This is a genomic window from Kitasatospora sp. NBC_01266 (assembly GCF_036242395.1).
Taxonomy (GTDB): Bacteria; Actinomycetota; Actinomycetes; order Streptomycetales; family Streptomycetaceae; genus Kitasatospora.
On sequence record NZ_CP108458.1, the window covers coordinates 3,879,047 to 3,935,645 of the forward strand.

The 56,599-nt window shown below is 73.2% G+C and carries 52 protein-coding genes and 1 tRNA gene (2 of these 53 cut by a window edge); 19 read left to right on the forward strand and 34 right to left on the reverse strand.

Translation table 11 applies throughout. The features are described 5' to 3' along the window. The 6 genes from OG403_RS16775 to OG403_RS16800 all read right to left on the reverse strand — a co-directional run. A protein-coding gene (locus tag OG403_RS16775; protein WP_329565163.1) for a bestrophin-like domain crosses the window boundary here: on the reverse strand, positions 1 to 247 show its beginning. It extends 512 nt beyond the left edge of the window; 247 of the gene's 759 nt are visible here — the first part of the coding sequence; it begins with the start codon at positions 245 to 247; the stop codon falls past the left edge of the window. A gap of 46 nt (positions 248 to 293) precedes the next feature. Continuing rightward, positions 294 to 1,340, reverse strand: coding sequence for a family 2 encapsulin nanocompartment cargo protein polyprenyl transferase (locus OG403_RS16780; RefSeq protein WP_329572338.1), 1,047 nt, complete (start codon positions 1,338 to 1,340; stop codon positions 294 to 296). A gap of 232 nt (positions 1,341 to 1,572) precedes the next feature. Further along, a complete protein-coding gene (locus OG403_RS16785) occupies positions 1,573 to 2,997 on the reverse strand; it encodes a family 2B encapsulin nanocompartment shell protein (protein WP_329565165.1) in 1,425 nt (474 codons plus the stop codon). Between the two features lie 187 nt (positions 2,998 to 3,184). Then, positions 3,185 to 3,739, reverse strand: coding sequence for a methylated-DNA--[protein]-cysteine S-methyltransferase (locus OG403_RS16790; protein ID WP_329565167.1), 555 nt, complete (start codon positions 3,737 to 3,739; stop codon positions 3,185 to 3,187). Between the two features lie 155 nt (positions 3,740 to 3,894). Further along, complete coding sequence (locus tag OG403_RS16795; RefSeq protein ID WP_329565169.1) at positions 3,895 to 5,682, reverse strand: glycoside hydrolase family 35 protein; 1,788 nt, start codon at positions 5,680 to 5,682, stop codon at positions 3,895 to 3,897. A gap of 151 nt (positions 5,683 to 5,833) precedes the next feature. After that, positions 5,834 to 7,063, reverse strand: coding sequence for a M23 family metallopeptidase (locus tag OG403_RS16800; RefSeq protein ID WP_329565172.1), 1,230 nt, complete (start codon positions 7,061 to 7,063; stop codon positions 5,834 to 5,836). Between the two features lie 191 nt (positions 7,064 to 7,254). On the opposite strand from OG403_RS16800, the gene OG403_RS16805 reads away from it, so the two are divergent. From OG403_RS16805 to OG403_RS16815, 3 genes are all read left to right on the forward strand, one after another. Further along, positions 7,255 to 8,118 (forward strand): polysaccharide deacetylase family protein, encoded by an 864-nt coding sequence (locus OG403_RS16805; protein WP_329565174.1) that lies wholly within the window; start codon positions 7,255 to 7,257, stop codon positions 8,116 to 8,118. A gap of 79 nt (positions 8,119 to 8,197) precedes the next feature. Next, a complete protein-coding gene (locus OG403_RS16810) occupies positions 8,198 to 9,118 on the forward strand; it encodes a polysaccharide lyase family 7 protein (RefSeq protein WP_329565176.1) in 921 nt (306 codons plus the stop codon). A gap of 270 nt (positions 9,119 to 9,388) precedes the next feature. Then, a complete protein-coding gene (locus tag OG403_RS16815) occupies positions 9,389 to 10,177 on the forward strand; it encodes a G1 family glutamic endopeptidase (RefSeq protein WP_329565178.1) in 789 nt (262 codons plus the stop codon). Positions 10,178 to 10,345: 168 nt separating this feature from the next. On the opposite strand, the gene OG403_RS16820 is transcribed toward OG403_RS16815, so the two are convergent. Further along, positions 10,346 to 10,419 (reverse strand) — tRNA-Thr (locus OG403_RS16820). A gap of 287 nt (positions 10,420 to 10,706) precedes the next feature. Here OG403_RS16820 and OG403_RS16825 point away from each other — a divergent pair. The 3 genes from OG403_RS16825 (at position 10,707) to OG403_RS16835 (ending at position 13,315) form a co-directional block, all read left to right on the forward strand. Then, positions 10,707 to 11,798, forward strand: coding sequence for an ABC transporter ATP-binding protein (locus OG403_RS16825; protein WP_329565180.1), 1,092 nt, complete (start codon positions 10,707 to 10,709; stop codon positions 11,796 to 11,798). 179 nt (positions 11,799 to 11,977) lie between these two features. Beyond that, entirely contained in the window at positions 11,978 to 12,445 is a 468-nt protein-coding gene (locus tag OG403_RS16830; RefSeq protein WP_329565182.1) for a hypothetical protein, read from the forward strand. Between the two features lie 78 nt (positions 12,446 to 12,523). Then, positions 12,524 to 13,315 (forward strand): nucleotidyltransferase family protein, encoded by a 792-nt coding sequence (locus OG403_RS16835; RefSeq protein WP_329565184.1) that lies wholly within the window; start codon positions 12,524 to 12,526, stop codon positions 13,313 to 13,315. A 220-nt stretch (positions 13,316 to 13,535) separates the two neighbouring features. Here the strand turns inward: OG403_RS16835 and OG403_RS16840 are convergent, their stop codons facing one another. From OG403_RS16840 to OG403_RS16865, 6 genes are all read right to left on the reverse strand, one after another. After that, entirely contained in the window at positions 13,536 to 15,431 is a 1,896-nt protein-coding gene (locus OG403_RS16840) for a DoxX family membrane protein (protein ID WP_329565186.1), read from the reverse strand. Between the two features lie 361 nt (positions 15,432 to 15,792). Beyond that, positions 15,793 to 16,788: a 23S rRNA (guanosine(2251)-2'-O)-methyltransferase RlmB gene (rlmB, locus tag OG403_RS16845; protein ID WP_329565188.1), complete on the reverse strand. Its 996-nt coding sequence runs from the start codon at positions 16,786 to 16,788 to the stop codon at positions 15,793 to 15,795. Positions 16,789 to 16,904: 116 nt separating this feature from the next. Next, entirely contained in the window at positions 16,905 to 18,299 is a 1,395-nt protein-coding gene (gene cysS, locus OG403_RS16850) for a cysteine--tRNA ligase (protein ID WP_329565190.1), read from the reverse strand. A 166-nt stretch (positions 18,300 to 18,465) separates the two neighbouring features. Then, positions 18,466 to 19,002, reverse strand: a complete 537-nt coding sequence (gene ispF, locus OG403_RS16855; protein ID WP_329565192.1) for a 2-C-methyl-D-erythritol 2,4-cyclodiphosphate synthase — start codon at positions 19,000 to 19,002, stop codon at positions 18,466 to 18,468. Continuing rightward, positions 18,992 to 19,744 carry a 2-C-methyl-D-erythritol 4-phosphate cytidylyltransferase gene (ispD, locus tag OG403_RS16860; RefSeq protein WP_442911071.1) on the reverse strand — a complete coding sequence of 251 codons (753 nt, stop codon included), beginning with the start codon at positions 19,742 to 19,744 and terminating at the stop codon, positions 18,992 to 18,994. The genes ispF and ispD overlap by 11 nt, the downstream gene beginning before the upstream one ends. Positions 19,745 to 20,014: 270 nt before the next feature. After that, positions 20,015 to 20,497 carry a CarD family transcriptional regulator gene (locus OG403_RS16865; RefSeq protein WP_030244332.1) on the reverse strand — a complete coding sequence of 161 codons (483 nt, stop codon included), beginning with the start codon at positions 20,495 to 20,497 and terminating at the stop codon, positions 20,015 to 20,017. Between the two features lie 491 nt (positions 20,498 to 20,988). On the opposite strand from OG403_RS16865, the gene OG403_RS16870 reads away from it, so the two are divergent. Next, positions 20,989 to 21,669 carry a DUF461 domain-containing protein gene (locus OG403_RS16870; protein ID WP_329565196.1) on the forward strand — a complete coding sequence of 227 codons (681 nt, stop codon included), beginning with the start codon at positions 20,989 to 20,991 and terminating at the stop codon, positions 21,667 to 21,669. Between the two features lie 145 nt (positions 21,670 to 21,814). On the opposite strand, the gene OG403_RS16875 is transcribed toward OG403_RS16870, so the two are convergent. Together OG403_RS16875 and OG403_RS16880 are read right to left on the reverse strand one after the other, a co-directional pair. Next, entirely contained in the window at positions 21,815 to 22,510 is a 696-nt protein-coding gene (locus OG403_RS16875; RefSeq protein WP_329565198.1) for a response regulator transcription factor, read from the reverse strand. Then, positions 22,507 to 23,805, reverse strand: a complete 1,299-nt coding sequence (locus OG403_RS16880; protein WP_329565200.1) for a sensor histidine kinase — start codon at positions 23,803 to 23,805, stop codon at positions 22,507 to 22,509. The genes OG403_RS16875 and OG403_RS16880 overlap by 4 nt, the downstream gene beginning before the upstream one ends. A gap of 271 nt (positions 23,806 to 24,076) precedes the next feature. On the opposite strand from OG403_RS16880, the gene phoU reads away from it, so the two are divergent. Both phoU and OG403_RS16890 read left to right on the forward strand, forming a co-directional pair. After that, the gene (gene phoU, locus OG403_RS16885; protein ID WP_329565202.1) at positions 24,077 to 24,742 is read left to right on the forward strand and encodes a phosphate signaling complex protein PhoU; all 666 of its coding nucleotides are present in this window, start codon (positions 24,077 to 24,079) and stop codon (positions 24,740 to 24,742) included. Positions 24,743 to 24,905: 163 nt separating this feature from the next. Further along, positions 24,906 to 25,094: a hypothetical protein gene (locus OG403_RS16890; RefSeq protein WP_329565204.1), complete on the forward strand. Its 189-nt coding sequence runs from the start codon at positions 24,906 to 24,908 to the stop codon at positions 25,092 to 25,094. A 61-nt stretch (positions 25,095 to 25,155) separates the two neighbouring features. Here the strand turns inward: OG403_RS16890 and OG403_RS16895 are convergent, their stop codons facing one another. Then, on the reverse strand, positions 25,156 to 25,914 hold the full coding sequence (locus OG403_RS16895; protein ID WP_329565207.1) for a phosphoglyceromutase: 759 nt from the start codon (positions 25,912 to 25,914) through the stop codon (positions 25,156 to 25,158). 170 nt (positions 25,915 to 26,084) lie between these two features. Here OG403_RS16895 and OG403_RS16900 point away from each other — a divergent pair, with 170 nt between their 5' ends. Next, complete coding sequence (locus OG403_RS16900; RefSeq protein ID WP_329565209.1) at positions 26,085 to 27,413, forward strand: MDR family MFS transporter; 1,329 nt, start codon at positions 26,085 to 26,087, stop codon at positions 27,411 to 27,413. Here the strand turns inward: OG403_RS16900 and OG403_RS16905 are convergent. Both OG403_RS16905 and mshA read right to left on the reverse strand, forming a co-directional pair. After that, entirely contained in the window at positions 27,356 to 27,931 is a 576-nt protein-coding gene (locus OG403_RS16905; RefSeq protein ID WP_329565211.1) for a YbjN domain-containing protein, read from the reverse strand. The genes OG403_RS16900 and OG403_RS16905 overlap by 58 nt on opposite strands. A 144-nt stretch (positions 27,932 to 28,075) precedes the next feature. Next, complete coding sequence (gene mshA / locus OG403_RS16910) at positions 28,076 to 29,446, reverse strand: D-inositol-3-phosphate glycosyltransferase (RefSeq protein WP_442911072.1); 1,371 nt, start codon at positions 29,444 to 29,446, stop codon at positions 28,076 to 28,078. Positions 29,447 to 29,638: 192 nt separating this feature from the next. Between mshA and OG403_RS16915 the strand changes: the two genes are divergently transcribed. After that, positions 29,639 to 30,535: a class I SAM-dependent methyltransferase gene (locus tag OG403_RS16915; RefSeq protein ID WP_329565213.1), complete on the forward strand. Its 897-nt coding sequence runs from the start codon at positions 29,639 to 29,641 to the stop codon at positions 30,533 to 30,535. Positions 30,536 to 30,725: 190 nt separating this feature from the next. On the opposite strand, the gene OG403_RS16920 is transcribed toward OG403_RS16915, so the two are convergent. Further along, positions 30,726 to 31,307: an O-acetyl-ADP-ribose deacetylase gene (locus tag OG403_RS16920; RefSeq protein ID WP_329565215.1), complete on the reverse strand. Its 582-nt coding sequence runs from the start codon at positions 31,305 to 31,307 to the stop codon at positions 30,726 to 30,728. A 223-nt stretch (positions 31,308 to 31,530) separates the two neighbouring features. Between OG403_RS16920 and OG403_RS16925 the strand changes: the two genes are divergently transcribed. Continuing rightward, entirely contained in the window at positions 31,531 to 33,234 is a 1,704-nt protein-coding gene (locus OG403_RS16925; RefSeq protein ID WP_329565218.1) for a PP2C family protein-serine/threonine phosphatase, read from the forward strand. Between the two features lie 145 nt (positions 33,235 to 33,379). On the opposite strand, the gene OG403_RS16930 is transcribed toward OG403_RS16925, so the two are convergent. From OG403_RS16930 to OG403_RS16955, 6 genes are all read right to left on the reverse strand, one after another. Further along, positions 33,380 to 33,724, reverse strand: coding sequence for a DUF2516 family protein (locus tag OG403_RS16930; protein ID WP_280688470.1), 345 nt, complete (start codon positions 33,722 to 33,724; stop codon positions 33,380 to 33,382). A 170-nt stretch (positions 33,725 to 33,894) separates the two neighbouring features. Beyond that, the gene (locus tag OG403_RS16935) at positions 33,895 to 34,467 is read right to left on the reverse strand and encodes a hypothetical protein (protein WP_329565220.1); all 573 of its coding nucleotides are present in this window, start codon (positions 34,465 to 34,467) and stop codon (positions 33,895 to 33,897) included. A 25-nt stretch (positions 34,468 to 34,492) separates the two neighbouring features. Beyond that, on the reverse strand, positions 34,493 to 34,846 hold the full coding sequence (locus OG403_RS16940) for a helix-turn-helix domain-containing protein (protein WP_329565221.1): 354 nt from the start codon (positions 34,844 to 34,846) through the stop codon (positions 34,493 to 34,495). Positions 34,847 to 34,954: 108 nt separating this feature from the next. Beyond that, the gene (locus tag OG403_RS16945) at positions 34,955 to 36,166 is read right to left on the reverse strand and encodes a DNA polymerase III subunit beta family protein (RefSeq protein ID WP_329565223.1); all 1,212 of its coding nucleotides are present in this window, start codon (positions 36,164 to 36,166) and stop codon (positions 34,955 to 34,957) included. A 91-nt stretch (positions 36,167 to 36,257) separates the two neighbouring features. Continuing rightward, positions 36,258 to 36,539: a hypothetical protein gene (locus OG403_RS16950; RefSeq protein WP_329565225.1), complete on the reverse strand. Its 282-nt coding sequence runs from the start codon at positions 36,537 to 36,539 to the stop codon at positions 36,258 to 36,260. Next, on the reverse strand, positions 36,536 to 39,850 hold the full coding sequence (locus OG403_RS16955; protein WP_329565227.1) for a DEAD/DEAH box helicase: 3,315 nt from the start codon (positions 39,848 to 39,850) through the stop codon (positions 36,536 to 36,538). Before OG403_RS16955 ends, OG403_RS16950 begins: the two co-directional genes overlap by 4 nt. 238 nt (positions 39,851 to 40,088) lie before the next feature. Between OG403_RS16955 and OG403_RS16960 the strand changes: the two genes are divergently transcribed. From OG403_RS16960 to dmpI, 3 genes are all read left to right on the forward strand, one after another. Continuing rightward, complete coding sequence (locus tag OG403_RS16960) at positions 40,089 to 40,718, forward strand: YceI family protein (RefSeq protein ID WP_329565229.1); 630 nt, start codon at positions 40,089 to 40,091, stop codon at positions 40,716 to 40,718. Positions 40,719 to 40,843: 125 nt separating this feature from the next. Then, positions 40,844 to 41,809, forward strand: a complete 966-nt coding sequence (locus tag OG403_RS16965) for a LysR family transcriptional regulator (protein ID WP_329565231.1) — start codon at positions 40,844 to 40,846, stop codon at positions 41,807 to 41,809. 113 nt (positions 41,810 to 41,922) lie between these two features. Continuing rightward, positions 41,923 to 42,105, forward strand: coding sequence for a 4-oxalocrotonate tautomerase DmpI (dmpI, locus tag OG403_RS16970; protein ID WP_329565233.1), 183 nt, complete (start codon positions 41,923 to 41,925; stop codon positions 42,103 to 42,105). 48 nt (positions 42,106 to 42,153) lie between these two features. On the opposite strand, the gene OG403_RS16975 is transcribed toward dmpI, so the two are convergent. Further along, a complete protein-coding gene (locus tag OG403_RS16975; protein ID WP_329565235.1) occupies positions 42,154 to 43,125 on the reverse strand; it encodes a LysR family transcriptional regulator in 972 nt (323 codons plus the stop codon). Positions 43,126 to 43,247: 122 nt separating this feature from the next. On the opposite strand from OG403_RS16975, the gene OG403_RS16980 reads away from it, so the two are divergent. Continuing rightward, positions 43,248 to 44,504, forward strand: a complete 1,257-nt coding sequence (locus OG403_RS16980) for an MFS transporter (RefSeq protein WP_329565237.1) — start codon at positions 43,248 to 43,250, stop codon at positions 44,502 to 44,504. A 10-nt stretch (positions 44,505 to 44,514) separates the two neighbouring features. Next, positions 44,515 to 44,997: a macro domain-containing protein gene (locus OG403_RS16985; protein ID WP_329565239.1), complete on the forward strand. Its 483-nt coding sequence runs from the start codon at positions 44,515 to 44,517 to the stop codon at positions 44,995 to 44,997. A gap of 32 nt (positions 44,998 to 45,029) precedes the next feature. Here OG403_RS16985 and OG403_RS16990 read toward each other — a convergent pair whose 3' ends face one another. Beyond that, positions 45,030 to 45,563: a GNAT family N-acetyltransferase gene (locus OG403_RS16990; protein ID WP_329565241.1), complete on the reverse strand. Its 534-nt coding sequence runs from the start codon at positions 45,561 to 45,563 to the stop codon at positions 45,030 to 45,032. 79 nt (positions 45,564 to 45,642) lie between these two features. On the opposite strand from OG403_RS16990, the gene OG403_RS16995 reads away from it, so the two are divergent. Continuing rightward, a complete protein-coding gene (locus OG403_RS16995; RefSeq protein ID WP_329565243.1) occupies positions 45,643 to 46,374 on the forward strand; it encodes a TetR/AcrR family transcriptional regulator in 732 nt (243 codons plus the stop codon). Between the two features lie 7 nt (positions 46,375 to 46,381). On the opposite strand, the gene OG403_RS17000 is transcribed toward OG403_RS16995, so the two are convergent. Continuing rightward, entirely contained in the window at positions 46,382 to 47,674 is a 1,293-nt protein-coding gene (locus OG403_RS17000; protein WP_329565245.1) for a GNAT family N-acetyltransferase, read from the reverse strand. An 82-nt stretch (positions 47,675 to 47,756) separates the two neighbouring features. Further along, positions 47,757 to 49,121: an MFS transporter gene (locus OG403_RS17005; protein ID WP_329565247.1), complete on the reverse strand. Its 1,365-nt coding sequence runs from the start codon at positions 49,119 to 49,121 to the stop codon at positions 47,757 to 47,759. A gap of 93 nt (positions 49,122 to 49,214) precedes the next feature. On the opposite strand from OG403_RS17005, the gene OG403_RS17010 reads away from it, so the two are divergent. Then, positions 49,215 to 50,135, forward strand: coding sequence for a LysR family transcriptional regulator (locus OG403_RS17010; protein WP_329565249.1), 921 nt, complete (start codon positions 49,215 to 49,217; stop codon positions 50,133 to 50,135). On the opposite strand, the gene OG403_RS17015 is transcribed toward OG403_RS17010, so the two are convergent. The 5 genes from OG403_RS17015 to OG403_RS17035 all read right to left on the reverse strand — a co-directional run. Then, positions 50,132 to 51,211, reverse strand: a complete 1,080-nt coding sequence (locus OG403_RS17015) for a DNA glycosylase AlkZ-like family protein (protein WP_329565251.1) — start codon at positions 51,209 to 51,211, stop codon at positions 50,132 to 50,134. The two genes, OG403_RS17010 and OG403_RS17015, sit on opposite strands and share 4 nt — an antisense overlap. A gap of 66 nt (positions 51,212 to 51,277) precedes the next feature. Continuing rightward, the gene (locus OG403_RS17020; RefSeq protein WP_329565252.1) at positions 51,278 to 52,525 is read right to left on the reverse strand and encodes a C40 family peptidase; all 1,248 of its coding nucleotides are present in this window, start codon (positions 52,523 to 52,525) and stop codon (positions 51,278 to 51,280) included. 142 nt (positions 52,526 to 52,667) lie between these two features. Then, entirely contained in the window at positions 52,668 to 53,615 is a 948-nt protein-coding gene (locus OG403_RS17025) for a hypothetical protein (RefSeq protein WP_329565254.1), read from the reverse strand. Between the two features lie 81 nt (positions 53,616 to 53,696). Continuing rightward, positions 53,697 to 55,499 (reverse strand): threonine/serine ThrE exporter family protein, encoded by a 1,803-nt coding sequence (locus OG403_RS17030; protein ID WP_329565256.1) that lies wholly within the window; start codon positions 55,497 to 55,499, stop codon positions 53,697 to 53,699. Positions 55,500 to 55,874: 375 nt separating this feature from the next. Continuing rightward, a protein-coding gene (locus OG403_RS17035) for a hypothetical protein (RefSeq protein ID WP_329565258.1) crosses the window boundary here: on the reverse strand, positions 55,875 to 56,599 show its 3' end. It continues 1,693 nt past the right edge of the window; only the last 725 of its 2,418 coding nucleotides appear in the window; its start codon lies beyond the right edge, outside the window; it ends in the stop codon at positions 55,875 to 55,877.

The following is a 56,599-nucleotide window of genomic DNA, read 5'->3' on the forward strand; positions in this document are numbered from 1 at the left end:
AGATTCCGGCGACCGCGTCGGCCTCCTCGAAGGTGGTCTTGCGGGCCGAGTCGTCGTTGGTCCAGACCGTGACCACCACGAAGGCGAGCAGCACGGCGTAGATCACGCCGACCGCCGCGAAGATGAACCCCGCGACGTCGTTGTGCGCCTCGCGCACGTGGTGCGGGATCCAGCGTTGCACCAGTCTGAGGAGGACGGCCAGGACGGCCAGGACTATGAGGACAGTGCCGATGTCCATCAGGCTCATGACGGGTTCTTCCTCGGAAAGTGTCAGGCTCGGGAAGGTGTCAGGCTCAACGGTTGCGGCGGGTGACCAACTCGGCCAGGGCCAGCAGGTCGTCGGCCGCCGAGGGCTCCCGCACGGCGACGGAGAGGTGATCGATCGCGGCGGCCATGTGCTCGCAGGAGGCACCCTGGGCCCAGGCCCGGCCGCCGGCCCGCTCCACGGCCGCGGTGGCGCGGCGCACCTCGTCGGCGGTGAGCGGGCGGTCCAGCGCGTAGATCTCGGCCAACTCGTCACCGGCCGCCGTGCCCGAGCCGAGGGCCGCCACCACCGGGAGCGACTTCTTGCGGACCAGCAGGTCGGCGCCGACCGGCTTTCCGGTCACCGCCGGGTCGCCCCAGATCCCGATCAGGTCGTCGATCAGCTGGAAGGCCAGCCCGATCTCACGGCCGAAGGCGTCCATCGCGGCGGCCCCCTGCTCACCGGCACCGCCGTACAGCGCGCCGATCGCGCAGGCGGCGCCGAGCAGCGCGCCGGTCTTGGCCTCGGCCATCGTCAGGCACTCGGGCAGCGAGACGGTGCTGCGCTGCTCGAAGGCGCAGTCGGCCTGCTGGCCGTCGCAGAGCTCGACCACGCAGTGGGCGAGCCGGCGCAGCGCCTCGCCGGCCATCGGGTGGGTGTCCTCGGCCAGGGTGCGCAGGGCCAGCGAGTGCATGGCGTCGCCGGCCAGGATCGCCTCGGTCGAGCCGAACACCCGCCAGGCGGTGAGCCGGTGGCGGCGCGTCTGGTCACGGTCGATCACATCGTCGTGCAGCAGGGTGAAGTTGTGCACCAGCTCGACGGCCGCGGCGGCGCGGGTCACCGACCCGGCGACCTCGGCGGCCGGGGTGCCCCGGTCGGCGCAGGCCTGCGCGGCGGCCAGCACCAGCGCGGGCCGGATGGCCTTGCCGGCGTCCGCCCCGGCCGGGGTGCCGTCGGCCTCCCGCCAGCCGAAGTGGTAGGCGGCGACCCGGGCCATCGACTCGGGCATGCTCTCCACGGCGGTCCGCAGCGCCGGGTCGACGGCCGCCCGGGCCCGGGCCAGCAGCTCCGCCGCCTGGTCCTCGCCGAACGGCATGGCGGTGATGGCGGGTTCGGGACGCGCCGCCGGTATGGCGCCGGCCCGGCCGCCCTGATCGTTCTGCTTGCCCCGGTCGTTGTGGTTGTCCCGGCCCAGGCTGAGTGTTTCGGTCCCCATATCGCTGGTCCCCCCAGAAGTCGAGCGTGCGAAGGCGGCGGCTGCACCCGTGGGGCTGCCACCCGCCGGTCGCCCCGGGAAATGCTCCCGGGGCGACCGGGAAATACCCGGATCAGCTGCGCGGGCGGGCGATTTCCACGTTTTCCAGCACGCCGATCGCATCCGGCACCAGAATGGCCGCCGAGTAGTAGGCGCTCACCAGGTAGGAGATGATCGCCTTCTCGTTGATGCCCATGAAACGGACCGAGAGGCTGGGCTGGTACTCGTCGGGAATGCCGGTCTGGTGCAGACCGACCACGCCCTGGTTGTCCTCACCGATACGCATCGCCAGAATCGAGCTGGTGTGGCCGTCCACGATCGGGATCTTGTTGCAGGAGAGGATCGGCACCCCGCGCCAGGAGGGCACCTGCTGCCCCTGCAGCTCGACGGTGCCCGGGTAGAGGCCCCGGGTGCTGCACTCGCGGCCGAAGGCGGCGATGGCCTTCGGGTGAGCCAGGAAGACCCTGGTGCCCCGGCGGCGGCTGAGCAGCTCGTCCATGTCGTCCGGAGTGGGCGGGCCGGAGTGGGTCTGGATCCGCTGGTCGTACTCGGCGTTCTGGAGCAGACCGAAGTCACGGTTGTTGATCAGCTCGTACTCCTGGCGCTCGCGCAGCGCCTCGATGGTGAGCTTCAACTGCTGCTCGATCTGGTTCATCGGCTCGTTGTAGAGGTCCGCGACCCGGCTGTGCACCTGCAGCACGGTCTGCGCGACGCTCAGCTCGTACTCGCGCGGGGTGAGCTCGTAGTCCACGAAAGTGCCGGGCAGCTCGTGCTCGCCCTCGTGGCCCGCGGCCAGCTCGATCTCGGCCTCGCCGTGCCTGGTCTGCGGCTTCTCGGCGTCGGCGAGGAACTGCAGCAGCTGGGCGCGCAGCGCCTCCGAGCGGTCGGCGAGCTCCTGGAACGCGGGCCAGGCGAGGGCCATCACAGTGCCGGCGGTGGCGGCCCGGACGCTGTACGGCCAGGCGCCGTCGGCGGAGGTCAGCGCCTCGTCGCCGAGGTGGTCGCCGTCGGCCAGCACCCCGACCACAGCGTGGTCGCCGTACTTGCCGGAGCCGATCTTGTTGACCTTGCCGTGCGCGATCAGGAAGACCTCGTCGATCGGCTGCCCGGCCACGCACAGCTCCTCGCCGGCCCGGAAGTCACGCTGGACGAACCGGGCGCCCAGCTCCTCCAGCAGGGCGTCGTCCTCGAAGCCGCGCAGGGCCGGCAGCTCCCGGAGCGTGGGGGCCAGCACCCGCACCGCGGCCCCGGTCTTGACGAAGCTCACCCGACCGCGCCCGATGGCGTAGCTGAGCCGGCGGTTGACCCGGTAGGTGCCACCCGACACCTGGACCCAGGGCAGCACCCTGAGCAGCCAGCGCGAGCTGATGCCCTGCATCTGCGGCGTGGACTTGGTGGTGGTGGCCAGATTCCGAGCCGCGGCGGTCGCGAGACTCTGCTGCTGATTCTCCGGCGAGCTACCAGGTGCCGGAATACCGACATTGGTCTCAGTGGTCATGACGGGGCCCTCCCCCAGAAAATGATGCGGACTGCTGCATTCCAGACTGGGGCCACGGCGATCACCGCGCAATCACTCGGACGGGTGATTGATTGATCGGATTAATTAGTACGATTAGCTACTCTGAGCGAATTCTGTTCGGGGAATTCCGGACAGAATCGTTCCTTCCGGCCACGGAATTCCGCCGTCAGCTCGGCCCGTCCCAGTCCAGCGTCGGCGCCAGCCAGCCCTCCAGGGTCAGCAGCCAGCGCTTGACGTCCAGCCCGACCCGTCCGTTCCCGAACCCGCCCAGGCCGTCCGCGGCGACCACCCGGTGGCAGGGCACCAGCACCGCGAGCGGGTTGGCGCCCATCATCTGCCCCACCGTCCGGGCCGCCAGCCCCGGGCTCTGCGCGACGCTCTCGAACACCCCGCTGCGCTCGGCCAGTCGGCCGTACGTGATCGTCTCGCCGTACGGCACCGTCCGGTGGAGCGTCTCCAGCACCACCTGGTGCGGCCCGCCGGTCAGCCGCCAGTCCAGCGGCAGCGCCAACTCGCGGTACCGCCCGGCGAAGTACCCGGCGAACCGCTCGGTCACCGCCGCCACCCGACCCGGCTCGGCGCACCACCGCGGGTCGGCGGGCACGCTCTGCGGGGTGAAGTGCACCGCCGCCACCCCGGTCCCGGTGACCCCGATGGTCAGCGGGCCGGTCGGCAGCGGGCTCGGCACCGTGATCCACTCGATCGCCGCGGCGGCGCTCATGACCGCTCCCGCTCCGGCTGGATCCGCGCCCGGCGCGATCGGAGGAACTCCCCCAGTCTGTTCTCCATACACCCCAGCCTAGGCGGGCGAGCGGACCGGCGCGGCCTGCGGCCTGGGTGAGGCCACCGCCCGCCTGAACTGATCCTCAGGCCGGATCAGTTGGCGCCCAGCCGGTCCAGCACCGGCTGGTCCACCAGCTCCAGCCCCGCCCCGCGCGGCCCGTGCAGCTCCAGCAGCACCAGTTCGTTGCTGCCGGGGCGCAGCAGCGGGCCGGGGAGGTAGAGGGTCTGCTGCGGGCCGATGTCCCAGTAGCGGCCGAGCAGGAAGCCGTTGACCCAGCAGAGCCCCTTGCCGTGGCCCTCGGTCAGCACGAACGTGTCCGCCGGACGGTCCACCTCCAGCACGGCACGGCGCAGCACCGGACGGTCCGTCAGCTCTCCGGCCTCCGAGGCCCCCGTGCTCCCGCCCGCAGCCGCGCCCACCCGGCCCGGATCAGCGAGCGGCAGCCCGAACATCTGCCACCCCAGCAGCAGTTGCTCCCCGTGCCGGACCCCGCCCGCGATGCCCTTGCGATCGGCAAGCCGCGGGCCGTAGTTGACCCGTCCGAGGTTCTCCACCAGCAGTTCGAGCCGGGCCCCGCCGGCCGGCACCGCCAACTCGACCGCACCGGTGGTGTGCCCGGTCCGGTCCAGCACGCCCACCGGCCGGCCGTCCAGGAAGACCTGCGCGCGGTCACCGAGCCCGTCCACCGCCAACTCCGCCGCCTCGCGCGGCCCGCTGACCCAGGTGCGGTAGAGCACGAAGCCGTAGGACTGGTCCAGCTCCTCCATCGAGAGCGGGGCGGCGGCCCGGACCGGGATGCCGAGTTGCTCGGCCAGCTCCAGCAGCGGTACCGGCGGCCCGAGTTCGAGGGTCCGCGGCTCCAGGAACGCCACCTGGTCCTCCGGCGGCGGCGGCAACTCGGTGTAGCGGCCGAGGACATCGCGGAACGCCCAGTACTTCTCGGTCGGCCGGCCCGCCTCGTCGATCGCGGCGTCGTAGTCGTAGCTGGTGACGGTGGGCTTGAGCCGGCCGTCCTCCAGGTTGGCGCCGTTCAGATAGCCGAAGTTGGTACCCCCGTGCGCCATGTAGAGGTTGACCGAGGCACCGGCGGCCAGCAGTTCGTCCAGCACCTTCGCCGCGTCGTCCGCGTCCCTGGTGTGGTGCGGCGCACCCCAGTTGTCGAACCACCCGTTCCAGTACTCCATGCAGACCGCGGGCCCGTCCGGCAGGTACTCGCGCAGCACCGCGAAGCTCTCCGCCACCCGGTCCCCGAAGTTGACCGTGGGCAGCGCGTCCGCCAGCGTGCCGCCCTGCAGCATCGGGTGGCTCGGACCGTCGGAGGTGAAGAGCAGGCAGGCCGCGCCGCGCCGGCGCAGCCCGTCGGCGAGATGGCGCAGGTAGGCCGCGTCGTTGCCGTAACTGCCGTACTCGTTCTCCACCTGCAGCGCCAGCACCGGGCCGCCCCGCTCGGCGAGCAGCGGCAGCAGGCGGGGCAGCACCGCGTCGAACCACCCGTCGACGGCGGCCAGGAACGCGGGATCGGCGCACCGCAGCCGCATCGACCGGTCCTTGAGCAGCCAGGCGGGCAGACCGCCGAACTCCCACTCCGCACAGATGTACGGGCCGGGCCGGAGCAGCACCTTCAGCCCGTGCCGCTCGGCGATCCGCACGAAGCGCTCCACGTCCAGGAACCCGCTGAAGTCGTACTGCCCCGGGCGCGGTTCGTGCAGGTTCCACGGCAGGTAGGTCTCCACCGTGTTCAGCCCCATCGCGCGCAGCAGTTGGAGCCGGGACTCCCACTGCTCGGGGTGCACCCGGAAGTAGTGCAGCGCGCCGGAGAGGATCCGGAACGGACGGCCGTCGAGCGTGAAACCGTCCCGGTCGTAGCTGAGGCTGGACATCGGCGGCGAACTCCTCGGGGTGCGGGGGCGGCTGACCATGGCCATGCTCGCGGACAGGGCGGGTGGAGCGGGTCAACGCCCGTCCAGCAGACCACGAATACCCGGCGGACGGAGCGCGACGCGCAGCGGCCCGCTTCGCCTGCCCCGGTGCTCAGCGGTCCAGTCGCCGCCCGCGCAGCAGGGTCCGCCCCGGGCGGGCGGCCAGCCGCAGCGGCACCGGGATGGCATCGTCGGCGGCGCCGGCCTCGGCGTGCAGATGCAGGTGCGGCTCGGTGGTGTTGCCCGAGTTGCCGACCTCGGCGAGCGGCTGGCCGACCGCCACCCGATCGCCCCGCGCGACCAGCAGGCTGCCGGCCCGCAGGTGGGCGAGGACCAGCACCACGTCCTCGTCGGCGGCCGTCCGCAGGATCAGGTGGTTGCCGTACACCGGCTGCGGCTGGAGCGGACCCTGCTCCCGCTGGTTGGCCAGCACCGGCTGGTCGGCGTAGCCGTCGACCGCGGTGACCACCGTCGCCGCGCACGGCGCCGCCACCACCGCGCCGTACGCGCGGTACGCGGCCACCCGGCGCGGTGCCAGGCCACCGGCCCGGGCGCCGGCCGGGCCCAGGCAGAGCAGGTCGAGAGCGTACCGCTGGGTCGGATGACGGGCGTGGTGGTTGACCAGCTTTCCGCCGCCCTGGCCCACCAGCACCCGGCTCCCCGGCAGCGGGTTGGCGATCAGCAGCGGGCTCCGCTCGGCCTTGGCCTCCCGGCAGCCGGACCAGAGCTGCCAGGCCCACAGCAAGGACACCACCGGGCCGGTCGCGTCGAACCAGACCAGGTGGCCGGCGGGCAGGCCCGGCAGCCGTACCAGCCCGACGGCCAGCAGGGCGAGTACGCCCGCGCCGACCACCACCCGGGCGTACTGGCTGACCCAGGACCACGGCATGGTCACCCACCAGAACGTCAGCGCCGCCAGGCTGAACGGCAGTTCGGGCAGCAGCTCGGCCCGGCTGTCGGCGAACGCGGCGCCGGCGGCGAGCAGCAGGGGGAACGGGCCCAGCAGCAGCGCCAGCAGCAGCCCCAGAGCCGCCCACACCCGCTGCCCCACCGAGCGCGGCCGGGCGTCCAGCTGCGGCTCCAGCCAGAGCCGGGTGATCCGCCCCTGCTCGTCCACCGCTATCTCGGCCCGCAGCACCCCGCGCGGGCAGTCCATCCGGAACGTCCCGTCGGGCCCGTCGGGGTGGACCGGCCCGGGCCCGCCGAAGTCCTTGCGGATCCGGTCACGAATGGCTGTGAGTTTCGCGGCCCCGACCGCCTCGACGAAGCCCGGGGCGAAGAGCGCGTGATCAAGACGCGGCCCAGTCAGATAATCTCGCAGGCGCTCCTGCTCAACATCCACCCGATTCATCCGCGTGATCCCCCTAGTCGACGCCAACGGCCCACCCGACCGCCGCCACAGTCTCATCCAGGGCCGAGCTCCGAGCAAACCTTGCCGATCGAGCCCAACACCCAGCGGACGCCCAGGAACTGTTCGAGTTCACCCAGCGTCGACTCAGATGTATCCGTCCCCGCCAGCACTGAGGTCCCGCCATGCCGATAGCCCGGTCGCCCCAGCCGTCCGACGCCGACCAGCCATCCCGCCGCCGCCTGCTCGCCTGGACCACGCTGGGCGCGGCCTCAGTCGCCTCCGCGGCGCTGGCCGGCTGCTCCGACTCGACGCCGGCCCACGGCTCCGCCCCGCTGCCGGGCGGCTCCGGCGAGCCGTCCGACTCCTTCTCCCCGGGCGACCCGGGCAACCCGCAGGCCGCCTCCGGCCTGCCGAGCCCCGTGGCGGCCTCCCCGGTGGCGGTGCGCGGCAAGGCCGTCTTCACGGTGCACGACCTGCTGCCGAACGCCCCCGCCGACGCGGTCGCGCTGACCATCGACGACGGCCCCAGCCCGGTCTACACCCCGCAGATGCTGGCGCTGCTGCGCAAGTACGACATCCGGGCCACCTTCTCGGTGGTCGGCAGCCAGGCGCACCTGTACAAGGACCTGATCAAGGCGATCGCCGCCGACGGGCACACCGTGGCCAACCACACGATGACCCACCCGCAGCCCTTCTCGCACCACACCGCCGCCCAGATCGAGCAGCAGATCGTCGACGCCCAGTCGGTCATCGTGGACGCCGGCGCCCCGGCCCCCACGCTGTTCCGCTCCCCCGGCGGCGACTGGTCCCCGACCATCTTCGCGACCGTCGCCAAGTACGGCATGGTCCCGATCGACTGGGACATCGACCCGCGCGACTGGTCGCGCCCCGGCGTCCCGCACATCACCTCGAAGCTGCTGGCCGCCCACCCCGGCGACATCCTGCTCTGCCACGACGGCGGCGGCGACCGCTCGCAGACCCTGGACGCGCTGAAGACCGTCCTGCCCGCGCTCAAGGCCAAGGGGCTGAGCTTCGTCACGCTCTGACGCCGCTCGCCGGCGGGCGCGGTGCCCCGGCGGCCCGTCCCCACCCTTCGCAGCACCCGATCGACTCCGGAAGGCCCCCATGGCAGACACCCACAGCACCGCGGCCCGCACGCTGGCCGCAGTGGTCTGCGGCCTCCTGCTGAGCAGTTGCGGCGCCTCCGGTGGCGGCCATCACCGGGCGGCTGCCGGCGCCGCTTCCGTCCCCGCCCCCGCCACCCCCGGACCCGCCGCGCCGGGCGCCTGCACGACCACCGCAACCGCCCCGGCCGCCCCGCCCGCCGCCGGCAGCCCGGCGGTCACTCCGGTGGACCTGAGCGCCTGGGCGCTGGTGCTGCCCACCGCGAAGCCCGGCGACCCTTCGGTGGCCGAGCAGTTGACCCCGGCCCGGCTCACCGACCCGTACCTCACCCAGGGTCCGGGCGGCAGCCTGGCCTTCTGGGCACCCGCGGGCGGCGCCACCACCGCGCACTCGCTGCACTCCCGCACCGAGCTGTCCGCAGCACGGAAGTTCACCCCCGGCACCGCCTGCCACCAGCTGAGCGAGACCCTGTCCGTCGGCCAACTTCCGGACGCCTCCCACGAGATCACCATCGGCCAGGTGCACGGCGCCGACGCCGACGAAGCCGCACCCTTCGTCATGCTGGCCGTCCAGGACGACAGCGTCGGGGTGACCATGGAGACCGTGCCCAAGCGCGAGGGCTCGGTCGGCCCGGCCCCGGCGGGCGAGAAGATCCTGAAGTACCACCTGCTCAGCGGGGTGCGCCTGGGAACGGCCTTCGGCTACACCATCACCGACAACGGCAACGGCACCCTGACCTTCGCGGGCGACTGCGCCGGCGCCCCCGGCTGCCAGGCCGCCGCACCGGTCACCGCCCCCGTCCCCACCGCCTGGACCGGGCACACCGTGCACTTCATGGCCGGCGACTACGAGCAGGACGACGCGGCCACCTCGCACACCGGCGGCGGCCGACTCACCTGCTACGCGCTGAGCGCCGACTGACCCCTCCACCTGACGGGCCCGACCACCGCTTCGGCCTGCACCGTTCTGTCGCGCACAGCTCAACCATCCTTGGGCTGTGGGATACATCACAAGCAAACCTTTGACCATGCACGCGCCGAACCTCTTGTCGCCGGGCCGCGCCGAACCTACCTTTCCCGATCAGGTAGCTACCGCTCGGCCATGACTGACCATCACCTCCCGTCCACAAGAACGGTGGTGACGCGCAGTCATGTTGACTCCCCCCACGGACTGGCACCAGAGGAGACCCCCATGTCCCCGTCCCGCCGCTCCATCTCCGCTGCCGCGATCGCAGCCGCGCTCACCATCGCCCCGCTGGCCGCCGCCGCCCCGGTGCTGGCCGCAACACCGCTGGTTCAGGCCCCGATGCACCACGTCTCGGGCCGGGCCGGCACCGCCACGCCGTTCTTCCTCAGCCACGGCGGCCCGAGCAACACCACGACCACCAGCGACAACTGGTCCGGCTACGCGGCCACCGGCTCCACCTACACCAACGTGTCGACGACCTTCGTCCAGCCCGCCGTCGACTGCTCCCAGGGCGACGGCTACTCCAGCTTCTGGGTGGGCCTGGACGGCTACAGCTCCAGCTCGGTGGAGCAGACCGGCACCGAGGCCGACTGCTCCGGCGGCCAGGCCCAGTACTCCGCCTGGTACGAGATGTACCCGGCCGACCCGGTGACCTACAACAACAACGTCGAGCCCGGTGACACCATCACCGAGACGGTCAGCTACGCGTCCAACAAGTACACCCTCACCCTCAAGGACAGCACCGAGGGCTGGACCAAGACCACCACCAAGAGCGAGAGCGGCCTGGCCCGCTCCTCCGCCGAGGTGATCGCCGAGGCCCCGTGGGACGGCGGCGTCCTGCCGCTGGACGACTTCGGCACCGTCAACTTCAAGAACTCGACGGTCAACGGCTCCTCGCTGAGCAACAGCAACCCGGTCGGCATCAACATGACCTCCGACTCGGACGGCTCCGCGGAGGCCACCATCTCCAGCCTCTCCGGCGGCAACTTCTCCATCACCTGGAACAGCCTGTAGTAACACCCCCCGGCGGCCCGGCACCCTCCCGCAGACGCCGGACCGCCACCCCACACCGGGCAGCACAGCGCCGTGCCCCCGGGCTGTCCCCCAGGACGGCGCAGGGCCCTTCCCAACGATCGGGGAAGGGCCCTGCGTGCATCTCGCGCGGAGAATCTCAGACTCCGGAGCCCCCTGTCGGGTTCGAACCGACGACCCCCGCTTTACAAGAGCGGTGCTCTGGCCAACTGAGCTAAGGAGGCACGGCAACCCTCCGCGGCGTGGGCCACGGCGGCAACCGGGTCGCAGTCTACCGGCAGGGGTGGGTCGCGTGGGGGCGGAAGGGTGGGGAGTTCGGCGGGAGTGTGATCGGACTGGTACCGGCGGGGGCACGGAGGGGGCTGACAAGGGGGAAGGCGGCGGGTAGCCTCTGCCGGAGTCGGTTCTCGGGTGGTACAGACCACCAGTCGAAACGGGGCCGGCGCGCACCAGTTCACCCCTTTACTCGGATCGTCCGGCACGTTCCTGCCGGTGAAGGAGACGCACCATCATGGCTTCTGTCACGTACGACAAGGCGACCCGGCTGTACCCGGGCGGCACCAAGCCCGCCGTCGACGCGCTGGATCTGCACATCGAGGACGGCGAGTTCCTCGTGCTGGTCGGCCCATCCGGCTGCGGCAAGTCGACCAGCCTGCGGATGCTGGCCGGGCTGGAGGACGTCAACGGCGGCGCCATCCGGATCGGCGAGCGCGATGTGACCCACCTGCCGCCCAAGGACCGGGACATCGCCATGGTGTTCCAGAACTACGCGCTGTACCCGCACATGACCGTCGCGGACAACATGGGCTTCGCGCTCAAGATCGCCGGCGTCAACAAGGCCGAGATCCGCAAGAAGGTCGAGGAGGCCGCGAAGATCCTCGACCTCACCGAGTACCTGGACCGCAAGCCGAAGGCGCTCTCCGGCGGTCAGCGCCAGCGTGTCGCGATGGGTCGTGCGATCGTCCGCGAGCCGCAGGTCTTCCTGATGGACGAGCCGCTGTCCAACCTGGACGCCAAGCTCCGCGTCTCCACCCGTACGCAGATCGCCGGCCTGCAGCGCCGCCTGGGGATCACCACGGTCTACGTGACGCACGACCAGACCGAGGCCATGACCATGGGCGACCGGGTCGCCGTGCTCAAGGACGGCCTGCTCCAGCAGGTGGACACGCCGCGGAAGATGTACGACAAGCCCGCGAACGTCTTCGTCGCCGGCTTCATCGGCTCGCCCGCGATGAACCTGGTCAACGTCCCGCTGGTGGACGGCGGCGTGAAGTTCGGCGGCTCGGTGATCAACATCGACCGCGAGCACCTGGCCGGCGCCGGCAGCGACAAGACGGTGACCGTGGGCATCCGCCCGGAGCACTTCGAGATCGTCTCCGGCGGCGGGATCGACGGCGTGGCCGTCACGGTCAACGTGGTCGAGGAGCTCGGCGCGGACGGCTTCGTCTACGGCACCACCAAGATCAGTGGCGAGGACGTGGACATCGTGGTGCGGGTCCACGGCCGGCAGATCCCGCAGAAGGGCGAGACCATCCACGTGGTCCCGACCGGCGGCGAGACGCACGTCTTCTCGACCAGCACCGGCGAGCGCCTCAGCGCCTGATCGTTCTCAACACCACAGCACCGCAACACCACAGCACCTCAGCGCCTCAGCGCCACGCGCACAACCGAACGACCCAGCGCGGCCCCGTCGGACACCCGTCCGGCGGGGCCGCGCCGTACCTTCACTCATCCGTGTGACGGAGTGTCTGCGAGGCATCACTCGGCGCTAACCTCACTGGCGTGAAGCAGCTCGTTCGCCGCATCGGCCAGACCATCGCCCTCACCCTGCCCGTGATCCTGGTGACCACCGGCACCCTCGCCGTGACCAGGGTCGCCTGGGCGCCTCCGGTGAACGACAGCCAGCAGGTGGTGGCTGCCGCCAGCGGCGTCGGGGGTGGCATCGGCCGCACCGCCACCACCGCCGACGTCACCGGCGGCAGCAGCAACGCCAACCACCCGGGCATGTCCCCGCAGGACGCCCTGCGCACCGACCTGATGGAGGAGTTGCGCTCGCGCGGCCCGGCCGCCGCGCTGGACCTGCTGGACCGCAGCATGACCGCGCAGCCCTCGCTCACCCCGTACTGCACCTCGCTCGCCAAGGAGTTGGGACAGGCGACGCTGAAGCTGTACCAGGGCGACGTGCAGCGCGCCCGGTCCTTCGCCCGTCCGGTCTGCGACGGCTCGTTCGCGGCCGGCATCGCGGGCTGACCTACCGTCAATCTGCCCAGACCGCAGTGTGATTGACGCTTTCCCCGCAGAGCGGCATCCAGGCCTATCCTGCTGCTCATGACCGGCTTCGACCTTCCCGCGCCCCCCGCCAGCCCGAGCCCGCTCGCTGCTCCACTCGCCGCCCCGACCGCCGCCGCCACCGTCACGCAGGCCGTGATCCTGGCCGGCGGTCAGGGCTCACGGCTGCGCCCGTACACCGATGACCGGCCCAAGCCGCTGGTCGAGATCCCCGGCACCGGTACACCGATCGTCGGACACCAACTCGCCTGGCTGGCAGCCGAAGGCGTGACGGACGTGGTGATCTCCTGCGGCCATCTGGCCGAGGTGCTGCAGGCCTGGCTGGACCAGGCCGAGCTGCCGCTCCGGGTCAGCACCGTGATCGAGGCCGAACCGCTGGGCCGGGGCGGTGGATTGAAGTTCGCCGCGAAGGCGCTGCCGCGCCCGGACGAGCCCTGGTACGCCACCAACGGGGACATCTGGACCCGGTTCAGCCTGCGCGAGATGGCCGCCTTCCACCACGAGCGGGGCGCCCTCGCCACCCTCGCGCTGGCCCGGCCCCGGATCCCCTGGGGCGCGGTGGAGACCGACCAGTTCGGCAACATCCTGGACTTCATCGAGGCGCCGCCCTCCCCGTTCCTGATCAACGCCGGGCTCTACGTCTTCGCGGCCGGCTTCGCCGAGCTGCTGCCGGACGTGGGCGACCACGAGCGCACCACCTTCCCGCAACTCGCCCGTGCCAAGCGGCTCGCGGGCTACCAGCTGCCGCAGGGCGTCTACTGGCGGGCGATCGACACCGCCAAGGACCTCGCCGAGGCCGCCAAGGAGCTGGCCGCGACGCGCCAGGACTGATCCCGACCGGATCCGCCGCAGGCCGCACGCAGTAAGCAGCGCGCAGCGCACTCCTGACCCCGAACGCCGATCACCCTCCCCCGAATCGGATCGATATCCGTCCAGGGGAGGGTGATTGACGTAGCGTCAGGCAGTGGAGCGAGGCCCCGGCCTTACCTACCCGGGCAACCTCAGGCCGTATCGGCGTGAGCGGCGGCCTCAGGCCCCCAGCCCCCAGCCCTCAGGCCATCGGCGCGCCCCCTGATGACGCACCGGCCCCGGGCCCCGGCATCCCCAGCGTCGCCGGCAGCCGCAGCTGCGGTGGCCCGCTGCCCAGCACCCCGCCGATCAGACCCTCGCTCGGGCTGGGCTTGGGCGCCCGGGTGCTGCCGCCGGAGCCCGTGCCCTGGTTGCCGCCGGGCGCGGGCGCCCCGCCTCCGCCCGGAGTGGCCCCGGGGGCCGGCGCGCCGGCCGACGAACCGCTGCCCTGGCCGGCCGCGTTACCGGCCCCCGAGCCGTCGGCCGCCCCGCCACGGCCGGAGGTGGACGGGTGTGCCTTGGTGCTCCTACCGGCCGTCGGCGTGGGTGAGGGCGACGCGGACGGCGCAGCCGACGGTGCGGTGGTCGCGGGCGCGGTGGGCGCTCCGGCGGCCGGCACGCCCGGGACGGGCACCACCGGGGCGTGCGACACGCCCGAGCCACCGGTGGTGGCCGGCCAGACCGGCGTGCCGTAGTCGGTCGGCGGCTGGCCCGGACCGGGCTGCGACCGACCGCCGGTGCGCACCGCGGCGCCCAGCAGCGAACCGAGCAGCAGGGTCATCCCGATCACCACGACCGCCACCACGGTGCCCCGCCGCAGCACCCGGCGCCGCACCGCCCTGGGCGCCTGCGGGCCGTACCGGCGCCAGGCCTCCAGGGCGAGCCTGCCGTCCAGTGAGGCGAACGGCGCGCCGGCCATCAGCAGCGGGCTCCAGGCCGCCAGGAAGATCAGGTCGGGCGTGTCGTAGACCGGCACGGCCCGCCAGCTCACCGTGAAGAGCAGCGCGGCGGAGAGCAGCATCGCGGCCCCGGCCGCCAGCCGCTGCCAGAGCCCGAGCAGCGACAGCACGCCGACCACGATCTCGGTGAACGCCACGCCCAGGCCGGCTCCGACCGGGTGCGCCATGGCGAAGTCCAGCAGCGGCTGGGCCACCTTCCACGGGTGCAGCGAGGCGAGCCAGCGCATCATCGAGCCGCGGTTGCCGCCGTCGAAGTACACCGGATCGCAGAGCTTGCTGAAGCCGGCGTAGACCGAGAGCGAACCGAGCAGCACCCGCAGCGGCAGCAGCACCAGCCCGAGGTCGACCTTCCGGCCGGGGTGCCACGCGTGCCGGCTCGACTCGCCCGCCACGGCGGCGGCTGCCGAGTGCTCAGGCAGCTCCCCGCTCGGCTGCCAGCCCGCGGGGCGGACCCGCTGCGGTCGCGGCGCGGCGGGCCGCACCGGCCCGCCGGGTCCGGTCGGCCCGTCCGCCCAGCCGTGCGGCTGGCGGGGCACCGAGCCTCGCCCACCGAAGCCGCCATGACCGCTGCCGTGACCGCCGCCGTAGGAGCCGCCGCCGTAGCCGTACGACCCGCCGACCGGCGTGTCGTCCCAGCCCGGCATGGCCTCCAGCGGCTGGGTCCGCTCGGAGTCGACCAGCCCCACCGAGGACCCGCCGCCGCCCGGGGCGATCCCGGGCGACCCGGCGGTCCCGGCCGAACCCGGACCACCCGCGGGCGCGGGCACGGTGTTCAACCGCACCGCGTCCAGCAGCTGAGTGGCCGCCAGGTCGCCGGGTGCCGCCTGACCGCTCCAGGTGACCGCGGTGACCCGGCCCTTGCGCCGCGGCGCGCCGACCACCGCCGAGCCACCCAACGAGGCTCCGGCGCCCGCCATCGCACCGGCACCGGCCAGCGCTCCGGCGTCGGCGCGGCCGGCCCGGACCAGCCCGGGTCGGCCGCCGTACGTCAACGCCGCGTACGGCCGCCCGAAGGAGTCCGCGTACGGCGCTGCCACCGGCGGCGGCGCGTCGAGCAGCGGCGCGACCGGCGCGGCCAGTCTGAGCCGGAAGCTGACCTGGGTGCTACTGAGCCGAGCCGGATCGCTCGGCACCTTCACGGTGCTGAGGCTGGGCTCAGCCTCTATCCCTGTCGCTTGGCCAAACCGGGGGCGCCGAGGTGTTCTGGTGTCCACACCCCTCTAACCGGGTGACACCCCGTTAGGACACTCTCCCGGGTGCAACTCCCGGGCGTGGCTGACGGATCCGGTCACTCTCGCACGGGATAGTGAACGTTTGGGTCAAGCCCGAAAAGAACCCGTCAGCACCGCGCAAACTCCGACCGACGCGCGCCCGACCCGCCCAACCGCCGCGCGCCCGACCCGCCCGCCGCGCCCGACCCGCCCGCCCGCCGCGCCCGACCCGCCCGCCCGCCGCGCCCGGCCGACGCGCAACAGACGCGCCCGGCCGACACGCCGCCGGTCACCCCACCTTGGAACGCAGCCGCGCCGCCTCGTAGAGCACGATCCCGGCCGCGACACCGGCGTTCAGCGACTCGGTCTGGCCCGGCATCGGAATCCGCACCCGGATGTCGCAGGTCTCCGCGACCAGCCGGGACAGTCCCTTGCCCTCGCTACCGGCCACGATCACCACCGGCCCGGTCAGCGCCTCCAGGTCGCCGATCTCGGCCTCGCCGTCCGCCGCCAGGCCGACCACCATGAGCCCGGCCTTCTGGTAGGCCTCCAGCGCCCGGGTCAGGTTGGTCGCCCGGGCCACCGGCAGCCGGGCCGCCGCGCCCGAGGAGGTCTTCCAGGCACCGGCCGTCATGCCGGCCGCCCGCCGCTCGGGGATCACCACGCCGTGCGCGCCGAACGCGGCGGCCGACCGGACCACGGCGCCCAGGTTGCGCGAGTCGGTGACCCCGTCCAGCGCCATGACCAGCGCGTCCTGACCCAGTCCGGCCGCGGCCTCCAGCAGGTCATCGGGGTGCGCGTACTCGTACGGCGGAACCTGGAGCACCAGGCCCTGGTGGTTGAGGCCACCGGTCATCTGGTCCAGCTGCGGGCGCGGCGCCTCCATCAGCGGGATGCCCCGCTCGTTGGCGGCCTGGAACGCCTCGCGCACCCGGTCGTCGGTGTCGATGAACTGCATCACGTAGAGCGCGGTGGCCGGCACGCCGCCGATCAGCGCCTCCACCACCGAGTTGCGGCCGACCACCAGCTCGGCGGCACCCGCCCCGCCGCGACCGCCCCGGCCACCGCCGCCGGAGCGGCGCATACCGGCACGCGCCTTGGCGTCCCGCTCGCGCTTGATCGCGGCGTTCGCGGCCCGCTGCTTGGGGTGCCCCTTGCGGGCCTCGCCGGGCGGGGTCGGGCCCTTGCCCTGCAGCGCCTTCCGGCTGTGGCCGCCGGTCCCGACGCTCGCACCCTTCTTCGATCCGGGGTTGCGGGCGTTCCTGCGCTGGCTGTTGCCGGCCATGGCGATACTTCCTGTTCTATCCGTCTGCGTCATGCCGATGGGCCGTACCGGTCGAGGCTCGTCAAGACTCCTCGAACGAAGTACGGCCCACCGGCGCCCTGCGGGTACACGCGGGGCTACTGGTTGCTGATCGTCCAGCGCGGGCCGGACGGGGTGTCCTCGATCGCCAGGCCGGCCAGGCCCAGCTGGTCGCGGATGGCGTCCGCGGTGGCGAAGTCCTTGCGCTCCCGGGCCGCCTGGCGCTGGTCCAGGACCAACCGGACCAGCGAGTCGACGACCCCGTGCAGGTCCTCGCCACGCTCCGTGCCGGTCCACTGCGGGTCGAGCGGGTCGAGCCCCAGCACTCCGAGCATCGCACGGACCTCGGCGAGTCGCGCTACCGCGTTCTCCTTGTCGTCCGCGTTCAGCGCGCTGTTGCCCTGCCGGACGGCGGTGTGCACCACGGCCAGCGCCTGCGGCACGGCGAAGTCGTCGTCCATCGCCTCGGCGAAGGCCGGCGGCACCTCGGCGGCCGGCTCGACCGGACCGCAGAGTTCGACCACCCGCTGGATGAAGCCCTCGATCCGGCCGAACCCGGCCTCGACCTCGCGCAGCGACTCCTCGCTGTACTCGATCATCGAGCGGTAGTGCGGGGCGGCCAGGTAGTAGCGGAGCACGATCGGGCGCCAGCGCTTCACCATCTCGGAGATCAGCACCGAGTTGCCGAGCGACTTGCTCATCTTCTCGCCGCTCATGGTGACCCAGGCGTTGTGCACCCAGAAGTTCGCGAACTCGTCGCCGAAGGCCTTGGACTGGGCGATCTCGTTCTCGTGGTGCGGGAAGATCAGGTCCAGCCCGCCGCCGTGGATGTCGAAGGCCTTGCCCAGGTACTTGTGCACCATGGCCGAGCACTCCAGGTGCCAGCCGGGGCGGCCCTGGCCCCACGGGGTGGTCCAGCTCGGCTCGCCCGGCTTGGCGGCCTTCCACATCGCGAAGTCGCGCGGGTCGCGCTTGCCGGTCTCGCCCTCGCCCTCGGGCTGCTTGAGGTTCTCCAGCTTCTGGTTGGAGAGCTCCAGGTACTGCGGGAAGGACTTGACGTCGAAGTAGACGTTGCCGTCAGCCGCGTAGGCGTGGCCCTTGGCGATCAACGTCTGCATCATGTCGATCATCTCGGGGATGTGGCCGGTGGCCCGCGGCTCCACGGTCGGCGGCAGGCAGCCGATCGCCGTGTAACCGTCGTTGAAGGCGCGCTCGTTGGCGTAGGCGATCTGCCACCAGGGGACGCCGAGCTCGTGCTCCTTCTTGATCACCTTGTCGTCGATGTCGGTGACGTTGCGCACGAACGTCACCTCGAAGCCGCGATAGGCCAGCCAGCGGCGCATCACGTCGAAGTTGAGGTTGGACCGGATGTGTCCGATGTGCGGGGCGCCCTGCACGGTCGCACCGCACAGGTACATCGAGACACAACCCGGTACAAGCGGGACGAAGTCGCGTACCTGGCGGGTGCTGGTGTCGTACAGGCGAAGGCTCACATCGTCCAGGGTAGTGGGAATCAGGGGATGCCCCGCGACGTTTGCGCGGTCCACCCGTCACGAGTTCATGGCAAACCGGACGATCCGGATCCGTTTTCCCTGCCCAGTCGTCGGACCAACCGCCGCCCCGGCCACCGGGCCGTCCGTCGGGCCAGGTGCCGGACCATCAGCCGCGCGGGTAGACCAGCGCGGTGGCCAGGCCCACCAGGCCCTCACCGCGCCCGGTCAAGCCGAGCCCGTCGGTGGTCGCCGCCGAGAGCGAGACCGGTGCGCCGGCCGCGGCCGAGAGCACTGCCTCGGACTCCTGGCGCCGAGCCCCGATCCGCGGCCGCACCCCGATCACCTGCACCGCGATGTTGCCGATCTCGAAACCCGCCGCCCGCACGATCCGGGCCGCCTCGGTCAGCAGCGTGACCCCCGAAGCGCCCTTCCACTCGGGGCGGTCGGTACCGAAGTGGGTGCCCAGGTCGCCGAGCCCGGCGGCCGAGAAGATCGCGTTGCAGGCGGCGTGCGCGACCACGTCGGCGTCCGAGTGGCCGGCCAGGCCCTGCTCGTAGCCGTCCCAGCGCAGCCCGCCCACCCAGAGCGGCACACCGTCCGCGAAGGCGTGCACATCGGTGCCGATCCCCACCCGGGGCAGGACTGGGATGACGGGGGTGACAGGCGCAACGGGACCGCTCGTTGACGAGGCGTCAGAAACCATCGGAAGCCCTCCTGCGGGCGAGTACGGCCTCGGCGAGCACGAGGTCCAGCGGACGGGTCACCTTGAACGCCTCCTCGTGGCCCGGCACCACGACCACCTGGCCGCCGTAGTGCTCGACCAGCCCGGCGTCGTCGGTCACCACCGGCGAGCCGCCCTCGGCCTCCTCGGCCAGCGCCTTGGCGTGCACCTCGGCCAGCGTCTCGCGGCGGAAGCCCTGCGGGGTCTGCACCGCCCGCAGCGTGCCGCGGTCGGGAGTGTCGAGCACCGGCTCCGGCTCACCGGCGGCCACCGGGCGCACCCGCTTGACGGTGTCCGCCAGCGGCACGGCCGGCACCACGGCCTCGGCCCCGGCCCGCACCGCGGCCACCACCGCGTCCACCACCTCGACCGGCACCAGCGGCCGGGCCGCGTCGTGCACCAGCACGATCTCGGTGCTCGCCGGGATCGCCGCCAGGCCCAGCCGGACCGACTCCTGCCGGGTCGCGCCGCCGGCCACCACCCGGATGTCCTTGCCGTCCAGCCCGTGGCTGTCCAGCAGGCCCAGCACCTCGGCGACCCCCTGCGGCGGCGCGGCGACCACCACCAGGCCGACCGCCCGACTGCGGGCCAGCGCCCGGACGGCGTGCACCAGCAGCGGCGCGCCGCCCAGGTCACGCAGCGCCTTGGGTGCCCCGGGGCCGAGCCGCTCGCCCCGCCCGGCGGCCGGAACCACGGCCGCCGCCACTACTCCTGTGCTGTTCAGGGTTTCACTCCTTCGGCGAAGTGGGTATGGCCCAGGCGTACCCGTCAGACGGTGCACCGGACCCCTTCCACCCCGGCGCCGCCTCTCGGGTACCGGTGTGCAGGCCCCCACGCTACGAGCACAACCGGACACACGTCACACCCGGGACAGGGATCCGGCCCCAGGCATGCCACAGCGCCCGAGTGCCTTCCCGGCACCGGGCGCTGCAAACGGCCGTTGTGGCACGGCGTTGCGGCACGGCTCAGGCCGTGCAACAACACCGACGTCGCACTACGAGGCCAGCACCTCGTCGAGCAGCGTCTCCGCCTTGTCCTCGTTGGTGTTCTCCGCCAGCGCCAGTTCGCTGACGAGGATCTGCCGAGCCTTGGCGAGCATCCGCTTCTCGCCGGCCGACAGGCCGCGCTCGCGCTCCCGCCGCCACAGGTCGCGCACGACCTCGGCGACCTTGATGACGTCACCGGATGCGAGCTTCTCCAGGTTCGCCTTGTAGCGACGAGACCAGTTGGTGGGCTCTTCGGTGTACGGTGCGCGCAGCACCTCGAAGACCCGGTCCAGACCCTCCTGGCCGACCACGTCGCGCACGCCGACGAACTCCGCGTTCTCCGCGGGGACGCGCAGCGTGAGGTCACCCTGCTGAACCTTCAGCACCAGGTAGGTCTTGTCCACACCTTTGATCTGGCGAATTTCGATGGCCTCGATCAGTGCAGCCCCGTGATGGGGGTAGACCACCGTGTCGCCAACCTTGAACGTCATGTGACAGGACCCCTTCCGTGGCTTTCCAGAATAACACGCTTTTCCGTCCACCCGAAGGGCGTTTTCGCAGGTCAGGGCCGGTCTCGGGGCTTGACAAGGACCCCTGCGACGTGCTGCGGCCACCCCGCTGGAGCGGCTTCTCGCAGGTCGGAGGCCCTTCTCGCGGCGATCGAAACCTCGGGCAACACCCCGGTAAGCAGCAATCGATCTTGAAGTCGACACGGGATATTCACTGTTTCCCGATCGTGATCTGATCTTGACGTGGTTCCGGAAGCCCACACATCACCGTCACACCGCACCCCGGCCCACCGCTCGGCGGGCGCCCGGACCGCACGCCGGTCCGGGCCCGGTGGCGGCCCGGACCGCACGGCGCCGCCCGATCACCGGAGTGGTCCGTTCGCGACACGGGGCCACCCCGTGAGGGGCGGATAAGTGCGGTGGGTACGCTGAGCGCTGACAACCCGACACGTGACCCAAGGAGATGCGCCGCCGTGAGCCGCAGCCTTCGACGCGGTGGCACTGCCGCCATCGTCCTCGCCCTCGCCGCCGTCTCGCTGTCCGCCTGCGCTGCGGGGGGCAGCGCCGAGACACAGCAGATCAAGCCGGACTCGCCGGCCACTTCACTGGGCGCCGACCTCAAGCTGAACGCCATCGTCGTCGTGGTCAGCCAGGACCAGAGCCCTGGCCAGCCCGGCGCCGCGAACCTGACGGTCAACATCAGCAACACCGGCAGCACCCCGCAGACCCTGACCAACGTCACCGTCGCCGGCACCGCCGCGACCCTCGACGACTCCACCGGCGCGCCGGCGCCCGGCGGCATCGTGATCCCGGCCAACGGTGCGGTGGCGCTCGGCGCCAGCGGGCAGCCCTCCGCGCAGCTCTCCTCGGTGACGCTGACCGCAGGCGGCTACACGCCGGCCTCGTTCACCTTCTCCAGCGCGGGCAAGGTCGACTCCTCGGCGCTGGTCACCCCGGCCCAGGGCCCCTTCCAGTCGTACGGCCCGGCATCGCCGTCCGGCTCCGCCTCGCCGCTGGCGAGCGGCTCGGCCGGCGCGTCCGCCTCGCCCGCCGCGAGCGGGTCCGCCACCGCCTCGGCGGGCGCGAGCACCTCGGCCACCACGAGCGCCCCGGCCTCGACCACCGGCTCCCCGAGCTCCGGCGCCTCGCACTGAGCACTGGGGCGCGCACCCCGGCGTACGGGTAGCGCGCCCCGCGTACGGCTGAGGGCCGCACCCCCTTTCTCCGGGGTGCGGCCCTCAGCCGTAGGCCGGTGCCGGGCGGTCCCGCCGCAACGGCTCCGACCTGATCAGGCGATCTTTACGGCTCGAACTTGTAGCCGAGGCCACGGACCGTGACCAGGTAGCGCGGCGCGCCCGGGTCCGGCTCGATCTTGGCGCGCAGCCGCTTCACGTGGACGTCCAGGGTCTTGGTGTCACCGACGTAGTCGGCGCCCCAGACCCGGTCGATCAGCTGCATCCGGGTGAGCACCCGGCCCGCGTTGCGCAGCAGCATCTCCAGCAGGTCGAACTCCTTGAGCGGCAGGTCGACCTTGGCGCCGTCCACGGTGACCACGTGCCGGTCCACGTCCATCCGGACCGGGCCCGCCTCCAGCGCGCCGGGGCCGCCGCCGTCGTTGCCGATGCCGCCCTCCTCGCCGCGGCGGCGCAGCACCGCGCGGATCCGGGCGACCAGCTCACGGGTGGAGTAGGGCTTGGTGACGTAGTCGTCAGCGCCTATCTCCAGGCCGACGACCTTGTCGATCTCGCTGTCCTTGGCGGTCACCATGATCACCGGCACGTTGGAGCGCACCCGCAGCTGGCGGCAGACCTCGGTGCCGGGCAGCCCGGGCAGCATCAGGTCGAGCAGCACCAGGTCGGCGCCGTTGCGTTCGAACTGCTCCAGCGCGTCGGGCCCGGTGGCGGCGACGGCCACCTCGAAACCTTCCTTGCGAAGCATGTACGAGAGGGCGTCGCTGAACGACTCCTCGTCCTCGACCACCAGTACTCGGGTCACGATCGGGCCTCCGGGGCAGGAAGGGGGGTTGGGGTTGCGGATTGATCGGTGGCGCTGTCCGCCGTGTCGCCGCCTGCGGCGACCGCCGGGTTCTGCCCGGCGGGTAGCCGGACAGTGAAAGTCGAGCCCTGGCCCTCGACGCTCCAGACCGAGACGGTCCCGCCGTGCGAGGCCGCCACGTGCTTGACGATGGACAGGCCCAGGCCGGTACCGCCGGTGGCCCGGCTGCGGGCCGGATCCACCCGGTAGAAGCGTTCGAAGATCCGCTCGCGGTCCTTCTCCGAGATGCCGATGCCCTGGTCGGTCACCGAGATCTCGATCAGCTCGCCGTCCGCCTCCCCGATCGCGGCGGCGCTGGCTATCCGGCGGGTCGCGATCGCCACCCGGGTGCGCGGCGGGCTGTAGTTGACGGCGTTCTCGACCAGGTTGCCGAGGGCCGCGGCGAGCTGGCCGCGGTCCCCGAAGAGGTAGAGGCCGGCGATACCGCCGGCCGCGATGTGGATCTGCTTGGCCGCGGCCTGCTGGCGGCAGCGGTCCATCGCCTCGGCGATCAGCTCGTCCACCGGGACCGGCTCGGGGTCCATCAGCAGGCGATCGTCCTGGACCCGGGAGAGGTCGATGATCTCCTGCACCAGGCTGGCCAGCCTGGTCGCCTCGATCTGCATCCGGCCGGCGAAGCGCTGCACCGCCTCCGGGTCGTCGGCCGCGTCCGCCACCGCCTCGGAGAGCAGTGACAGGGCCCCCACCGGCGTCTTGAGCTCATGGCTGACGTTGGCCACGAAGTCGCGCCGGACCGCCTCGATCCGGCGGCGTTCGGTGAGGTCCTCGACCAGCACCAGGACCAGCCGGGAGCCGAGCGGGGCAACCCGGACCGAGACCGAGAGCGGCTCGCCGTGGCGCGCCACCCCCGGGCGCGGCACGTCCAGCTCGGCCTGGCGGATCTCACCGTCCCTGCGGGTCGCTCTGGCCAGCGCGAGCATCGGCTCGACGGCCACCGCGCCACCGCGGACCAGGCCCATCGAGTAGGCGGCGGAGCTGGCCTTGACCACCTCGTCGCCGTCGCCCAGCACGATCGCGCAGGACCGCAGCACCGAGAGCACCGTGTCCACACCGGGCGGCAGGGCCGACTCCTGGAGAGGGGTGCTCACCGCTGTCGCGCTGCTTCTCCTACCGTTGCCGCTGTTGCTGCCCCGACCCTGCTCGCGCTCGCTCCAGCGGAAGGCGATGGAGGCCGTGAGACCGACGCCGAGGCCGGCGATGGCGCAGGCAGCGGCGGCGGCCACATTCACGTCCATGCGGCCAGCCTAAGCGCATCAACCGGCCGCTCCGTAAGCATCGGATGAAGGCATCGACCGTGCGTTGCCGAGAATTCACCTTCAGGTAGCTGCGGGTTCATCAGGGCGGCCGTGGGTCGTCGCCCGGACAGCGCAGTCTCAATTGCGCAGCCCGTGTGGGTAGGTGACGCGCGTACGATGCGCGCCACCAGCAGCGGCCGCCTACCCGGAGTCCAGGGCCGGCGGCCGGTCGGCACCGCCACCGACACAGCAAGAAGGAGAAGAGAAGCGCATGCGTGACGCTTACCACGAGGAACTCGACTCGATCGGCGACGGCCTGGTCGAGATGGCCCGGCTGGTCGGTTCGGCCGTGGGCCGTGCCACCACGGCGCTGCTCGACGCCGACCTGGCCCTGGCGGAGAGCGTGATCGCGGCCGACGAGAAGGTCAACAACCTCCACCACGAACTGGAGAACACCGCGATCGACGTGCTGGCCCGCCAGCAGCCGGTCGCCACCGACCTGCGGATCGTGGTCACCTCGCTGCGGATGAGCGCGGACCTGGAGCGCTGCGGCGACCTGGCCCGGCACGTCGCCAAGGTGGCCCGGCGGCGCTACCCGGACACGGCCGTGCCGAGCGACCTGCAGCCCATCGTGCTGGAGATGGGTCAGCTCGCCCAGCGCCTGGTGGCCAAGGCCGGCCAGGTCATCGCCACCAAGGACGTGGACGCGGCGCTGCAGCTGGAGCGCGACGACGACGCGATGGACGACCTGCACCGCCAGCTCTTCGCGCACCTGGCCGACGGCCGCTGGCAGCACGGCATCGAGACCGGCGTCGACGTCACCCTGATCGGCCGGTACTACGAGCGCTTCGCCGACCACGCGGTCTCGGTGGCCAAGCGCGTGGTCTTCCTGGTCACCGGCGAGCACGCCGGCGAGTTCGTCCCCGACCAGGCGTAACACCGGACGGCCGGTACCGGCGAGCGGCGACCGGTGCGGGGGCGCACGGCGGCTGCGCGCCCCACACCTACGCGCCCATTGACGCCCCGTCAGCCGTCGGGCTTCACTCGTTGAGCAGGCAACCTGTCACCCTGCCTGCCTCGATCGAGGAGGGCATCGCACCATGACCACCACTCCCGCCCGGCCCGCTCCGACCCCTTCTACCGCCGCACCGAGCCCCCAGGGCTCCCGGATCACGCTGCCGGTGCTGATCGGCGCCTGCGGCTGCGGCCCCGGCTGCGGCTGCGGCTGCCAGTCCGGCGCGCCCTGCCAGTGCGGCGGCGCCAGCGGCGGCTGCTGCGGCGGGCACTGACGAAACGATCAGGCCCGGCCCGGTGCACTGTGCACCGGGCCGGGCCTGATCGTTGTGAAGGCTACTTCTTGCCCTGGTTCTTCACGGCCTCGATGGCGGCCGCGGCGGCCTCGGCGTCCAGGTAGCGGCCGCCGGACGCGACCGGCTTGAAGTCCGCGTCGAGCTCGTAGACCAGCGGGATGCCGGTGGGGATGTTCAGGCCGGCGATCGCCTCGTCGGAGATCCCGTCCAGGTGCTTGACCAGCGCGCGCAGGCTGTTGCCGTGCGCGGTGACCAGGACGGTCTTGCCCGCCGCCAGGTCCGGCACGATCGCGTCGTACCAGTAGGGCAGCATCCGCTCGACGACGTCCTTGAGGCACTCGGTGCGCGGGCGCAGCTCGCTCGGGATGTCCGCGTAGCGGGCGTCGCCGGCCTGCGAGAACTCGGCGCCGTCGGCGAGCACCGGCGGCGGCGTGTCGTACGAGCGGCGCCAGAGTTGGAACTGCTCCTCGCCGAACTCGGCCAGGGTCTGCGCCTTGTCCTTGCCCTGCAGCGCGCCGTAGTGACGCTCGTTCAGCCGCCAGCTGCGGTTGACCGGGATCCAGTGCCGGTCGGCCTTGTCCAGCGCGATCTGCGAGGTGCGGATGGCGCGGCGCAGCAGCGAGGTGTGCACCACGTCCGGGAAGAGACCCTCGGAGGCGAGCAGCTCGCCGCCGCGCGCGGCCTCCTTCTCGCCCTTCTCGTTGAGGTCGACATCGACCCAGCCGGTGAACAGGTTCTTCTGGTTCCACTCGCTCTCGCCGTGACGGAGCAGGATCAGTCGGTAGGTCGTGTCAGCCATGAGGCACAGCTTAATCGAGGCGAAAAAAGGGCTGGCTGGGGCCGACCTCACACATGTAATGTCCTCATTGCCATCTCACCACTTACTTCACCACGTGCCTCAGCATGCCCTCCCGTCGAGCGAACCCCACGCACCGCTCACCGGGACACCTGCCGCCCGGGAGCTGCCCCATGCCCACCGCCCCAGCCGCCCCTGTCCCGCTGACCACCCGGCTGCACAGCGCCATGACCGAATCGGTCGGCGGACTGCCCACGACGTTCTGGTGGCTCTGGACCTCGACCCTGATCAACCGGCTCGGCGGCTTCGTGGTCACCTTCCTGGCGCTCTACCTCACCGTCGATCGCGGCTACTCGGCCTCCTACGCCGGTCTGGTGGCCTCGCTCTTCGGGCTCGGCGGCGCGATCGCGGCGCTGGTCGGCGGAGTGCTGACGGATCGGATCGGGCGCCGTCCCACCCTGCTGGCCGCCCAGCTGATGACCGCGCTCAGCACCGCAGCACTGGGCTTCGCGGACGGACAGCTGATGATCGCCGCGGTGGCCTTCCTGGTCGGCCTGAGCAGCAACGCCTCGCGGCCCGCCGTCTCCGCGATGATCGCCGACCTGGTACCCGCCGCCGACCGGGTGCGGGCCTTCGCCCTGAACTACTGGGCCGTCAACATCGGCTTCGGCGTCTCGGCGGCGGTGGCCGGGCTGGTCGCCGCGCACGGCTATCTGACCCTCTTCATCGCCGATGCCGCCACCACACTGCTCTGCGCCTTCGTGGTCTTCGCCAAGGTTGCGGAGAGCCGCCCGAGGACGACGCCCGGCCAGGCACCGGCCGGCCACGCCGCGGCCGGGTCGGCACCGGCCACCGCCGCCGCGGCGGTCAGCCTCGGGACGGTCTTCCGGGACCGCCGGTTCATGTCGCTGGTCGGGCTGACCTTCCTGCTGGCCCTGGTCTTCCAGCAGGGCAGCACCACGCTCGCGGTGTCCATGGGCAAGTCCGGGCTCAGCACCGAGCAGTACGGTCTGGTGATCGGACTCAACGGTCTGCTGATCGTCCTGCTACAGATCCCGATCACCCGGCTGCTCCGGGGCCGGGACCGGGGCCTGCTGCTGCTGACCGCGGCGCTGCTGACCGGCTGGGGCTTCGGCCTGAACGCGTTCGCCGGCTCCTCCGCCCTGGTCTACGCCGGCAGCGTGGCGGTCTGGACGCTCGGCGAGGTCATCCAGGCGCCGACCAGCATGGGTCTGGTGGCCGAACTCTCGCCGGCCCACGCCCGTGGCCGCTACCAGGGCGTCTACTCGCTGGCCTGGTCGGCCGCCTCGTTCCTGGGTCCGGCCGCCGGCGGCTTCCTGCTGGACCACGCGGGTCACGGCGCGCTCTGGTACGGCTGCGCGGTGCTCGGCACGGTGGCAGCGGTGGGCTACCTGGTGCTGGGCCGGCGGGCGGACGCGGCGCGTCAGCTCCCGGCGCCGGTCCCGGTCTCGGTCCCGGTCCCGGTCTCGACCTCGGCCTGAGCCCCGGACGCAGGCCCGGGCTGGGCCAGGTGCTTGAACGCCGCCAGGTTCCGGGTGGACTCGCCGCGCTTGGTCCGCCACTCCCACTCCCGCCGGATCGCCGAGGCGAACCCCAGCTCCAGCAGGGTGTTGAACGGCTCGTCGGCGTTCTCCAGGACGGTGCCGAGCAGCCGGTCCACCGTCGGCGCGGTGAGCGCCTCCAGCGGCAGGCGGCCGGTCAGATAGACGTCGCCGAGCGGATCCAGCGCGTACCCCACGCCGTACAGCCTGGTGTTGCGCTCCAGCAGCCAGCGGAAGACGGCCTCGTGGTTCTCGTCCGGGCGGCGGATCACGAAGGCGTTCACCGACAGGGTGTGGTCACCGATCCGCAGCGCGCAGGTGGTGCTGAGCTTGCGGGTGCCGGGGAGCGCCGCGACCAGGGTGTACGGATCGGCGGCGGCCGGCTCCCAGTCGACACCGGCCGCGTCGAGCGCGGCGGCGAGCAGGCCGAGGGCCTCGTCCTTGGTACGGGTTGCCATGACCGTGACGTTACCGGCTGGTACCGGCCCGCCGCCGCCGGTCCGGTCCGTGTTCTCCCCTCGACGCCTCCCCTCTTACCGACTCCTACCGACTCCTACCGACGCGGTAGGAGTCGGTAAGAGGGGAGAAGCGCCGGGCAGCGGCTACTGCTGGCTGAGCCGCCGCCGCGCCCCGGCCAGCCGCCCGGCCGGGCGGGCCAGCGCCCCCGCGTAGACCTCGGCGGTGGTCGCGGCGGACGCGCCCCAGCCGAAACCGGCCGCGTGCTCGGCGGCCGCCTCGCCCTGCCGGGCCACCAGCTCGGGATCGGTCACGTACGGCTCCAGTGCCCGCGCCCAGTCGGCCGGCTCGTGACCGCGCACCAGCGTGCCGGTCCGGCCGTCCCGCACCGCGACCGGCAGCCCGCCGACCGCCGCGGCCACCACCGGCGTACCGCAGGCCTGCGCCTCCAGCGCGACCAGTCCGAAGGACTCGCTGTAGGAGGGCATCGCCAGCAGCGTGGCCGCCCGGTACCACTGGGCCAGCTCCGCCTGACCGACCGGCGGATGGAACCGCACCACATCACCGATGCCGAGCTGGGCGGCGAGCTTCTGCAGCCCCAGCGGCCTGGCCAGCCCCGTCCCCGACGGGCCGCCGACCACCGGGACCACCAGCCGCTCGCGCAGCTCGGGCCGTCGCTCAAGCAGCGCCGAGACCGCTCCGAGCAGCACCTCGGGGCCCTTGAGCGGCTGTATCCGGCCGGCGAAGAGCAGCACGGCGGCGTCGGCCGGCAGGCCGAGTCGAGCCCGTGCGGCGCGGCGGTCGCCGGGCCGGAAGACGTCCAGGTTGACCCCCGGGTGCACCACGGCGAGCTGCTCGCCCCGGGCGCCGTAGTGCGCGGCGAGCTCGCCCGCCTCCTCCGCCGTGTTGGCGATCAGCCGGTCGGCGGCCTCGACCACCTGGGTCTCACCGATCACCCGGGCCGCCGGCTCGGGCGTGTCGCCCTCGGCCAGCGCCGCGTTCTTGACCTTGGCCATGGTGTGCATGGTGTGCACCAGCGGCACTCCCCAGCGCTGCGCCGCCAGCCAGCCGACCTGCCCGGAGAGCCAGTAGTGCGAGTGCACCAGGTCGTAGTGGCCCGGCCGGTGCCCCGCCTCGGTGCGCAACACACCGTGGGTGAAGGCGCACAGCTGAGCCGGCAGGTCCTCCTTGATCAGGCCCTCGTACGGACCGGCCGTGACGTGGCGGACCAGCACGCCGGGTGCCAGCTCCACGGTCGGCGGCAGGTCGGAGGAGGTGGCCCGGGTGAACACCTCGATCTCGATGCCGAGCGCGGCCAGACGCTTGGCCAGCTCGACGATGTAGACGTTCATGCCACCGGCATCGCCGGTGCCCGGCTGGTGGAGCGGGGAGGTGTGCACGCTCAGCATCGCGATCCGGCGCGGGCGCCGGGGCCGGCCTGCCGCGAACGCGTGCAGGCGCCCGCGAACCGGCGGGGTCTGCCGGTCACGCCATACCGTCGACACGGGGGGCTTGATCACCTGGCTGCGGCCTCTCTGATCTGCGCTGCGACGCCCTGTACGGCGACCACTCCTGTGGGTCCAACTGGAAGACAACCTCCCAGGGTGCACGTCGCATTCCCGCAGCGGCACATGTCAGGCCGGCGGAGCGACGCACGTCACGCCGACCACCGCGCCCGGCGCCGTCCGGGCCCCGCGTACCCTGCGGGAATGGCCGCTTCCTTCGACCCGGGCTCGTTCGGGCATCCCGCCGCGCTCCGGACGTCGGTGCCGACCCCGAGAACGCCGGGCCCGCCGCAGCCGCGGCGGGCGTCGACCACCGCCACCAGCCGCCCGGTCGGCACGGTCACCCGCGGCACCACCAACACCAACCGGCTGCGGCGGATGGACCGCTGGATCGTCCACACGCTCGGCTCACGACTGCGCGCCGCCGACCGGCCGCCGGTGGCCGTCGACCTCGGCTACGGCGCGGCGCCCTGGACGGCCGTCGAGCTGTCCCACCGGCTCCGGACGGTGCGGCCCGACCTGCGGACGGTCGGTATCGAGATCGAGCCCGCCCGGGTCGCCGCCGCGCTGCCCTACGCCGAGCCGCCCGTGCTGACCTTCCGCCGCGGCGGCTTCGAGGTGCCGTTGGACGGCGGTCCGGCGCTGCTGATCCGCGCCGCCAATGTGCTGCGGCAGTACGAGGAGGAGGCGGTGCGGGGGGTCTGGGAGCGGCTCTGCGGGCGGCTGGCGCCGGGCGGTCTGCTGGTCGAGGGCACCTGCGACGAGATCGGCCGCCGGCACGTCTGGGTGGCGCTCGACCCGTCGGGCCCGCGCACGGTGACCTTCGCCGCTCGGCTGGCCGGTCTGGAGCGTCCCTCGGACCTGGCCGAGCGGCTGCCGAAGGCGCTCATCCACCACAACGTCCCGGGGCGTCCGGTGCACGCCTTCCTCAGCGACTTCGACCGGGCCTGGGCCGCCGCCGCGCCGTACGGGGCGTTCGGCGCCCGGCAGCGCTGGGTGGCCGCCTGCACGGCACTGTCGGGGCAGTGGCCGCTGGTGGACGCGCGGGGGCGGTGGCGGCAGGGCGAGGTCACGCTGCCCTGGTCGGCGCTGGCGCCCTGAGCAGGGCCTTCAGGTTCACTCGAACGAGTTATCGAATTTCTCTAGCGTATTGACGCGACGTCAGTCCACTATGGGGGCGAACCCGGTGACACCCGCTCCTTGACTCGACCACACGGCAGCACACCCGCAGCACACCTGCGGTACAGCCACGGCACAGCCACGTCGCACCGCCACGTCGCACTGCCACGGCTCACACGCCGTCGGGCCCGGCCGACCGGCCCGCCAGCCCCAGCTCCTCCCGCACCCGCGCGAAGATCTCGTACGCCTCCGCGCCGAACAGCACGAACCGCACCTCCAGACCCGCCAGCTCCTTGACCGGATCCTCCGCGAGCACCTCGGCCACGGTGGACAGCGCGATCCGGGCCGCGTCCTCCAGCGGCCACCGGTACACCCCGGCGGACACCGCGGGGAACGCCACGCTCCTCGCCCCCAGCTCCAGCACCGCCAACCGGAGCGACTCCCGATAGCAGGAGGCCAACAGCCGCGCCCCCTGCTCGTACTGCTCCGCCCCGTACACCGGCCCGACGGTGTGCACCACATGACCGGCCGGCAGCCGCCCGGCCGTGGTGGCCACCGCCTGGCCGACCGAGAGGCCCCGCCCGTAGTGCGCGGCCCGCAGCCTGCGGCACTCCGCCAGGATCTCGGGACCGCCGGCCCGGTGGATCGCCCCGTCGACGCCACCACCACCCAGCAGCGACGAGTTGGCGGCGTTGACCACCACATCCACCCGCTGCTCCGTGATATCACCCTGAATCAAAGTGATCTGCGTCACCGTCAGCCCCTCTGTCCCGGCCGTGCCATTGCCCGGCCCCGAACCGTTCACGCTACGAGCAAACCCGCCACCTGCGTGGCAATAACCACATCCACAGCGGCCCACCAGGGAAATGCCCGGAGATCACGTTATGGTCGCGAGAAGTTCCCTGACTCGCGGTGCCTTGCGGGCACTGCGCGTGGACCACAGTCGTTACCCCGTCAGGGAAAGGGAGGAACCATCCGTGCCCGCTACGGGAGACGGGCCAGGACTCGGCGCCGAAAGCCGGTCCGGTGCCCCGACAGGAGCTGGCGTACGTCAGCGTGTCGCTGCCCCCTGCCCTGATCCGGCTACCGCCACGCTCGGCGCTGACGGACTGAACGGCCTGAACGGACTGGGCGGCCTGAACTCCCTGCACGGTCTGGAGACTCTCGAGAGCTTCGGCCGCCTCGGCGCACCAGCCGGCTTCGGCGAGCCCGCCACGCCCACCGGACACCCCGCCGGCCCGGACGGCGAAGCCACCGCCCTGCCGCTGCCCGGCCCGCGCTCCACCTCCCGCCCCACGGCCGGGGACCGGGCCGCCACGCCGCTCAGGCTGCTGGTGATCGAGAACGACACCAGCGACGCCCGGCTGATCGAGGAGCTGATCACCGCCAGCGGCACGCCCGTCGACCTCTCCTGGGCCCGCGGTCTGGAGCAGGCCGCCGCTCAGCTCTCCCCGCAGCCCGCCCTCCCCGGCCGCCGGGCCCGCACCCTGCCGATCGACTTCAGCTGCGTGCTGCTCGACCTGGCCACCCCGCTGACCGGCGCCCCCGCCCGAGCCGCGACCGACCCGCTGGACGGGCTGCGCGAGCTGCTGCGGCTCGCGCCGAACGCGGCCGTCGTGGTGCTCACCGATGCCGCCGACACCCAGCTGGGCGCCGCCGCGGTGGCCGCCGGCGCTCAGGACTTCCTCACCAAGGACGACACCGACGGCCCGCTGCTGGCCCGCGCGCTGCGCTACGCCGTGGAGCGCAAGCGGGCCGACGAGTCGCAACGCCGGCTGGTCGAGGCCGAACTGCGCGGCCAGGAGAACGCCCGGCTGCAGCGCCATCTGCTGCCCACCCCGCTGCTGGAGGGCGCCGACCTCTCCTTCACCCGCCGCTACCGGCCGGGGCGCCGCCGCGCCCTGCTCGGCGGCGACTTCTACGACGCGGTCCGCACCGACGACGGCACGGTCCACCTGGTCATCGGAGACGTCTGCGGACACGGCCCCGATGAGGCCGCCCTCGGCGTCGCGCTGCGGATAGCGTGGCGGACCCTGGTCTTCGCCGGCCTGACCGGCCAGACCCTGCTGACCACCCTGCAGCACGTCCTGGAGCACGAGCGGCGCAGCGACGAGATCTTCGCGACCCTCTGCATGCTGGTCATCACCCCGGGCACGCCGCCGGACGACACCGGGCGTGGTCACCGCCGTGCCACCGCGGCCGGCCGCGCGACCGGCGAGCGGCCCGCCCCCGGGGTCGGCCAGCAGCCGCTGCCGTCCGACCGGCCCGGCGTGGAGCACGCCCAGCTCTACCTGGCCGGGCACCCGGCGCCGCTGCTGCTCACCCCGTCCCAGCGGCCCGTGGTGGTCCCGTTCGACCAGGCCGGCCCGGCACTGGGCCTGCTGCCCTGCGACGACACCGAGGCGAGCTGGCCGCCGCACCACCTCGAGCTGCCACCCGGCTGGAGCCTGCTGCTCTACACCGACGGCCTGATCGAGGGGCGGGTCGGCGCCGGCTCCCGGCGACTGGGCCAGGACGGCCTGATCGCCCTGATCGGCGACCACCAGGCGAACGGGCTGACCCGCGGCCGCCTGGTGGACGGCGCGCTCGCCGAGGTCGAGGACCTCAACGGCGGCGCGCTGACCGACGACGTCGCGGTGCTGCTGCTGGAGCGGACCCAGCAGCCGCCCCTGATGGGCTGACCCCCGCTGATCAGGCGGCACTGCTCAGGCGGCGCCGATGCTGAGCGGGCGGCACAGATCTGCCCGGACCGGCCGCTGAGTCGCTGCCGATCCGGGCACATCCAGGCTGGTCCGGGCACCTGTCACGCGGCCGGCGGCCGCAGGATCACCAGGGGCCGTACGGGCCCATGTTGCGACGGTCGTCCTTGCCGCCGCGCCCACCGGTCAGCGCCTTGATGGCCGGGCGGACATCGACCATGTAGACGATCGCCGCGACCAGGCCGGCCAGAGTCAGGAAGCTGCCGATGAAGTTGGCCCCGAAGAGCAGGTCGAGGCCGAGCGCGATCCCGAGCACGACCAGCCAGAAGGTCTTGGTCTTCTTGTCCGCGGCACGGTACGCGTCCTCGCGCCGCACCGCGGCGTCCACGAACGCGAATCCCTTGAAGAGGATGATCCCGACCGACAACCACCACAACGGATTCAGGAGGTTGATGTATGCGATGTAGCCCACCCGGGTCTCCTCACACGAAGCCTCGCCGCTGCCACACCTGGACTTCCCACGGCCGTGTCAGTCCATCCTGACACGCTGCGGCACCCGACAGACGGTGAACGTCCCAGGCACCCGCAGCGTGCCCTACCGACCGCGCCGCAGCGTCCCGGTGCTGCTACTTTCCGGCGCCGCTACTTTCCGGCGCCCGGCGCCTTCCGCGCCCGAGCGGCCTTCTTCGCCGGCTTCGGCCCGCCCGCAGCCTGGCCGGTCTCCTGAACGCCCTCGTCCTCGAGGATCCCGTCCTCGATGATCTCGGCGTCCACCGTGACCGGCTCGGAGACCTCGACCACGACGGCGGCGCTCTCCGGCTGCGCCGGACCGGGCTGCCCCACCACGCCCTTGCCGCGTTCGGCCAGCTCGTCGTAGACCTCCTTGGCCTTGACCGCGAGTCCGGCGGCCCGGCCCACCTGCTGGAACGCGAAGGTCTGCGCCCGGTCCTGCAACGACTTGAGGTCGGTCGGCAGCGTGGTCACCGTCCCGAGCACCTTGGCCTGCGCCTGCGCCAGCCTGGTCTGCGCCTCCTGCAGCCGCGCGGTCGCCGCCTCCTGCGCGGCCTGCCGGTCGGCGGCCAGCGCCTCGAGCTGCCCGGGCACCTCGCGCAGCTTCGCGTACGCCAGGTCGCCAGCACCGGCGAGCGCGTACAGCGGCGTCGGGTCGCTCAGCGTCTTCCTGATCTCGTTCCTGATCTCATCGGTGCTGGGCATCGGCACTCCCTCTCATCGTTCGGCCTCACTCGGCCCTGTAGTTGTCACGCACAAAGGCCTCGTACACCGCCAGCAGCGCGTGCTTCTGCTGCTCACTGATCGCTGTGTCCGCGAAGATCGCGGCCCGCAGCTCCACCCCGCCCGCAGGCCGCTCCTCCAGGATTCCCGCCTGCACGTAGAGCGTCTCCGCGGAGATCCGCAGCGCCTTGGCGATCTGCTGCAGGATCTCGGCGGACGGCTTGCGCAGCCCCCGCTCAATCTGACTCAGGTACGGGTTCGACACACCCGCTGCCTCCGCCAGCTGGCGCAACGAGTACTGCGCGGCGCGCCGCTGCTCCCGGATGTACTCACCCAGCGAGCTCACCTTCAGTGAAGCCATACCCTCCATGCTGCCCATCGGTGCTTGCAAAAGCAAGCAGCCAGCTAGCGCGCGTCGCGTGGTGACCACACGCGACGCGCGCCGGCCGGCGCGGCGAAGAGCCCTTGGCTAGCCCAGCCGGATCGGCATCAGCATCGAGAAGTTCTCGGTCTCCTGGCCGGCTGCCCGGATCGCCAGCGGGCTGACCGCGCCGCCGAGCTCGAGGACCAGCTGGTCCGGAGTGCCGACCGCGAGCGCCTCCAGCAGGAACTCCTGGTTCACCGCCACGAGCAGGTCGCCGTCGGCCGCCGCCGCGGTCTCAGCCGGGTCCGGCGCGGTGCCCGGTTCGGTTTCGATCACGCGCAGGACGCCGTCCCGGCTGACGGCGAGGACGGTGACCGGCACTTCGGCCGCCCGCGTCCCGGCGCCCTGGGCCGGGGCCTCCGGCGTGCGGGTCGGCGTGTAGGGGCGGGTCGCGCCGTCGGCGACCGCACGGCGCAGCGTGCTCGCGGGCAGCTCGACCCGGTGGGTGGGCCGCAGCCGGGTCAGGCTGCGGTAGTCGGGGAAGTCCAGGTCCAGCCGCTCGCCGGCCACCCGGCGCCCGCCTGCCTCAGCCGCCACCGAGGCACCCTCGACCGTCAGGGTCAGCTCGCCGGAACCCGCCGCGTCGGCCTGCGCCGCCAGGGCGCCGAACCGGTCGGCGAGTGCCGCCGGGACCAGGACGTTGAACTCGGTCCGCGCCGCCGCGCGCACCGGGGCCGACCCGACCGCCAGCCGGTAGCGGTCGGTGGCCACCAACCGCAGCAGCTCGCCGTCCAGGTCGAAGAGGATGCCGCCGAGCATCGGCGCCACCGGCTCGGCGCTCACCGCGAAGCGCACGGCCGCCAGCGCCGCGACCAGGTCGGCGGGCGCCACGGTCAGCCGGGCACCGCCCAGCGGGGCGGCGGAATCGGCGGAATCGGCTGAATCGGCGGAGTTGATCGTCGTCATGCTGTGCTCCCGTTGGTCGATCAGGGTACGGACCTGGGAGAGCTCGCGACGCGCGTCGGCCAGGCCGTCCTCCAGCCGCCGCAGGTGCGTGTCGAGCACCTGGTGGGCGGACTGCGCGTCGGACGGCGCGGCCAGCAGCAACCGGATCTCGGCCAGCGGCAGTCCGATCCGGCGCAGTCGGCAGAGCAGCCGGGCATCGGCGAGCTGGGCCGGCGCGTACCAGCGGTAGCCGGTCTGCGGGTCCACCCAGGCGGGGCCGAAGACCCCGGCGCCGTCGTAGAACCGCAGCGCGCTGACGGTCAGTCCACTCTCCCGGGCCAGCTGCCCGATACTGCGCATCACGCTCTCCATGACGAGGACTCTGGGGGCTCGACCAGGTCGAGGGTCAAGCCGTCCGCCGACCGCCTCCTGCCGGGCGCGGTCGCGCCGACGGCCGGCCGCCTCACGAGGTCAGCGCGCGGTAGACCGGGGCGAGCAGCGCGCCGAGGCCACGGCCACGCACCGTGATGTCGGGCGCCGCCAACCGCTCGACCGGCAGCGGACCCCGGCGACCCGGGCCCGTCGCCGCCAGATCCTCCTGACGCACCGTGAAGTCGCCGACCCAGTAGTCGTCCAGTGACTGCCCCGACGCGGGGACCGGCCCGCCAACCACCGCGCCACCGACCGGCCCACCACTGACCGCCGCGCCGCTGTCCGGCACACCACCCGTGCTGTCGTCGGTCATTCGGCGATCGCCTCCTCGGTGAGGGTGAGCAACTCGCGCAGCTCACCGTCGGACAGGTCGGTGAGCCACCGCTCACCCTCGCCGACGACCGCGTCGGCCAGCGCGCGCTTGGCGTCGATCAGGCCGGCGATCCGCTCCTCGACCGTGCCCGCGCAGATGAAGCGGCGCACCTGGACGGTGCGGTGCTGGCCGATCCGGTGGGCCCGGTCGGTGGCCTGCTGCTCGACCGCCGGATTCCACCACCGGTCCAGGTGGACCACCTGGTTCGCGGCGGTGAGGTTGAGCCCGGTGCCGCCGGCCTTGAGCGAGAGCAGGAAGACGCCCGGCCCCGCGCCGTCGCCCGACTCCTGGAACCGCTGCACCAGTTGGTCGCGGCGCCGGGCGCTCAGGCGGCCGTGCAGGTAGAGCACCTCGGTGTCGAACCGCTCGGCCAGGTGCTGGTGGAGCAGCGCGCCGAACTCGGCGTACTGGGTGAAGACCAGGGTGCGGTCGCCCTCGGCGAGGGCCTCGGCCAGCACCTCCTCCAGCCGGGCGAGCTTGCCCGAGCGGCCCGCCACCGTCGAGCCGTCGTGCAGCAGTTGGGCCGGGTGGTTGCAGACCTGCTTGAGCTTGCCGAGCGCGCCGAGCACCGCGCCCTTGCGCTGCACCCCCTTGATCCCGCGAAGCCGGTGCAGCAGGTCGGCGACCACCGCCTGATAGAGACCCGCCTGTTCGGCGGTCAGGGTGCACCAGACGGTCATCTCCTGCTTGTCCGGCAGCGCGACGGCCACCGCCGGGTCGTCCTTGCGTCGCCGCAGGATGAACGGGCTGGTCCGGCGCAGCAGTTCGGCCGTGCGCTCGGCGTTGGCGTGCTGCTCGACGGGGATCGCGTACCGCTCCTTGAAGGCCGCCGCCGAGCCGAGCAGTCCGGGGTTGGCGAAGTCCAGGATCGCGTGCAGCTCGGCGAGCCGGTTCTCCACCGGCGTGCCGGTGAGCGCGATCCGGTGCTCGGCGGGGAGCGAACGCAGCGCCCTGGACTGGGCGGTGGCGCTGTTCTTGACGTTCTGCGCCTCGTCGGCGATCACCCGGTGCCAACTGATCCGGCGCAGCTCGGGGGCGTCGCGCTGGACCAGTCCGTAGGTGGTGATCACCAGGTCGGCGCTGGTCGCGGCGGCCCGCAGCTCGTCCCCGGTGGGCCGGTCGGCACCGTGCTGGACGTGGACCCGCAGCATCGGGGCGAACCGGGCCGCCTCGCGACGCCAGTTGGCGACCAGCGAGGTGGGGCAGACCAGCAGGGTCGGACCCGGCCGGGTCGACCCGGCGTGCTCGGCGGCTTCCCCCTGCTCGGCCGCCAGCAGCGCCAGGGCCTGCACGGTCTTGCCCAGCCCCATGTCGTCGGCCAGCACCGCGCCCAGCCCGAGCCGGCTCAGCGAGCGCAGCCAGGCCACACCGCGCTCCTGGTACGGGCGCAGCGTGGCCCCGAAGCCCTCCGGCAGCGGCACCACGGGGAGTTCACCCGCCGACCGCTCCGCCGTCCCCCGCCCGCCGCTCCCCAACCCGCTCCCCGACCCGCCCTGCGGCCCGGCCGCCGACCGCTCGCCGAGCAGCGCGCCGAACACGCCGGATGCGGTGACCGCGCCGATCGGTAGTCCGGCGACCAGCGCGCCCGGGTCCAGGATCAGCCGGAGCAGCCGACCGGGCGGGCTCTCGCCGGTTCCCCGCCGGGTCAGGAAGTCCACAGCGGCGGCGATCTGACGGGCGTCCACCTCGATCCACTGCCCGCGCACCCGGACCAGCCCGCGCTTGGCCGCCGCCAGGTCGGCCAGCTCCTGGGCGGTCAACGGCTCACCCTCGAGCGCCAGTTGCCACTGGAAGGCGAGCACGGCGTCCCGGTCGAGCCAGGCCCGCCCGTCCGGTGGCGGCGTGCCCGCCGTCCGTCCGGCGGCCGAGCCGGCCGCGGGGCCCCGCACCGCGAGCGCCATCCCGAGCCGTGGCCGGTGCTGCCACCAGGTGGGGAGCAGGACGCCGAAGCCGGCGGCGGCCAGCGCCGGGGCCGCCTCACGCAGGAAGTCCAGGGCGGTGTCCCGGTCCAGGGTCAGTCCGCTCGGCCGGGCCGAGCGCAGCGCCTGCCGCAGCTCGGTCCGGCACCGCACGGCCCGGTCCAGCTCGGCCTGGTAGGCGCCCTGCGGGTCCTCGACCTTGCGGGCGAAGGCGGCTTCCGTCGCCCCGCCGGCCCACAGGTCGGCGGCGGTGACCAGCAGCGAGGGCTCGTCGACGGCCTGCAGCAGGAACTCCAGCCGCCAGTGGGTGTCGGAACTGTGCCCCTCGGGGTCACCTGGGTCGGCCCCGAGCGGCTCGACCAGCCGGAAGCAGAGCCGGACCGCCGACTGCTCGGGGCCGCCGGAGCCGTGCCAGGCCGCCAGTCGCCCGGCCAGCCCAGCGAGTGCGGCCCGCTGCGCGCCCGGCTCCACCGCCAGCAGCCCGTCCCCGGCCCCGAGGGCGGCGAACCAGCGCTCGGCCACCAACCCGTCGGGATCACCGGCCGCCCCGACCCCGCGCGGCAGCCGCAGCACGCCCGGGTGGTCGGCCAAGCCGGCCCGGACCTCGCGGTCGGTCAGCGCCTCCAGCACCTCGGCGAGCAGCACCGGCCCCGGCCGATCGCCCCGGGCCACCGGCGGACAGCCCTCGGCGAGGGCGGTCGCCTCCCGGCGGTCGGCGGTACCCAGCACCGGCTGCCAGCGCGCGTGCGGCACGCCGTCCAGCTGGACCAGGGCGGGCAGCACCTGGCCCCGGCCGACCAGTCGCCAGGCCAGGTCGTGCACGGCGGTGAGCCAGCGCAGCGAGGCCCCGTACGCGACGTCGACCCGCCCCGGGCCGTCGAGTTCCGCGCTGGTCAGCGCCCAGCGCGGGTCGAACAGCTCGCCCAGCAGCTGGGCGGCCTCGGCCGGCTCGAAGACCAGCGCGGGAACCCGCCAGGCGTGCAGCGACACCCCGCTCGGCGCGCGGCCTCCGAGCAGCTCGGGCGAGGGCGTGGGCACCCCGCTCAGCGAAGGCAGGGTGAGCGTGGTCCAGCGCTCGGCCGCCTGGCCGGCCAGCCACTCAAGGCCGGGGCCGATGCCGCCCAGCAGCTCCGCGAGCAGCGCGGCGGAGCAGGCGTACGGGTGCGGCCGAGCCGCCGCCGAGCCGTTCCCACCCGCTCCCGGCCCGGCCTCGGGGCCACCGCCCGGGTAGGGCACCGGGCCGCGCGCCGCGTCGAGCGCCCGCGCGTCCTCGGCCCAGAGCGCCAGCCGCCCGCCCCCCGGCCCGCGCCACAGACCGTGCACCGCGAACACCGCTCCCGGACACCTCCTCCCGCACTCACCAAGCCACTGCCTCGCAGCCTAGCCACGACCTGCGACAACGGGCGCCGAGGCCTGAGTCGACTCCTTTTTCACAGCGACTCTCGCAGCGACTCTCGCAGCGACTTCGGCAGCGACCCGCGCAGCATGGTTGAAGGTTGAACGAAAACGGCCTATGGTGGAGCCAACAAGTTGAAGCCTCAACAAAAGGCTTCGAACCCGAGGAGGAGCCATGGGCCTGTTCAGCCGCAAGACCGCCGCCACCAGCGACACCGCCACCGCCACCGCCGTGCTGGACGCCCCGGCCGCGTCCGCCGCCCCCGACCTCGCCCACCTCACCGGCGACTACACCATCGACACCACGCACAGCCGGATCGGCTTCACGGTGCGGCACGCCATGGTCACCAACGTGCGCGGCGAGTTCACCGACTACCAGGGCAAGCTCCACCTGGACGGCAGCAACCCGGCCGCCTCCACCGCCGAGCTGGTGATCCAGGTGGCCAGCGTCGACACCGGCAACGAGCAGCGCGACGGCCACCTGCGCACCGGCGACTTCTTCGCGGTCGAGACCCACCCGGAGATCACCTTCCGCAGCACCGCCGCCGCTCAGCTGGACGCCGACACCTACCGGCTGCACGGCGACCTCACCATCAAGGGCACCACCCGCCCGGTGGTCCTCGCCCTGGAGTTCACCGGCAGCGCCGTCGACCCGTACGGCATCCAGCGCCTCGGCTTCGAGGGCTCGACCACCGTCGACCGCACCGATTTCGGCCTGAGCTACAACGCCGCGCTGGAGACCGGTGGCTTGCTGATCGGCGAGAAGGTCAAGCTCGGCTTCGACATCTCCGCCGTCCGGGCCTGACGCCCGGCAGCGCTGTTCCGACCTGCCCGTCGCACCCGCCGGGCCCCCGGTGCCGCCGCGTGCGGCAGGATGACAGGGGGCCGGGGACGAGCCGGCCGAACGGGTAGCAACAGGGGGCAAGGCCGGTGGAACTTCGACAGCTGCGCTACTTCGTCACCGTCGCCGAGGAACTGCACTTCGGCCGCGCGGCCGAGCGACTGCTGATCGGCCAACCCGCCGTCAGCCAGCAGATCCGGCGCCTGGAGCGCGAGTTGAAGGTCGACCTGTTCGACCGCACGCCCCGCCTGGTCCGGCTGACCCCGGCCGGCGAAGCCTTCCTGCCCGCCGCCCGTACCGTGCTCGCCGCCGAGGACGCGGCCCACGCGGTGGCCGCCGACCTGGCGGCCGGCCGGCTGGGCACCTTCCGGCTCGGCACCATCACCGGCCTCGGCGAACGGCTCGACCGCATTCTGGACACCTTCGAACGGCACGCTCCCGGGCTGCGGGTGGAGTTGGCCGCACTCCCGGTCAAGGAGCGGCTGGCCCAGCTCGCCGACGGACGCCTGGACGCCGCCTTCGTCCGTGGCGCGATCCCGGGCGACTCCGCCGAGCTTCGCCAGCTGCCGCTCTGGCAGGACGACTTGGTGGCCGCCGTGCCCGCCCGGCACCCGCTCGCCGAAGGCGCCGAGCTCTCCCTGCGCGACCTCGCCGAACTCCCGCTGCGGCTGACCGAGCGGCGCAACCACCCCACTCTGGTGGACCTGGTGCTGAACGCCTGCCACACCAGCGGTTTCGAGCCGATCCCCGGGCCGACCTCCGGCAACCTGCAGGACACGCTGGCCGCGATCGGCGCCGGCACTCCGATGTGGACCGTGGTCTACGCGACCAACGCCCGGATCATGCGGATTCCCCGGGTCGCCTTCGTCCCGTTCGCACCGCCCGGACTGCGGCTGCCGGTCGCGCTGGTGGTGCGCCAGGGACCTGGCACGCCGGGGCTCGATCTGCTGCGAGCCGCCTGCGCGCCGACGGCGGCGCCTAAGACTGCGCCCGCGCCCGCGATCGCGGCAACGACCTCAACCATGCCCCCCACCAGCGGCGATCAGGATTCGTGATCGCAGCCAGAGCGATTCGGGTCTGGGTCGCCGGCCGCCCCGCGCGGTGAACTGTTCCTGTCGGCAGGACGCCCCGGAACAGCCGGGGCGGGCCGCGAGTGAAGGAGCAGGACATGCCCGTCGTCACCGTTCAGCAGGGCCCCCGCACCGTCGAGTTGAAGCGCGAGCTGGTCGCCCGGATCACCGACGCCTTCGTGGACGCGTACCAGATCCCCGCCGAGTCCGTGCAGGTCTGGATCCACGAGGTCCCCACCGACAGCTGGGGCGCGGCCGGCAAGCTGACCGCCGACAAGTAGCTTGCCGGCCAACCTGATTGATGGCTCCGGTCCGCCCCTGCGCCGCACTCAGGGGCGGCCGGCCAGCAGTGCCTCGTCCGCCGCGGTGAGCCAACTGGCCGGCGGCCGGAGCAGCCACCCCTCCCGCTCGCCCAACTCGGCCGCACAGGAGGCGATCAGCCCGATCCCGGGGTCGCCCTGCCCCGGCCGCCGGACCAGGCTCACCAGGGTCAGCGGCACCGGGTCGACCAGCGGGCGGGTGACCACCCCGGGCAGTTCCGGCCCGCCGACGGTGGTCAGCATCGGATGGCCGTGCCGTGCCAGATAGCGCGCCGTCTCGGCCGCGCCGACCGGATAGGAACCGGCCCCGGCCGCCGTCAACCCATGGGCGGCCAGCAGCCGTTCGCCGAACTCGGTCCACTCGGTGGTGGCGGGGTTGCCGGCGCAGATGTCCACCGGGTGGCCCACCAGCTCGGCCGTGCGGATCGCGGTCCGCCCGGCCAGCGGATGCCCCTGCGGCAGCAGCAGCGCCACCCGCTCCAGCCGAACGGGCCGCTGAAGCAGCCGCTCGCGCGACTCCGGCGGCAGACCACTGAACCAGCCGAACGAGACATCCAGCCGCCCGGCCAGCAACTCCCTTGCCCCGGCGGCCAGTCCACCGTGATAGCGGGCCAGCAGGGTGGCCTGCGGGTCTGCGGCGCGAGCGGCGGCCAGGATCCGATCCGCCGTCAGATCCGCTCCGGTGACCGCGCTGTTGAGGTCGACCAGCACCGTCCGGCGTGGCGGCGGCGCCACCATCTCCGCCTGCAGCGCGAGCAGCCGCCGGGCCTGCGGCAGCAGCCGCTCCCCCGCCTCGGTGAGCGCGACACTGCGCGTGGTGCGGGTGAACAGCTCCCGCCCGAGCAGGCGCTCCAGGGTCCTGATGTCCCGGCTGAGTGCCTGCTGGGCCACGTGCAGCCGGGCCGCCGCCTGCCCGAAGTGCAGGGTCTCGGCAGTCGCCACGAAGCCGCGCAGCAGGCGAGGGTGCAGGTCGGCGGGCATGCGGGCGAGGGTAGCAAGGGATTGACAACACAGCTGCGTCAATTCTCCCGAACAGGTGTTGGACCTCCGGAAGCCCGGCGAACAGGCTGGGGCCATCCCCCCGACGCCTGCCCTGGAGTCCCGTGTTCGCCGCCTACCGCCGCCTGTTCGCCGCACCCGGCGCGCTCGCCTTCACCTGCTACGGCCTGATCGGCCGGCTCTCCTTCTCGATGCTCGGCGTCAGCCTGCTGACCGCGATCGTCGACCGCCGCCACTCCTACGCGCTGGCCGGCGCGGTCTCGGCCGCCGGCATGGTGGGCGTGGCGCTCGGCATGCCGCTGCTCGGGCGGCTGGTCGACCGCTACGGGCAGCGCCGGGTCTCGATCCCGGCCGCGCTGTGGTCCGCCGTGCCACGCACCGCGCTGCCACTCCTGCTGCACGGCGGCGCACCGGCCTGGACCCTCTGCGTCGCGGCCGCCGCCGCCTCGGTGGCGCCCAACCTCGGCGGCATGTCCCGGGCCCGCTGGGCGCACCTGCACGGCGCCGACCCGGCCCTGCTGCACCGCGCCAACGCGCTGGAGCAGACGCTGGACGAGCTCTGCTACCTGGCCGGCCCGGTGCTCGGGATGCTGCTCTGCACCATGCTCTTCCCGGAGGCCGGCCTGCTCGCGATCAGCGCGCTCGCCACCACCGGCGCGCTGCTCTTCGCCGCCCAGCGCCGCACCGAGCCGCCGATCGCCCCGCCGCCGAGCGGCCCGGCACGCTCGCCCCTGCGGACCCGGGGCGTTCCGGTGCTGCTCGCGGTCTTCCTGGGCACCGGCGTGGTCTTCGGCGCACTGGAGATCACCACGCTGGCCTGGTCGACCGGCCTGGGCCGGCAGTCCGCGGCCGGCCTGCTGCTGGCCCTGCTGGCGGCCGGCTCCGGCATCTCCGGGCTGCTCTTCGGCCTGCTGCCGGAGCACGGCAACCCCGTGCGCCGACTGCTCTGCAGCCTCGCCGCGATGGCCGCGCTGCTCCTGCTGCCGCTCGCGGCCACCGGACTCGGCGGCGGTCCGGTGCTGCTGGCCGCGGCGCTCTTCGTGACCGGCACCGGGACCGCGCCCACCATGGTCAGCGGGCTGACCCTGCTGCAACGGATGCTGCCGGCCGGGGCGTTGAACGAGGGCATGGCGTTCGCCGTCTCCGGGATCGTCACCGGCATCTCGGCCGGCTCGGCGCTCGGCGGCCTGCTCGCGCAGCACCTGCGGGCCGGAAGCGGCTACCTGCTGCCCGCCGGGGCGGCCACCGCGGCCCTGCTGGTCGCCACCGTCGGCGCCCGCCGCCTGCGCCCGCCCGAGCCCGTGCCGGCGGGGGCCACCGGTGCCGGGAAGTCCGGTGCCGCTGTCAGCGCATCGATCTAAGGTGCCGGGCATGGAGAGCGCGATCCGCTACCTGCGCGGCGATGCCACCGACCCGCAGGCCAAGGGGCCGAAGGTGATCGCCCACGTCTGCAACGACCTGGGCGGCTGGGGCAAGGGCTTCGTCCTGGCGCTCTCCCGCCGCTGGCCCGAGCCCGAGGCGGCCTACCGGCGCTGGCGCCGCGAGCGCGCCCGCAACGACTTCGGGCTCGGCGCGATGCAGCTCGTCCAGGTCGAACGTGACCGCTGGGTCGCCAACCTGGTCGGCCAGCGCGGCATCCGCACCGGCCACTCCTGCGGCGTGCCGGTGCGGTACGAGGCGATCGACGCCGCGCTCGCCCGGCTCGCCGACCCGGTGCTGGCGCTCGGCGCTTCGGTGCACCTGCCGCGGATCGGCTGCGGACTGGCCGGCGGGCGCTGGGAGCGGGTCGAGCCGCTGATCGACGCCCGGCTCTGCGCGCGCGGCATCGCGGTCACCGTCTACGACCACGACTGACGTAACGTCACAATCTCTATTTCATGGCGCAGTTACGGTCGCGCCCAGGTGTACTCGTACTCCGGCAGTTCGCCGCCGCCCGGGAACACTCCCGTGCCCACCCGGGTCCGCACCGCGCCGGCCCGCTCGTAGAACGCGACGGCCCGGTGGTTGTCGCGCAGCACCTCCAGGAAGAGCGGCGCACCGGCGTGCGTCCGGGCCGTCCAGTCGCGTGCCGCGGCGAGCAGTGCGGCACCGATGCCGCCGCCGGTGAGCCCGGGGCGGACGTGCAGGTTGTCCACCAGCACCCGTCCGTCGGGCTGCGGGACCAGGTAGACGAAACCGACCAGTTCGCCGTCGGCCCGCTCCGCGAGCAGCAGTTCCGGTGTCGCGGCCGGCTCGCCGTAGTCGGCCTCCAGCCGGATCGCCCAGAGCACCTGCCGCTCCTCGGCCAGCCCGTCGCCCAGTGCCGCCGCCGGGACGATGCCCGCGTACGCGGTGCGCCAGCTCGTGGCGTGCAGGTCGGCAACGGCGGGCGCGTCGGCGGGGCCGCCGGGACGGATCGAGAACTCTGCGGTGTCGCTCACTCCATGATCCTGCCACGCGCCGCCCCGGACCTGGCTGGCCACCGGTCCCACTGGTCCCACCGGACTAGGCTCAGACCTCGTGGACGCCCCGAGGACCCCCAAGAGCGCCAAGAGCGAGCAGACCCGCGCCCTCATCCTGGAGACCGCGATGCGCCTCTTCCAGGAGCGCGGCTACGACAAGACCACCATGCGGGCGATCGCCGCCGAGGCGGGCGTCTCGGTCGGCAACGCGTACTACTACTTCGAGGGCAAAGAGTTCCTCATCCAGGGCTTCTACGACCGGATGACCCATGAGCACGCCCTGGACGCCAGGGCGCGGCTGGCCGGGCAGTCGGACTTCGCCCAGCGGCTCCGGATCGCCCTGGAGTCCTGGGTGGACTGCGCGGCGCCGTACCACGAGTTCGCCGCCCAGTTCTTCCGTACGGCGGCCGACCCGGACAGCGCGCTCAGCCCGTTCTCGAACGAGTCCCACCCGGCGCGCGCGACGGCCGTCGAGCTCTTCCGCGAGGTGCTGGACGGCTCGGACCTCGGCCCGAAGGTCGACCCGGAGCTGGACGAACTGCTGCCGGACCTGCTCTGGCTGCACCTGATGGTCGTGGTCCTGTACTGGGTCTTCGACCGCACCGAGGACACCGAACGCACCCGGGCCTTCGTACGGCGCTGCTCGCCGCTGGTGGCCAGGATCGTCACTCTCTCGCGCTACCGGGTCTTCCGTCCGCTGGTGCGCGACGCGGTCGGCCTGGTGCGGGACTTCGTGCTGCCCACCATCGGCCGGTCCAGCGTCGCCGCGCCGGACCGGTCCAAGCCCTGACGAATCGTCAGAAGTAGTCCGGGTTCCACGCCTTGACCGGTGTGCCGAGCAGCCGGTCGAGCGCGAACGCGGATCCGGAGCGCAGTTCCTCGACCAGCCCGGCCGCCGCCAGCCGGCTCGCCGACTCGGCACCCAGGTAGAGGGAGCCGAGCGCACCGGCGGTCAGCGCGAGGTCGGGCTCGTCGCCGCTCTCGGCGGCCCGGGCGACCCCGTCGGCGTCCACCGTCAGCGCCCAGCGACCGGCGGCGTACCCGGCGGGGTCGCTCACCTCCAGGACCACCCGGCCGGCACCGGCGCAGCGGCGGGCCGCGAAGGCCGCCGGCACGTCCAGCACCCGCAGCCACATGAGGTCGCAGTTGTCCTCGTGCGGCACCGCGCCGCGCGGGTCGACCAGCAGCAGCGGCAGCGGACTGTCCGGGGCGAGGTTTGAGACCTCCAGCTTGCCGCACCAGTCCATCGAGCAGAGGTAGCGCCACAGGCTCACCTCGGCCGACCGGTCCAGCGCGAGGAAGTCGCCGACCTTCACGGTGCAGTCGGGGTACGGGCCGTCCCAGTGGTCGCCGACCCGGTAGACGGCCAGACCGGTGACCACACCGGCGGCATCCCGGTGGACCACCGCGAAGGGCTCCTTCCAGGGGTGCGCCGGCACCTCGACCTGGCCGGTGGCGGCGCGCCAGAAGGCCTCGTCCCGGGAGACCGCGCCCGGCTGCCCCCGGCGCCAGCGCTCGTGCAGCTCCGGGCCGATCTTGGCCAGCTCGGCCATGTCCACCAGGTCGAGCCGCCCGCCCGCCGGGCCGAACGAGGCCGGCAGGTCGGTGCGGATGCCGCGCGAGCGGCGCAGGTCGATCCGCCAGCCGTGCTGCCGGGTCGCCGGGCCGAAGCCGAACCGCCCGTAGATGCCGTACTCGGCGGCGATCAGGACGGCGACCGCCTCGCCGCGCCCCCGGGCGGCCCCGAGGTCGCGCGCCATCATCCGGCTGAGCAGGCCGCGTCGCCGGTGGGTCTGGCTGACCGTCACCCCGGTGATCGCCGAGACTGGGAGCAACTCTCCGCCGGGCAGCGTCAGTTCGAAGGGCATGCTGCGGAAGGTGCCGACACAGCGGCCGTCGTCGAAGGCGCCGAGCGTCCGGTCCGGGTAGTGCCGCAGCAGGCGGTACTCCTCCCCGGCGGGCTCACCGGCGTGCAGGAAGCCCGCGTTGACCGCGGCCGCCCAGACCGCCACCTCCGCTGCGGGCAGGACCCGGATCTCGATGCCTCCGCCGACTTCGGCCCGTCCCACGGCAGCTTCGCTGGTGCTCATCAACCCACCGTAGGACGGGGATCGAACTTCCGGCACTCGATTTCTTTGCGCGCCCGGCGCGCTGACCCCCAGCCACCGGCCGTCAGCCCCGGCCCTTGGCCGTCGCCCCGGCGACCAGCGCGACCGCGGCCAGCCCGACGACGACCAGCACCACACCCGCCCCTGGCAGACCGCCCAGGGTGCCGAGCACCGCGACGCCCAGTGCCGAGCCGCCCTGCCGGATCCCGTTGAGCGCGCCCTGCCCGGTGGCGGCCAGCTCGGTCGGCGCGGCGACGGCCATCTCGGCGGCGGCACCGGGGATGGCGAGGGTGCCGGCGGCGGCCAGCGCGAGTTCGGCCACCACCAGCAGCGGCAGCGGCACCCGGCACCCGCCGCAGCAGGCCAGCAGCACCCCGCCGAGCACGGTCGCGAACATCCCGGCCAGCAGCACCGGGCGGGCACCGTGCCGGGCCATCAGCCGCCCGGTGAAGAAGGGCATCACGCAGACCGGGAAGGTCAGCGGCAGCGAGGCCAGTCCGGCGTCGAACGGCGAGAGCCGGTCCTGGTGCTGCAGCCAGACGTCGATCAGGTACATCCCGCCGAAGAAGGCGAAGCAGGAGACCGCGGCGGCCACCAGCGCGGCCCGCACCCGGGGCAGCACCAGCAGCGCGGGCGGCAGCAGCGGGGCCGCGACCCGGCGCTCCACCAGGACCAGGGCCACGAAGGCGAGCAGCGCGATGGCCATCGGGACCAGTGCGACCGGCGAGGCCCAGCCCTTGATGCCCGCCTCGACCAGACCGAAGGTCAGCGCGCCGAGCGCGGCGGTGGAGAGCAGCAGGCCGGCCCGGTCCAGTGCGCGAGCGGTCCGGGGCGGCGGGGCCGGCAGCCGCCGGGAGAGCAGCAGGGCGACCAGCGCGATCGGCGGGTTGACCAGGAAGACCAGCCGCCAGCCGCCGAGTTCGACCAGGCCGCCGCCCAGCACCGGCCCGATCGCGGCACCGATCCCGCTCACCGCGGCCCAGGAACCGACGGCCCGGGTCCGGCGGGCCGGGTCCGGGTAGAGCGCGATGAGCAGGGCGAGCGAGGCGGGCACCAGCCCGGCGCCGGCCGCACCGAGCAGCGCCCGGCCGGCGATCAGTCCGCCGGCGGCGGGCGCGGCGGCACAGAGCAGCGACAGCACGGCGAAGGCGCCGAGGGCACCCGCGTAGACCCGGCGGGCGCCCCACCGGTCGGCGAACACGCCCGCCGCCAGCAGCAGTCCGGCGAAGACGACGGTGTAGGCGTCGACCGCCCAGGGCAGCGCGGCGGCGGAGGCGTGCAGCGAGCGCTGGATGTCCGGCACCGCGACGTTGAGCACGGAGGTGTCGAGCAGCACGAGCAGGTTGCCGACCGCGATCCCGGCGAAGGCCAGGCGCGAACGGGCTGGTGAGGGGGCGTCAGCGGGAGGCGCCAGGGTTTCGGTGATCATGGCTTCAGCCTCGCCCCGCACCCCGGCGGCGGGCCACGGCGTCATTCCGATACCCCCATCGGGAATCCCGATGGGTGGTGGCAAGCTGGTCCGGTGGACACACGCTATCTGCGCGCCTTCGTCGCCGTCGCCGAGCACGGCGGGATCTCCGCCGCCGCCCAGCAGTTGGGCTATGCCCAGTCCAGCGTCAGCGCCCAGCTCAAGCGCCTGGAAGCGGAGTTGGGCACCTCCGTGCTGCTGCGTACCGGCGCCGGCGCGACCCTCACCGAAGCCGGCACCCGCCTGCTGCCGCACGCCCGCGAGGCGCTGGAACTGGAGCAGCGGATGCGCCGGGCCGCCCTCGGCGAGCGGCCCAGACTGCGGATCGGCTCCCAGGAGTCACTGGCACACGCCTGGCTGCCGGAGGTGCTGGCGGCCCTGGAGTACCAGGGCGGCACCACCGGGTCGGGGGTCGACGTCGAGCTGACCGTCGGCAGCCGAGCCCGGGTGGAACAGGGTTTCCGGGACGGCGAGTTGGACCTGATCTTCCACTACGACAGCGGGGTGGCGACGCTCGGCCCGCACGCCCTGGTCGGGCACGACCGCACACTGCTGGTCGCCGCGCCCCGGCACCCGCTGGCCCGCGAGGAGTCGCTGACGCCGGAACAGCTGCTCCCCTACGACTTCCTGGTCGCCGAGCCGGCCTGCACCTCCCAGATGCTGGTCGACCGCTTCGGCCGGGACCTGCTGGTGAACGTCCAGCACTCGATGATCAGCGGCTCGCTCTCCGCCCTGCTGCGGCTGGCCGGCCACGGTCACGGCATCACGCTGCTGCCGCACCTGTCGGTCGCCCGCGAGCTGGCCTCGGGCGAGTTGGTCGAACTGCGGCTCGCCGCCCCGGTCCGCCCGGTCGGCATCATCGCCCAGTGGCACCCCCGCCTGGGCCTGGCCGAACGCCCGCTGCACGCCCTGCTCGAAGTGGCCCGCCGCGCCGATCCGCTGCCGCCGGCCGCGCGCCGGGCGGCGGTGGGCTAGCCGAGGCTCAACTGCTGCCAGGCCGCGAGCTGCCGGATCTCCTCGTGCACGGCCTCGGTCATCGCCGGGGTGAAGGCGACGTCCTGATGGACGGCGTGCACCACGAACGTCCCGTTCCTGCGGTCCGCCACCGCGTCCACCTTCCCGACCAGCCGGTCCTCGTGCAGGATCGGCAGCGCGAAGTACCCCCACCGGCGCTTGTCCTTCGGCTTGTACATCTCCAGCACGTACTCGAACTCGAACAGGTCCTTCAGCCGCTCGCGATCGTGGACCAGCCGATCGAACGGTGACAGCAGCGCGGTGCGCCCGGCGAACGGCTGCCCGAGCGCGGCCGGGTCGACCCGCCAGGTGCCCGCGACGCCCTCGACGACCGCCTCCTGCCCCGCCCGGCCGACGTCCCCGGGCTCGCTGGGACCGCCGAACGCCTTCGCCCGCTGGATCCCCAGCGACCGCAGGCGCCGCTCACCCCGGAGCCGGCGCGCCTCGACCGCCGGGATCTCGGCCGCGTCGGCCGGATACACCCTCTCGGCCAGGTCCCACAGGCGCTGCTTCCCCCGGCGCCCGGCGATGGCGACCTCGCCGCGCAGCACCAGGAGTTCCAGCAACTGCGTGACGTTGCGGTTGTTCGTCCACCCCGACGACGGCCACGCCACCGCGCTGGTGTCCGGGATGTCCCGCGACAGCAGCGGACCGGACGAACCGAGCAGGTCGAGGACGTCACGCCGGAACCTCTCGTTGGCCCGCAACCACTCGCGCGCCTTCTCCCGGACGGGCCCGCCGCGCATCTCGGCGAGGTACAGCGGCAGATCCGCCATCGGCCGCACCATCGCGTTGAACTCCCAGAGCGTCCGGTCCTGTTCAAGGCCCCGCCGGAGCTGATCCGACTGATAGGCCGAGCCCAGGCGGCTCCAGGCGACCAGGTCCACGCTCGGCGCCACGGCGGCCGTCGGGTCGATCTGCAGCAACGTCAGCCGGCGCACCACGGCGAGCAGCTCGGTCGGCCGCGCCGCGTCCAGCAGTTGGGCCCGGACGGCAATGCGCCGCGCCTGCGCGCGATCGAGTCGGTGAGTCGCCATGGCCGCAGGCTAGCGACCGGCGCTGACAGGTGCGGTGCGGCAACCACCCGCTGCTCCGCGGTCCGGTCAGGGGCGGGCGTAGAAGTCGGGCGTGCCCATGATCCAGAGGTTGGCCTGCTTGATCGGCACTCCGGTGCGCGGGGCCTCGATCATCTGGTCGTCGCCGAGGTAGATGGCGACGTGGTAGATGTCGGCGGCGCGGCCGGTGTGGGTCCAGAAGACCAGGTCGCCGGGGCGCAGTTGGTCGTAGCTGACGGGGGTGGACTCGGCGTACTGGTCGGCGGCGAAGTGGGTCAGCTGCTTGCCTGCCTGGCGCCAGGCGAGCATGGTCAGCCCGGAGCAGTCGTAGCCGTCCGGGCCCTCGCCGCCCCAGATGTAGGGCAGGCCGAGCTTGTCGCGGGCGAAGTCGAGCGCCGCCCGCGCGCCGGCCTCGGTCCAGGGGGCGGAGCCGTCCGCCGGGGACGGCGGTGGAGCCGGCGACGGCTCGGCGGCGGCCTGGGCCGCTTGAGCGGCGGACTGCTGAGCCGCCTCGGCCTTGGCGGCCGCCTCGGCCTGCTGAGCGGTGATCGCGTCCAGTGCGCTCTGCCGCTCGCGCTCGAGTTCCACCGTGGTGTGGCGGGCGGCGGCCAGCTCGGTGAGCAGGCGTTCGCGGCGCTTGGCCAGGTCGGCGACCTGCACCTGCTGAGCGGCGAGCCGGGACTGCGCCTTGAGCCTGGCCTGGCCGACGGCCGCCGCCGCGCGCTGGGCCTGGTCGGTGGCAGTGTGCGCGGTCCGCACGGCGTCGGCGGCGGCCTTGGCGGTGTCGGTCGCGGCGTCCAGGATCTGCCGGGTGCTGCGGCCGGCGGCACCGACGGCGGCGGCCCGGGCGCTGGCCTCGCGTGGACCCTGCGCGCTCAGCAGGTCGTTGAGCGCGGTGAGTTCGGGACTGCCGCCGAGCCGGTAGGAGGCGGCGGCCAGCGCGGCCGCGTCCTCGGCGGCGGCGGCTCGGGCCGTCTCGGCGGCGGCGGCCCGGGTGGTGGCGTCGGCGACGGCCGCGCGGGCCCTGGCGAGCTTCACCTGGGCGCCGTCGTAGGCCTCGACGGCCTGCTCGGCGATTCGGCCGGCCTGGTCCAGCTCGGTCTGCGCGCCGGTCAGCCGGGCCTCGATCGAGCTGACGGCGGCGGCCTGGCGGTCGCCGGCGGCCCGGGAGTCCGCGATCGCGCCGGTCGAGGGGTAGGGCGGATCGTCGGCGAGGCCGGTGGCGGGGGTGGCGAGCAGCCCGGCCAGCACGGCCAGGGTGAGCAGTACGGCGGTCAGCAGTCTGCGCGGCAGCAAGGAACCTCACCGTCCAACGATCGACTAGAAATCCCATCAGGTGACCAGCCAGTCACCCGACGTGATATTGGCAGATCATTCGGGACGGCCGGCCCCGCAACCCGCGCCCCATGCGGGTGATCGTGGGTCGCCTGACGTCGGCTCAGGGGTTGCGCCGCCGCGGGCCCCGGGGACGGTACGAGCGGGCGCGCCCGGCCTGCACGGTGCGCCGACGCTGGTCGGCGCCGCGTTCGGGGGCCTGCTCACCGCGTGCCGCGGGGGTCCCACCCAGGTGCGCGGTGGCCCGGGCGGCCATCGCCTCCGCCATCCGATGGGTGGCCGCGTGGTGCGCGGGGACCTTGTCGGGGGCGCCGGCGATCAGGTCGAACACCCAGGTGCGGGCCCGGTCGGCGCGGGCATGCAGCAGGTGCTCGCGGCGCAGCGCCCGGGCCCGGCGGCGTGGCCGCTCGGCGTACCGCCAGCGGGCCCACGGACTGGACGGACGGGCCAGCCGGATCGCGCCGATCCAGGACAGGCCGGGCACCATGATGCCGAGCAGCCCGGTCCACAGCTTGCCCTTGAACAGCGCGACCACCGACATCAGCGCGTTGATCGAGATCACCACGACCAGCCCCCACCGCCCGGAGCCCGCGTCGCTCTGGCCCGGCACCACGCCGAGCGGGACGTACCCGGTCAGCAGCAGCGCGGTCAGCAGGATGCCGAGGATCACCGCGTCCACCGACTTGCGCCCCTGCGCGCTCCAGTAGACGTCCTCCAGGTGCAGGATCAGCGCGAACTCGTCGAGCACCAGTCCGCAGCCGATCCCGAAGATCAGGCCGAACCAGTCGATCCACGGGTGCCCGCCGTTGGTCGCGAACACCCCTATGCCGGCCACCAGCAGGAAGCCCACCCCGAAGACCATGTGGTGGATGTGCAGCCCGCCGGGCGTGATGTTGCCCGGCCACCAGCGGACCTGGGCCCGGATCATCCGGACGCTGACCCGGATCAGCACGAAGGACGTGATGAAGCCGACCAGCAGCAGGAAGAGCGGCTGCTTGTGGGCGGCGACGATGTGCTCGCGGTACCCCTCCACCAGTCCGGCGATCTGCATGCTTGCTACGTCCTCGGAACTTCGTCGCTGCTACCTGTGCTGACGCTGCCTCTAACGCACCAGCAGACCTCTAACGTCCCATCAGAAGCCGCGGGTACGTTTCGCCGCGCGCCGCGGGCCGGTCAGGTACGGCACCAGGCGGCCCTCGGCGCCGGCCAGCGTCCCCAGGCCCGGCACCTTCATGAAGAGTCTGGCCACCTCACCACCCAGGTTCACCCCGATCGCCAGCGCCATCGCGATGGCCGCCGCCCGGCTGACGAAGACCAGTCCGGTGGAGGGGTGCCCCTGGGCAAAGGAGAGCATGCCGAGGTAGAGCGCGGAACCGGGCATCAGCGGGCCCAGAGCCGCGGTGACGTACGGCAGCGCCGAGGCGTAGCGGTAGCGGGCCATCAGCTGGCCGAAGAGGCCGACCAGCCCGGCGGCTATCCCGGTGGCGATGATCGGCGAGATCTTGGCGTTGTAGGCCAGCACCCCGTAGACGGCCCAGCCGATGCCGCTGTTGAAGGTGACCATCGCCAGGGTGCGCCGGCTGGTCTGCAGCAGCATCGCGAAGAAGAGGGTGAGCAGCATCGCGGCGACCAGTTGCACCGGCGGGTTGTAGATCCCGCTGAGCGACTCGGCGGGCCGCAGCTGGGCGTCGTAGCTGACCCCGGCGTAGAGGATCAGCATCACGCCGATCACGATGCCGGCCACCAGGTAGAGCACTTCCAGCAGCCGGGCGGCGGCGGTGATGTAGAAACCGGTCAGGCCGTCCTGCACGGCGGCGACCAGGGCCCGTCCGGGCAGCAGCGCGAACAGGCCACCGGTGATCACCACCGAGCCGCGCAGGCCCGAGCTGCTGAGCGACAGCAGGATCCCGCAGAACGCGGCCGGCATCGCGGCCAGCACGAACTGGTAGAACTCCGGCAGGCCGCGGCCGGCCACCCAGGAGGCCAGCCGGTCGCCGATGATGGCGGCCACCACGGCGTTGATGAAGACCAGCCAGGCCTTGGCGTCCACCCGGCCGCCGACCAGGAAGGTGGCCGCGCCGGCCAGCAGGCCGGCGGTGACCGAGAGCAGCCAGGCCGGGTAGGGGTGCCGGTTGCGGCGGATCAGCGCGAGCCGGCGGTAGGCGTCGTTGACGTGGATCTTCTCGGCGGTGATGTCCGCGACCAGCCGGTAGACGGCCGCCAGCCGGGTGTAGTCGGAGGTGCGGCGGCGCACCACCCGGGCGGCGGTGACCGGGGGCTCGACCAGCGAGGGCTGGTAGGAGATGGAGATCAGGGTGAAGGTCACCTGCGGTTCGCAGCGGTCCAGCCCGTAGGCGTGGGAGACGCCGAGCATCGCGGCCTCGACGTCCTCCGCGCTCTCGCCGCTGGCCAGCAGCAGTTCGCCGATCCGCAGGGTCAGGTCGAGGATCCGCGGCACGTTGCGGGCGGTGACCTCGGGCTTGACCTCGCGCGCGGTGCGCTCGAAGGCGGGGCGCTCGGACATCGGGGTGCGCAGCAGCGTGCGCATCCGGTCCGGCCAGGGCGCCTCGCCGGGCGCGCCCGGGGTGAGCAGCGGGATCGGGCCGCTGGGAGGGTTGTAGCCGACGGCGCGCCAGACCTCGGGCGGCAGCGTGTCCTCGGAGCCGCCGCCGAGCTCGACGAAGGCGGCGAACTCGTCGCGGACCGGGAACTCGGCATCGGCTGGCTCGGGTGCGGCGGTCCCGGGTGCGGCGGCCTCGGCCGCCGGCTCCGGCTCCGGCTCCGGCTCCGGCTCCGACACAGCCTCAGGCTCGGCCTCGGTGGCCGGTCCGAGCAGCCCCTCCGTCTGCAGCGGCAGCGGCGCGAGCGGGATCAGCTGCACCTGGTCGGCCGGCGGGGCCGGGTTGCCGAGCAGCCCCTCGGTCGGCGGCGCCATGGGGGCGGCTGCGGGCCGAGGGCGGGGGGAGGGCGGCACCGGCGGCCCGGACTGCGCGGCGTCGGCCGCGGGCCGGCCGTTCCCGCCGGTGTCCCGACCCGCCCTCTTCCCGCCGCGCGCGCTCCTGCCGCCGCCCGGTCGGCCCCGCTTTGGCACTGCCGCTCCTCACCGCCCCGGGGTGGCCGTGCCACCAACCGTGATCTTCGCCTCCACCTTGCCCGATGCCGAGTCCGGACGCATATGTACAAGTCGTCCAGGAAGGTCGGGAAGGTTCCGAATAGCAGACGATACGACGATGAGATGGCCGGGCGACACCGCGCCGCCGCGAGCACGACGGTTCGCGGGCGCGGTGTCGGCTCTGGCAGCGCCCGGACCTCAGAGTCCGTAGCGCTTGATGACCTCCTCGTGGTGCGCCTCATCGGCACCGGCGGCCTTGGCCAGGTCGAGCCAGCTGAGCGGGTGCGGCCAGCCGGCGGTCAGCTCGGTGAGCAGGGCGTCGGCCTGCGCGGCGCTCGCGGTCGGCGGCACTCCGAGGGCCGCGTAGATCCCCGGCAGCTCGGCCTGCTCGTCGGCCGGGTGGGTGATCAGGTACTGGTCGCCGCTGTAGGCCCAGATCCCGTGGCCGGCCTCGCGCAACGCCTCGCGCAGCTCGGCCCAGGCCTGCGGACCCGGCCAGGCACCGTCCACGAAGTAGGTGGTGTACCCGGCCGGGTCGAGCAGCGTGAGCAGCTCGAAGGTCGGCCGCCAGCGGGCCTGCTCCGCCTCGTCCGCGTCCTGGGCCGGAGCCGGCTCCAGCAGGGCGGGGGCGAAGACCACCAGGTCGTGGTGGTTGAGCGGGACGTCCTCGCCGAGCACCGGCAGGATCCGCGCGGTGGCCGGGCCGGTCCGCAGCGCGGGCAGGTCGGTGGCCGCCCCGTTGCTGCGCCGGGCCCTGACGGTGACGACCTGCCACTCCTCGTCCACCGGACCGTCGGACTCGTCGAACTCGATGCCCAGCCGTGCGCCGGTCTCCCGGACCACCGCCCAGTCGCGGTTGGCGGTGGCCGCGGTGATCAGGTGCCAGAGGTCGGCGGGCTGGACGGTGCGGTACAGCTGCTCGG

Coding starts and splice junctions, on each gene's coding strand:
- OG403_RS16780 (WP_329572338.1), bottom strand. CDS start 1,340: ATGCCGTTCGGCGAGGACCAGGCGGCGGAGCTGCTGGCCCGGGCCCGG.
- OG403_RS16785 (WP_329565165.1), bottom strand. CDS start 2,997: ATGACCACTGAGACCAATGTCGGTATTCCGGCACCTGGTAGCTCGCCG.
- OG403_RS16790 (WP_329565167.1), bottom strand. CDS start 3,739: ATGAGCGCCGCCGCGGCGATCGAGTGGATCACGGTGCCGAGCCCGCTG.
- OG403_RS16795 (WP_329565169.1), bottom strand. CDS start 5,682: ATGTCCAGCCTCAGCTACGACCGGGACGGTTTCACGCTCGACGGCCGT.
- OG403_RS16805 (WP_329565174.1), top strand. CDS start 7,255: ATGCCGATAGCCCGGTCGCCCCAGCCGTCCGACGCCGACCAGCCATCC.
- OG403_RS16810 (WP_329565176.1), top strand. CDS start 8,198: ATGGCAGACACCCACAGCACCGCGGCCCGCACGCTGGCCGCAGTGGTC.
- OG403_RS16815 (WP_329565178.1), top strand. CDS start 9,389: ATGTCCCCGTCCCGCCGCTCCATCTCCGCTGCCGCGATCGCAGCCGCG.
- OG403_RS16825 (WP_329565180.1), top strand. CDS start 10,707: ATGGCTTCTGTCACGTACGACAAGGCGACCCGGCTGTACCCGGGCGGC.
- OG403_RS16835 (WP_329565184.1), top strand. CDS start 12,524: ATGACCGGCTTCGACCTTCCCGCGCCCCCCGCCAGCCCGAGCCCGCTC.
- rlmB (WP_329565188.1), bottom strand. CDS start 16,788: ATGGCCGGCAACAGCCAGCGCAGGAACGCCCGCAACCCCGGATCGAAG.
- ispF (WP_329565192.1), bottom strand. CDS start 19,002: ATGGTTTCTGACGCCTCGTCAACGAGCGGTCCCGTTGCGCCTGTCACC.
- OG403_RS16865 (WP_030244332.1), bottom strand. CDS start 20,497: ATGACGTTCAAGGTTGGCGACACGGTGGTCTACCCCCATCACGGGGCT.
- OG403_RS16880 (WP_329565200.1), bottom strand. CDS start 23,805: ATGGACGTGAATGTGGCCGCCGCCGCTGCCTGCGCCATCGCCGGCCTC.
- phoU (WP_329565202.1), top strand. CDS start 24,077: ATGCGTGACGCTTACCACGAGGAACTCGACTCGATCGGCGACGGCCTG.
- OG403_RS16890 (WP_329565204.1), top strand. CDS start 24,906: ATGACCACCACTCCCGCCCGGCCCGCTCCGACCCCTTCTACCGCCGCA.
- OG403_RS16895 (WP_329565207.1), bottom strand. CDS start 25,914: ATGGCTGACACGACCTACCGACTGATCCTGCTCCGTCACGGCGAGAGC.
- OG403_RS16900 (WP_329565209.1), top strand. CDS start 26,085: ATGCCCACCGCCCCAGCCGCCCCTGTCCCGCTGACCACCCGGCTGCAC.
- OG403_RS16905 (WP_329565211.1), bottom strand. CDS start 27,931: ATGGCAACCCGTACCAAGGACGAGGCCCTCGGCCTGCTCGCCGCCGCG.
- OG403_RS16915 (WP_329565213.1), top strand. CDS start 29,639: ATGGCCGCTTCCTTCGACCCGGGCTCGTTCGGGCATCCCGCCGCGCTC.
- OG403_RS16935 (WP_329565220.1), bottom strand. CDS start 34,467: ATGCCCAGCACCGATGAGATCAGGAACGAGATCAGGAAGACGCTGAGC.
- OG403_RS16940 (WP_329565221.1), bottom strand. CDS start 34,846: ATGGCTTCACTGAAGGTGAGCTCGCTGGGTGAGTACATCCGGGAGCAG.
- OG403_RS16945 (WP_329565223.1), bottom strand. CDS start 36,166: ATGGAGAGCGTGATGCGCAGTATCGGGCAGCTGGCCCGGGAGAGTGGA.
- OG403_RS16950 (WP_329565225.1), bottom strand. CDS start 36,539: ATGACCGACGACAGCACGGGTGGTGTGCCGGACAGCGGCGCGGCGGTC.
- OG403_RS16960 (WP_329565229.1), top strand. CDS start 40,089: ATGGGCCTGTTCAGCCGCAAGACCGCCGCCACCAGCGACACCGCCACC.
- dmpI (WP_329565233.1), top strand. CDS start 41,923: ATGCCCGTCGTCACCGTTCAGCAGGGCCCCCGCACCGTCGAGTTGAAG.
- OG403_RS16975 (WP_329565235.1), bottom strand. CDS start 43,125: ATGCCCGCCGACCTGCACCCTCGCCTGCTGCGCGGCTTCGTGGCGACT.
- OG403_RS16985 (WP_329565239.1), top strand. CDS start 44,515: ATGGAGAGCGCGATCCGCTACCTGCGCGGCGATGCCACCGACCCGCAG.
- OG403_RS17000 (WP_329565245.1), bottom strand. CDS start 47,674: ATGAGCACCAGCGAAGCTGCCGTGGGACGGGCCGAAGTCGGCGGAGGC.
- OG403_RS17005 (WP_329565247.1), bottom strand. CDS start 49,121: ATGATCACCGAAACCCTGGCGCCTCCCGCTGACGCCCCCTCACCAGCC.
- OG403_RS17015 (WP_329565251.1), bottom strand. CDS start 51,211: ATGGCGACTCACCGACTCGATCGCGCGCAGGCGCGGCGCATTGCCGTC.
- OG403_RS17025 (WP_329565254.1), bottom strand. CDS start 53,615: ATGCAGATCGCCGGACTGGTGGAGGGGTACCGCGAGCACATCGTCGCC.
- OG403_RS17030 (WP_329565256.1), bottom strand. CDS start 55,499: ATGGCGCCGCCGACCGAGGGGCTGCTCGGCAACCCGGCCCCGCCGGCC.